Here is a 56,720-nt window from a genome sequence, read left to right as displayed (position 1 = left end):
GAGTGATGTACTCACCTGCGGTCGGCGCGTGTCCTTCTGCTGCCATGTTCAGGGTTCCGTCTAATTTTTGTTTCGGCCCCACCGAAGCAGGACCAGCCAATAAACCTTGAGGCACACGACCATGGTCAGCAGCAGAGCCGGCCAACGCAGGTCAGGCACCCCTTTGATCACCGCCAACAGGATGACGGCGACCAAGAGAATCTTGATCAGCTCCCAGACCATCAGGGAGAGCAATGCAGCTCCCGCCATCGTGGCCGGGCGCCGGGTCGTCCCCCATGCCATCAAGGCATTGGGACCGACCACGGCCAAGGCGCCGAACAGCGCCGACAGTCCATGGCGGGCCGACCCGAATAGGGTCCACAGCACCACCATCAGCACCGCCGCCACCCCCTGGAACAAGACCACACGCCAGGGCGACGTCGCTCGGTGCCGGGCCCGCCAGGCTGCCGCCTCTTCAGGCGTCAGGGGCTCACGGGCCTTGAAATCTTCCTCGCCGTCTTCATTCCATGGATCAGGGCGCACGCCGGTAGGCACGGCAGGAGCCTGCGGCGTGGACTGCTGCGCAGCAGGGGTCGCTGCATGGGTCGCTGAGGCTTTGTCGGCCTTGGCGGCGTCATGCGGTTCGGAGCTCACGGATCCTTGGGGGTCGATCGGCAAAACCCAAAGATTATATGTGGTTTCCCCTTACAGGCACTTAACAGACGCCCAACAATGCATCAGGGCTTGCCCTTGACAAGGTCCGGCAAGTGCCTTTTGTCATTGGCACGCACCAGAACGACGCTCAGGCGCCCAGCACTGAGGCAGGCGGCAGACCTTGCCACACCTGCGGAGCGACGACCAGGCTCGCCTACAGAGCCACCGCAGGCACCGGCAGGCCGGGCACATCCACCCGCAGTTGCAGCACACAGCCCGCCCACGGCTGCCCGGCCAGCTCTTCCGCCGGCCGCCCCTGGCGTGCGGTCGTGATGAACAGGGTGCGCAAGTCCGGCCCTCCGAAGGCGGGCATGGTGGGGCAGCGCACAGGCAGAGACACCTCGGCCAGCACGCCACCATCCGGCGACAGGCGCAGCAGCCGCTGCCCCTCGAACAGGGCGACCCAGTAGGCGCCCTCGACATCCATGGCCGCACCGTCCGGCCGGCCGCCATAGGAGGACAGGGGCTGCGAGGCCTCGCGCGGCGCGAAGCGCGCCAGCACGCGCGCCTCGCCAGGCACCCCGGTGGCGGGCTCGTAGTCCCGTACATAGATCGTGTGGGCCTTGGTGTCAGAGCAGTAGAGCTTGCGACCGTCCGGACTGAAGGCCAGGCCATTGCCGGTGCTCACGCCAGGGATCAGGGCCTGGCAGCCGTGCACATCGAGGCGATAGAAGAAGGCCTCGGGGGCCCGCGCGTCGTCGATGCCACCTATCCACCAGCGCCCCTGCGGATCGGCCTTGCCGTCGTTGAAGCGTTGGCGAGCCGGGTCGTAGGGCGGCGACAGCAGCAGCTCGGAGCCCCCCGTCGAAGGATCAAAGGCATGCACGCCGTCGCGGCGCGCCAACAGCAGGCCACCGCTGGCCCGGCGCGCAATGCAGCCGGGCTCGGCCGGGAGAGGCCAGCGGTCCAGGGTCTGACCATCGGATCGCAGGCGCAACAGCTCCTTGCCGGGGATGTCCAGCCAGTAAAGCGCCTGCTCCTGCGCATGCCACAGCGGGGACTCCCCCAGGCCGGCAGCATGCAGATGGGCGGGGCGAAGGTCTGGGGAGGGGCTCATGGCGGCGCTACGTGAAGGCTAGGCAGCCATGCTAGCGGGGTAATCGGACGTAACCCCGCCCCCCCTCAGCCCGCCAGCCGGCGTGCGCAGGCATCGGCCTCGCTCAGGCCAGGTCGACCTTGAGGTAATGGGCGCCTGGAATGGGGTTGTAGTAGTACGGCGGCACGGTCTGGAAGCCGAGATTGCCGTAGAGACCGCGCGCGGCTTCCATATCGTCCAGGGTGTCCAGCAGCATGGCCGAGTAGCCGGCCTGGGTGGCACGCTCGATCAGCGTCTGAGCCATGATGCGCCCCAGCCCGAAGCGGCGGAAGGCCGGCCTCACATACAGGCGCTTCATTTCGCAGGCGTTGGCGTAGTCCACGTCAGGCAGATTGCGAAAGGCGCCGGAGCCGGCCACCTGACCATCCACCAGGGCCAGCAGCAGCAAGCCCGAGGGCTGCGCATATTCGCCGGGCAGTTGCAGCAGCTCCTGCTCAAAGCCCTGGAAACACAGGTCCACCGCAAGGCTCTGCGCGTATTCACGCAGGATCTCTCGCGCTTCCTCCCACATCTGGGGGCTATCGGGACTGATCAGTTCGATCTGGTTCGATGCATCCATAGGCAGGCCAGTGTACCCAGGCCGCAGGCACCGCCGTTGTCGGGAGGCGACTGCCAGGGCAAGCGCCGGGCGAGCCCCTGGGCGCGGGCCTCGCTCTCAGGCCGGCGCCCCAAGGCTGACGAGCAGATACACCGCCGCCGCACAGGCTGTCAGCAGGGTCAGCGCAAAAAGCCGGGTGGCCGCGGAGTCCCGGCTGCCTTGGAGATGGGCCGGCGCCAGCTTGTCGCCCACGAGCATGGGGCCGATCAACTGGCGGCGCTTGAACCATTGATGAAACAGCACCGCGCCGATGTGCAGGCTCAGCATGCCGTAGAGCCCCCACTGCCCCAGGTGCTGGTGGTAGTCCGTCCAGGACAGACTGGTCTCACTGCTCACCCAGGCCGCCATGGGGCCGGTGGTCGCCACCTCATCGTCGGAGATCAGGCCCGAACCCACCTGCACCGCCAGCCAGGCCAGCATGGCCAGCACCGAGAGCGCGCCCAGAGGGTTGTGACCGACGTCGAAGTGGTCGTCAGGCAAGGCCTGTCCCCGAAGGTAGCGCCAGGTCGCCGCAGGTCCGTAAAGCATCTGCCGCCAGCGAGACCAGTGCCCACCGAACAGGCCCCACAAAAGCCGGAACACCAGCAGCGCCAGCACCACATAGCCGAAACGCAGGTGCCAGGCCATGGCGTTGCCACCCATCTTGGCGCAGACCACTGCCCCTGCGACGGCCACCACCAGCCCCCAATGGAAGAGGCGGGTAGGCAGATCCCAGACCCTAAGGGTTTGGTGAGTGGCGAGATCCTTCATGCGTCAACGATACCCGAGCCCCGGAACGAACCCAAGTCGGCGCTGCGAAAGCCGCCCTTGCCCGATGGCGCCGCACCACAGGCGCCACCGCCACGCCAGCCGCCCCGCCGGGCCCTGGCCTACACTGCGCCGACCCGTTCCGGCCCCGCCGGACTGCCCCCAAGCCCTACACGGAGACCTCATGCATTCGATCCCCACCAAGTCCCGCACCCCCCTGCTGGCCCTGCTGTGCTTCGCCTGCGCGCTGGGCAGCGCCCAGGCACAGAGCGCCTTCAAGCGCCCCGCCGATGCCGTCGAGTACCGTCGAGCCGGCTTCGAGCTGATGGCCACGCACTTCAAGCGCCTCAACGACATGGCCCAGGGCAAGGCGCCCTATGACGCCAAGGCGGTCGAGGACAACATGGCCGTGATCGCCGTCGTGTCCAAGCTGCCCTTCACCGCCTTCGTGCCGGGCAGCGAGAAGGTCAAGGGCAGTGAAGCCCTGCCCGAGGTCTGGAGCCAATCGGCCAAATTCCAGGAGGCTGCCGACAAGCTGCAGGCCGAGGTCGGCAAGCTGCAGGCGGCGGTCAAGTCCGGCAAGCAGGAAGACGTGAAGATCGCCGCGGGCGCCGTGGGCCAGAGCTGCAAGGCCTGCCACGACAGCTTCAAGCAGAAGGGCCACTGAGCGGCTGGCGCCCCCTCACGCCTCGGCTGAGGAGGCAAAGCCCAGCACGACCCGCCGGGTCTTGGATACAAGGGGCTTCTGGTGCGCCCTCACATCGGCTGCGCCGATATGAGGACTCCCCGAAGAAGTCCGCCTCAGGCTTCGCCTGACTGGGCAAAGCCCAGCACGACCCGCCGGGTCTTGGATACAAGGGGCTTCTGGTGCGCCCTCACATCGGCTACGCCGATATGAGGACTCCCCGAAGAAGTCCGCCTCAGGCTTCGCCTGACTGGGCAAAGCCCAGCACGACCCGCCGGGTCTTGGATACAAGGGGCTTCTGGTGCGCCCTCGCATCGGCTGCGCCGATATGAGGACTCCCCGAAGAAGTCCGCCTCAGGCTTCGCCTGACTGGGCAAAGCCCAGCACGACCCGCCGGGTCTTGGATACAAGGGGCTTCTGGTGCGCCCTCACATCGGCTGCGCCGATATGAGGACTCCCCGAAGAAGTCCGCCTCAGGCTTCGCCTGACTGGGCAAAGCCCAGCACGACCCGCCGGGTCTTGGCGGACTTCTTCTCGATCTTCGTGACGACGACGGCGCCGATGTCGGCGGTGTTCGCCACATGGGTCCCGCCGCAGGGCTGCAGGTCCACGCCCTGGATCTCGACCAGGCGCACGCGGCCGCTGCCGCGCGGCGGCTGCACGCTCATGCTGCGCACGAGGCCGGGGTTGGCGTCCAACTCGGCGTCGGTGATCCAGCTCAGCCGGACGGGACGTGCCTCGGCCACCAGGCGGGCCAGGCCCGCCGTCAGGGCCTCCTTGTCCAGGGGCTCGCTCATGTGGAAGTCCAGTCGCGCATAGCCCGCGGTGATGGAGCAGCCGTCCACCGGATGCGGCACCAGTGCGCACAGCAGGTGTGTGGCCGTGTGAAAGCGCATGTGCGCCCGGCGCCGCTGGGCATCGATGCGCAGTTGCACGTCCTGGCCAGGCATCAGCCCCTCCAGCGCCTGCCCCGCCGCGGGCAGGTGCAGGATCTCCAGGCCCTCGCCCTTGCGGGTGTCAGCGATGGCGATCACGCGGCCGTCGGCCAGCACCATCTCGCCCGCATCACCGGCCTGCCCGCCGCCTTGCGGGTAAAACACGGTGCGGTCCACCAGCAGGCCTCGCTCGTCCACGCGCAGCAACCGGGCCCTGCACTCCAGAAGCCCTGCATCGTCCCGGAACAGGTCCTGCGTCACCCGATCACCTCCAGCATCGTCTCTCCCCTAGGCGTGTCCAGCCAGGCCCGCAGGCCGTCCCGGGCCTCGAAGGCCTTCAGGCGGACAGGGCTCTCAGGCAGGGCATCGCAGGGATGCCGCTCGCCCCATTCGATCAGCACCGGCAGGCCTTCGCGACGAAGCCGCCGGCCATCCTCGCGCAGGGCGATCTGCCAGCTCAGCAGGCCGCGCGAGGCCGCCACAGGCTGGCCGGCATCCACGCCTTCACTGCGCCATTGGGACAGCGTGGCCTCAAGACCGGGCACCCGGGCAACCCAGTGGATGAGGCCTGGCCTCTGGGCCAGGCACTGACGCAGCTCGGGCTGATCCAGGTCGAACCAGCGCGCACGGCCGGGCCGCGGCGCCTCAGGATCGATGGCGATGATTTCCAGGTAGCAGCGCGGATGCGTGGCCGAGCTGATGTTGAGCAGGGCATTGTGCGTGCCCATCAGCGCATGCTTGCCGCCTGGCACCGGATGCACACCCAGCGTCCGCTCGCACCAGGCCACCCCGTCTTCCAGCGTGGCCGCAGCGACCACCAGATGATCCATGTCCATGACATCTCCCGCCGTGTTCAGGGCCTCACAAGTAGACGTGCCCGTCAATCAGGGACACGACATCCCCGCCGATCCAGCAGGTGCCGCCTTCGCTGCGGACATGGATGCGGCCATCCCGGCCCAGCACCCGGCCCTGCCCCGCCGCGTAGGACGACGCAGCCAGACCGCTGCCGATCAGCCACAGGGCCAGGCCGGCATTGAGGCTGCCCGTCACCGGGTCCTCGGGCACCGAGAGGCCGGGCACGAAGCCGCGCACCTCGAACTGCAGCTCATGCCCCGGCGGGTAGGCGCCGACCACGCCCAGGTCCAGGCCCTGCATGGCCCCGAAGTCCGGCTGCAGGGCCAGCACAGCCTCGGCCGTCTCCATTCGCGCGGCCACCCAGGGCGGCCCGCCGTTGTCCACCCAGACCACGTCCAGCAACTGCGTGTCCGCCACACGCAGGCAGCGCACGACCTGGGCGCGCAGATCCGCCGGCACCGGGCCGCTGCGCACCAGGGCCGGCGCGGCGAAGGCCAGGCGCTCGCCGTCCTGGCGCAGGGTCACCGCACCGATGGCGCTCTCCTGCACGATGCGGCCCGGCGTCCTGGGCACGCCGCCGTGCTTCAGCCAGACATGGGCCGAGCCCAGGGTCGGATGGCCCGCGAAGGGCAGCTCGCCGCCGGGCGTGAAGATGCGCACGCGGTAGTCCGCCTCCGGCAGGGTGGGCGGCAGCAGGAAGGTGGTTTCGCTGAGATTGGTCCAGCGGGCGAAGGCCTGCATCTGGGTCTCGTCGAGACCCGTGCCGTCCACCACCACCGCCAGGGCATTGCCCTTGAGCGGCACCGCCGTGAAGACATCGACCTGGGCAAAGGGACGCGAACGCGGGCTCATCAAGCCTCCTTCAGACGGTGAGGATGGAATTTCTCAGGGCGGCGGCCGGGTGCCGTCGCGCAGGTACAAGCCGGGCCGGGCAATCTCCATGCCACGCTCAGGATGGGCCAGGGGCTGGAAGCCGTGGCGGGCGTAGAGGGCCTGCATGTCCCGCGTGACCAGCTGCAAGCGACGCAGACCCTGCAGGTCCGGATGCTGCAGCAGGGTCTGCATCATCCAGTCGGCCAGGCCCTGGCGGCGGTGAGCTTCCAACACGTAGACATCGCAGAGGTAGGCGTAGCTGGCCCGGTCCGTGACCATGCGAGCGAAGCCCACCTGGTGCTCAGGCCCCTCGCCTTCAGCGCAACGCAGCGCAATGCACAGCGAATGCTCGATGGCCCGCTGCACCAGGGCCAGGGGGATGCCTTCGGACCAGTAGGCCCGGCTCAGGTAGGCATGGGCCGCGATGGCGTCGATGTCGGCCGGCGCGAAGCCCAGCCGGTAGCGACGCTCCCCGAGCTGACGTTGCAGGCCCTCGTCCGCCACGGTGCGCCTCAAGGGGTGGGCTGGACGCCGGACTCCAGCGCCTCGCCCAGCACGCGCCCCAGGATGGCCACGCCTTCGGTGATCAACTCCGGCGTCAGGGTCACGAAGGACAGGCGCAGGGCACGCGGATCGGGATTGGCGGCGTAGAAGGCCGCGCCGGGCACGTAGGCGATGTTGGCATCCACAGCCTTGGGCAGCAGGGCCATGGCATCCAGGCCTTCGGGCAGGCGGATCCAGAAGAACATGCCGCCCTTGGGCTTCTGCCACTCGCAGCCGGCCGGCAGGTACTTCTCCAGGGCCGCGGCCATGGCATCGCGGTTGGCCTTGTAGCGGGCGCGGATGCTGGGAATGTGCTGGTCCAGGAAGCCGTCCTTGATGACCTCGTAGACCACGCGCTGGTTGAAGCCCGGGGTGTGGAGGTCGGCGGCCTGCTTGGCCTGCAGCAGCTTGGGGTACAGGGCCTTGGGCGCGATGATGTAGCCCAGACGGAAGCCGGGGGTCAGCACCTTGGAGAAGGAACCCAGGTAGATGGAGCCCTCGGGCCACAGCGAGCTCAGGGCGGCCGGCGGCTCCTCGTCGAACCACAGGTCACCGTAGGGGTTGTCTTCCACGACCGGCACGTTGGCGGCCTTGGCCGCGGCCATCACGGCCTGGCGGCGCTCGGCGCTCATCACGCGGCCGGTGGGGTTCTGGTAGTTGGGCAGCAGGTAGGCGAAGCGGGTGCCGGGCGCGTCATGGGCCAGGCGGCCGAAGGCCTCGGGCAGCGGGCCTTCCTGGTCGCTGGCCAGGCTGGTGAAGAGGGGCTCGTAGGGCGTGAAGGCCTGCAGGGCGCCGAGGTAGGTGGGCGTCTCCACGGCCACGGGAGCGCCGGCATCGCAGAGGATCTTGCCGACCAGGTCCAGGCCCTGCTGCGAACCGCTGGTGATCAGCACCTGGTCCGGCGAGCACTCCAGCCCCAAGCGCGCCACGCGGGCGGCCACCCACTCGCGCAGCGGCGCGAAGCCCTCGCTGGCGGCGTACTGCAGGGATTCCTTGGCATTGAGCGAGAGCACGCGGTCGCAGGCGGTCTTGAGGGCCTCGACCGGGAAGGTGTCCGCCGACGGCAGGCCGCCGGCCATGGACAGGATGCCCGGCTTCTCGGTGACCTTGAGGATCTCGCGAATGATGGACGGATTCATGCGCGCGGCGCGTTGGGCCAGGTTCCAGGGGGTGGTGCTCATCTTCTTGTCTCCAGCAAGTCGTCGGAAAAGTGTCGGGGGGCCGGCGAAGGCCCCGGTGGAATCACGGGGCCAGCAGCCAGTCCGCAGCCGCCTGCGCCTGCAGGCGGGTGCTGTCGAAGAACGGCAGCGGGCAGTCCTGCTGGACCGCATCATCCAGCAAGAGTCCCAGTTCGGTACAGCCCAGGATCAAGGCCTGTGCGCCCTGCGCGGCCAGGCGGCCGGCCTGGTCCAGCAGGGCCTGGCGCGAGCTGGCGCGCACATCGCCTCGGCACAGTTCCTCGAAGATGATGCGGTGCACCACCTCGGCGTCCTCGCCCTGGGGGCTCAGGACGGTGATGCCCTGGGCATTCATGCGTTCGGTGTAGAAGCCCGGCACCATGGTGTAGCGCGTGCCCATCAGCGCGGCGCGGCTGATGCCCTGGCGCTTCAGGGCCTGCGCCGTCAGGTCCACCAGGTGCAGCAGGGGCAGGCCGCCGCCGGCCTCGATGGCCGGGGCCACCCGGTGCATGGTGTTGGTCGCCAGCATCAGAGCGCCGGCGCCGGCGCGACGCAAGCCGGCCGCGGCCTCGCCCAGCAGGCGCCCTGCCTCGTCCCAGCGATCCTCGCGCTGCAGGGTGGCGATCTCGTCGAAGTCCACGCTCCACAGCAGCAGGCGCGCGCTGTGCAGCCCACCCTGGCGGGCGGCCACCTCGCGGTTGATCAGGGCATACAGCTGCGCGCTGGACTCCCAGCTCATGCCGCCGAGCAGTCCCAGAACACGGGTAGAAGACGTCTGCATCGGCCCAGTCTACGACCCGCAGCCAGTACAGAACCAATACACTTGTCCAGACAGCACTAGAAACTGTACTGGCATGCACACCGACACAGCCTCCCTGCAGCGCGACGCCGGCCAGACCCTGGCCCAGCAGCTCGCCCAGCGGTTCTCCCAGCGCATCCAGCAGCGCCTGCTGCTGCCGGGCAGCCGTCTGCCTTCGGTGCGCGAATGCGCCCGCCATCACCGCGTGAGCCCCTACACCGTGGTCGCCGCCTATGACCAGTTGCTGGCCGCCGGCTTGGTGGAGGCGCGCAAGCAGCGCGGCTTCTTCGTGCGGGACCTGCGGCCGCAGCCCGTGGCACCCGGGCGCAGCGAGCCCGCACGCCCGCCGGTAGGCATCCCCCAGGGCGTGCCCCTGGACGCCACCGCGCTGATCCGCGGCATGTTCCAGGCCGACGCCCGCCACGCCCCGGGCCTGGGCACCCTGCCCGGCGAATGGCTGGACCTGCCCCTGCTGCAGAGCGCCATGCGCCGCGTGCTGGCCCAGACCGACGGGGACGACCCCCTGGCCCTGCAGTACGGCGAGCCCGGCGGCGACCTGCGCCTGCGCCAGGCCCTGGCCCGCCGCCTGGACGATCTGGGCATCAGCGCCCCGGCGGACCAGATCATCAGCACCGTGGGCGCCACCCATGCCCTGGACCTGATCACCCGGCGCCTGCTGCAACCCGGCGACGCCGTGCTGGTGGACGATCCCGGCTGGTCCATCGAGTACGCCCGGCTCTCCCAGGCCGGCATGCGCCTGCTGCCCGTGCCCCGCGGCGCAGACGGGCCGGACATGGCCATCATGACCCAACTGGCCCAGGAGCACCGGCCACGCATGTACGTGACGGTCTCGGTGCTGCACAACCCCACGGGCGGCACGCTCTCGCTGGCGCGCGCGCACCAGATCCTCAAGCTGGCCGAGGCGCAGGACTTCCAGATCGTCGAGGACGACACCTACGCCTCCATGGCCCCCAACCACGCGCCGCGGCTCTCGGCCCTGGACGGGCTGCGGCGCACGCTCTACGTCTCGGGCTTCTCCAAGATCCTCACGCCCGCCTGGCGCGTGGGCTTCGTGGCGGCGGCGCCCGAGGTCGTGGCCCAGCTGACCGAGCAGAAGCTGCTGACCACGCTGACCACCAGCCCCCTGATGGACCGCGCCGTGGCCGTGTGCCTGGAGCAGGGCACGCTGCGCCGCCATGCCGAGCGCGTGATCGCCCGCCTGGACGCCGCCCGCCAGCGCGTCGTGCCCCTGGCCGAGGCCGCCGGCTGCCGCTTCGTTACGCCGCCGGCCGGCCTCTTCGGCTGGCTGGAGGTGGGCATGGACACCGAACGCCTGGCCCAGCGCATGCTGGACGAGGGCTGGCTGATCGCGCCGGGCGTGCTGTTCAGCGCCACCCGCCAGGCCGGCAGCCTCATGCGCATCAACTTCGCCACCTCGCAGGACGCCCGCTTCTGGCGCCGACTGCAGGCCATGCGCGAGGAGCGCCTGCGCTGAAGCCGCAGGGCAGATCTCAGGCGCACTCGATGCGGTCCCGGCCGGCGGCCTTAGCGCGGTACAGCGCGGCGTCGGCACGCTGGTAGAGGGTGTCCGGGCTGTCCGGCGTGGCGAACATCGCCAGGCCGATGCTGGCGGTGATGCGTCGGGGCCGGCTGTCTCCCTGACCCGGCTGGGCCTCGTGGGCGATGTGGGCCTGAGCCAGCAGGGCGCGGAACTCTTCGGCCTGGTGCAGTGCACCGTCCGCATCCGTGTCCTGCAGCAGCAGTGCGAACTCCTCGCCACCCAGGCGGGCCGGCAGGTCCGTGGGGCGGCGCGCCACCTGCTGCAGGCAGCGCGCGACCTGCTGCAAGGCCTGGTCGCCAGCGGCGTGACCGTAGTGGTCGTTGTAGAGCTTGAAGTGATCCACGTCGATCAGGATCAGGCACAGCGAGGCCCCGCTGCGGTGCTGCTGACGCAGGGACAGGCCCAGGCGCTGGCTGAAGCAGCGCCGATTGGGCAGGCCGGTCAGGGCGTCGGTCAGCGAGAGCTTTTCCAGCTCGTAGACCTGGCGATCGATGACGGATAGCAGGTGGTTGATGCCGGCGCCCAGCTCGTTGATCTCGTCCGCGCCCTGCAGGGTGACCGCGGCATGCCACCGCCGCTGCTCGCGGATGGCGGCCAGCTCGCGCCGCATGCGCACTACGCGCGAGATCACCGTGCGGTCCAGCAGCCAGGCCAGGGTCAGACTGAAGACCAGGGCCAGCACCCCTGCGGTCAGGCGGCGCTCGCGGGCCTCACGTTCGCCGCGCTGGGCGATGCGGCGCCCGTGCTGAACCTCCAGAGCCACACGCTGCAGGGGCTCGCCGGCCACGGGCAGGGGCCAGTGCATCAGCAGCCGTTCGTCCAGCCGGCGAAGGCTCCAGGGGCCTGCTCCTGGCAACTCGGCGCTGCCCAGGGGCTGCACCTGGTCGCCGGCCAGGGGCAGGGCCTGAGCCGCAGGCACGAATCGCACGGGCAGGCCGACGCGGCGCTCGAGCTGCCGCAGGAAGTGGCTGTCCAGGCGCTCGGCCATGACCAGCACGCCACGGGCCCCATCGCGCAGCCCCGGCTCCTCCAGCGGGCGGCGGCACAGCAACACCAGGTAGTCGGGCGAACCTGCCAGTCCGCAGGCCGGCCCCTCTGAAGGAGGCGCGCTCAGCCAGCGGCGGGTGCCGGCCGGCAGGGAAGCCAGCCAGCTTGCCCCATCCACGGCCGCCCAGGCCTGCAGCACCAACTCGCCCCGCTCGTCCAGCAGCAGCAGGCCGTCCAGGCCGAGCTGCCCCAGGTAGGAGGGGCTGAAATTGCGCTGGATGAAGGCGGGGTCCGGCCGCATCAGGTGGCGTCGCAGCTCGGGCCACAGGCGCCATTCGCGCAGCATGCGCTCGCGATGCTGGATCTCGCCGTCCAGGACGGCCACCAGGTGCTGGAAGTCGTCGTGGGCCTCCTCCAGTTCCACGTCCTCGTAAGCCTGCGCCAGGCCGCGCTGGATGGCCCAGATGCCCAGCAGGACGCAGCCCGCACAGAGCGCGAACACATAGCCGACTATCTGGCGCCTGAGACCCATGCAACGGACTTTCCTGCAACTGGCCTGAACGGCCCATGCTAGGGCCAAACCCGCAGGCCCGGCAGCGTGGACGGGGCGGGCGTCGCGGCAGCGTCACGCACTTATTTCACGCTGGCCGGGTTTGCGCGGCAGGACTTGACCAGGCCGTCAGCGCAGCGCAGGGCGGGGTCGCTAAGATGGTTTGCAATCCCCAGCCTCCCCCGGCAGCGCCGCCATGACCGCCCCCGCCCCGCTCAACTTCCTCATCGTCGATCCGCTGGCCGGCGTGCAGACCTTCGCTCGCCAGCTGCTGGAGAGCTACGGCTTCCCGGCAGACAGCATCCGCTGCTGCAACCGGCCCGACGAGGCCCTGGCCCTGCTGCCCGGTTTCCGCCCCCAGTTCCTCATCTGTGACTGGTTCCCCAAGGAGACACTCAGCGGCATCGCCCTGTACCAGCGGGTCTGCCAGCAGGTGCCGGACTGCCGGCTCGCGCTGCTGAGTTTCGAGACCGGGCCCGAGCAGCAAGCCCAGGCGCAGGCAGCCGGTGCTCGCTTCCTGCTCAAGAAGCCCTTCACGGCTCAGGAGCTCAAGAGCACCCTGCGCCAGGCACTGGAGAAGCTGGCCAAGGAACGGCCTGATCTGCATCAGCGCCTGCAGCAGGTGATGACCTCCCCACAGGTGATGCAGCGGGTGTCACCCCCCATTGCCATGCCGGCCATGCCCGCCGTTCCCCCGCTCAAACCGGGCGACAAGGTCAAGCTGGGCAGCAGCACCGAGGTCGTGGACACCGTGGTCATCCGCCAGGGGGAGCTGGTCGTGCAGCTGAAGAACAAGAGCGGCCTGATCCCGGCCGACAAGCTGCAGCGCGCCTGAGGCCGGCTCAGCCGGCGGCGTTCAGTGGGCGTTCAGCGGGCGTTCAGTGGGCGTTCAGTGGGCGTTCAGTGGGCGTTCAGTGGGCGTTCAGCGGGCGTTCAGCGGGCGTTCAGCGGGCGCCCAGCGTCTCCCAGCGCTCCAGCAGGACCATCAGCTCGTCCTCGATGGCCGAAGCGCGGTTGGTGACCTCCTGAATGCGGCCCGCCCCCTGCGTGTACAGCTCGGTACCGCCGATCAGGGCGTTCAGCGCGGCCTGCTCGGCCTCCAGGGCCTCGATGCGGCCGGGCAGTTCGTCCAGCTCGCGCTGCTCCTTGTAGCTCAGCTTGCGCTTGGGCGCCGCCGCCGCGGCCGGAGCCGGCGTCGGTGCAACGGCCTTGGGCGCCGCCGCCGCGACCATGGCCTTGGCGCGCTGAGACTGCGTCAGCCAGTCCTGCACGCCGCCCTCGTACTCGCGCCAGACGCCATCGCCCTCGGCGACCAGGGTCGAGCTGACCACGTTGTCCAGGAAACGGCGGTCATGGCTGACCAGGAAGACGGTGCCGTCGTAGTCCTGCAGAAGCTCTTCCAGCAGCTCCAGGGTCTCGATGTCGAGATCGTTGGTGGGCTCGTCCAGCACCAGCACATTGGCCGGGCGGGCGAAGAGCCGGGCCAGCAGCAGGCGGTTGCGCTCACCGCCGGAGAGGCTCTTGACCGGCGAGTTGGCGCGCTGCGGGGCGAAGAGGAAGTCGCCCAGGTAGCTCATCACGTGCTTGCGCTGGTTGCCGATCTCGATCCACTCGCTGCCGGGGCTGATGGTGTCGGCCAGCGTGGCCTCCAGGTTGAGGCCGTCGCGCATCTGGTCGAAGTAGGCCACGGTGAGGCGCGTTCCCTGGCGCACGGTGCCGCTGTCCGGCGCCAGCTCGCCCAGGATCAGTTTCAGCAGCGTGGTCTTGCCCGCGCCGTTGGGGCCGATCAGGCCGATCTTGTCGCCGCGCAGGATGGTGGTGCTGAACTCGCGCACCACGGTGCGCTCGCCGAAGCGCTTGCTGACCTTGTCCAACTCCGCGACGATCTTGCCGCTGGCATCCCCCGTGGCGATGTCCAGGCGCACCTTGCCCTGCACGTCGCGGCGGGCGGCATGGGCCTCGCGCATCTGCACCAGACGCGCGACGCGTGCCACGCTGCGGGTGCGCCGCGCCTCGACGCCCTTGCGGATCCAGACCTCCTCCTGCGCCAGCACCTTGTCGAAGCGGGCATTGGCCAGGGCCTCGTTCTCCAGCTCGTACTGCTTGGCGGCCTGGAAGGCGGCGAAGTTGCCGGGGTAGCCGCGCAGCTGGCCGCGGTCCAGCTCGACGATGCGGTTGCAGACGTTGTCCAGGAAGGCACGGTCGTGGGTGATCAGCAGCAGGCTGCCCTTGAAGCCATTGAGCAGGCCTTCCAGCCAGGCGATGGCGTCCAGGTCCAGGTGGTTGGTGGGCTCGTCCAGCAGCAGCACATCGGGCTGGGCCACCAGGGCGCGGGCCAGGGCCACGCGCTTCTTCAGGCCGCCGGACAAGGCGCCAACCTGACGGCTGCCGTCCAGGCCCAGGCGCTGCAGAGTCTCCTCGACCCGCTGCTCCCAGGTCCAGCCGCCCAATTGCTCCAGGCGCGTCTGCAAGGCGTCCAGGTCCTCGCCAGGTGCGTGCGCCTCGAAGCGCTCGCGCAGCGCGCGGGCCTCGGCCACGCCCTCACTGACCACGTCGAAGATGCTCGCCTCTGCCCGCAGCTCAGGCTCCTGGGGCACATAGACGCTGCGCAGGCCCAGCTGCAGCTGCAGCAGGCCGTCGTCGAGCTTGTCGATGCCGGCCAGGATCTTGAGCAGGGAGGACTTGCCGGTGCCGTTGCGGCCGATCAGGCCCACGCGTTCACCGGTTTCAAGCGCGAAATTGGCGCCATCCAGCAGCGGCACATGGCCGTAGGCGAGATGGGCATTGGTCAGGGAGAGGACAGCCATGGGGCCGGATTGTCCCAGAGGCGGCGCCCTGCCTTCCCCAAAGGCCTCAGACCCAGACGCGATAGGCCCAGAAGGCCTCGTCGGTGTCGATGCGACGGCGCAGTTCCTCGGGGCTGAAGCCGGTAACGCGGCGGGTCTCGCGGCACAGATGGGCCTGGTCCGCGTAGCCGGCATCCTGGGCCAGGGCGCTCCACAGCACCTCGCCGGCCTCCATCTCGCGACGCACGCGATGGAAGGTGGACTCCGCCCTGCTGACACGGCGAAGTGCCTGCATGCTCTGGCCACTCCAGCGCTTGATGCGGCGCTCGACCTGGCGCAGGCTGTCCCCATGCCCGCCCGCCACCGCCTTCAGCGCCAGGTTCTGCATCCAGTCGCGGTAGCGGCGCGGTGGCGCCGCCGGCGTCTGGGCGCAGGCACGCCAGCGCGGCAGCAGAAAGGCCTCGAGGATCTCCTGGCAGGATTGCTCGTCACCAGCCGCCAGCATGGCCTCGTTCAGGGTCAGCCACTCCGACCCCAGCACCTCGGCCATGGGAACGTAGCGGTCCATGTGCGCCGCCAGGTCCAGGCCCGTCAGCGCATGCAGCGCATCGGGCAGGAAGGCCACCATGAAGCAGCGGATGCCGGCATCGGAGCGGAATTGCACCGGCCGGCTGCGCGGGCCGCCGACCAGGCAGGCAGCGGGCAGGCGGCGCTCGCTGCCGTCGTCCAGGATCTCGCAGCCGTCGCCATACAGGGTCCAGGTCATGCCGCAATAGGGCGTGGCAGGGAAATGGCTGCTGCGCTGAGCCGGCGTCAGCGAGGCGGCAGCGCTGGTGTCGCGCCAGAGGGAAGCATAGAGGCAGCCGCTCAGGGCCAGGCTGGGCGCAATCAGCCGGGCGACGGCATCGGGGTGGCGGTCGCTGTCCATGGCGCCAGTGTAGTCAGGCCAGGGACTCACGCCGCTTCGCTGCGGACAATACCCCGATGTCGATTTCGTTCAAGACCCGCCGCCGCGGCCTTGCCACCATGCGGGCCCATGAACACCCAGACCCTCGCCCCCTCAAAGACCGCCCTGCCCCCCGGCCCCGCCGGCCTGGGCTTCGATCGACTGCGTGCCCTCAGCCGCGACTACCTCGGCTCGCTGCGCCAGTGGCACGCGCAGCACGGCGATGTCGTTCGCCAGCGCTTCGTGAACCTCGTGGACTACAGCTTCGTGCACCCGGACCACATCCGCGAGCTGCTGGTCGCCTCGCACGATCAGATGATCCGTTGGGAGCGCGGCATCGAGATTTTCGCCAGCGCCCATGGCCGCAGCGTGCTGGTGGCGGAGGGTGCGCCCTGGAAGCGGCAGCGCCAGATGCTGCAGCCCGGCTTCGCTCCCAAGCGGGTCGAGAGCTTTGTGCCCCTGATGGCAGAGGCCGCCGCCCAGGGTCTGGACCGCTGGCAGGGTCAGACCGTGGTCAACTTCGAAGCCGAGATGACGCAGATCACCATGGAGGTGATCCTGCGCAGTCTCTTCTCCCGCAGCGACGAGGCCCAGGGCCGCGCCACCGCCGCCGCGGTGCACGACCTCAGTGTGGAGGCCATGAAGGAGTTCTACTGGCCCGTCAGCGCACCGCTGTGGGCCCCGTGGAAGGCTCGCAAGCGCCGCGCCCTGCGGCAGCTCAAGGGCCTGATCGACGGCGAGATCCGCCAGCGCCTGGACGATCCGTCCCCGCGCGAGGACCTGCTGGGCATGATGCTGGCGGCGCGTGACCCGCAAGGCCAGGGCTTTGATGCCACGGGCCTGCGCGACGAGTGCATGACCACCTTCCTGGCCGGCCACGAGACCACCGCGGCGGGATTGACATGGTGGGGCTGGTGCATGGCCTCACATCCGGCCGAGCAACGCCGCGTGGCCGACGAAGTACGCGAGGTGCTGGGCGATCGCCTGCCCACCGCCTCGGACCTGCCCCGTCTGCCGCGCCTGGCCCTGAGCTTCAAGGAAAGCCTGCGCCTGTACCCGCCGGCGGCCGGCCTGCTCTCGCGCCGCACCACGGCGCCGCTGGAAGTGGCAGGCTATACCTTGCCGGTGGGCAGCATGGTGCGCATCACGCCCGCCCTCACCCACCGCGACCCACGCTGGTTCCTGGATCCGGAGGCCTTCCGTCCCGAGCGCTTCGACCCTGCGGCCGGCCATCCCGAGATCCCGCGCGGCGCCTGGCTGCCCTTCGGCGCCGGCCCGCGCGTGTGCCTGGGCAGCCATTTCGCCCTGACCGAGATGAGCCTGGTTGCCGCCCTGCTGCTGCAGCGCTATGTGCTTGAGGCCCTGCCCGGCCAGCCCGCGCCGCGACCGCGCCTGGACATCACCCTGCGCCCCGACGTGCCGCTGCAACTGAGCCTGAAGCGGCGCTGAGCCCGGACCCCGGCCGGCCTGCCGGGGTCAGGTCTTGCCGGGGACCTGCCACTCAGGGCAGGGTCTTCAGCTGCGCCTTCACGGGCACCGAGAAGGTGTAGCCGTCCGCACGGTCCCAGTTGATGGACCAGGTCATGGCACCACGGAAGCTTGGATAGGCGACCTTGGGCTTCACCGCGCCGCAGTTCTGCAGCAGGGTGAGGCAGGTCAGCGCCTGGTTGATGACGCTGGGCGGCGCATAGCCCCGGCCGGCCGAGCGCGTGCCCGACGGGACGCCGAAGGCCACCTGATCGGGGCGCAGGCCCTTGAACTCCCAGCCCGTGCCCTGGCTGACCTTGAAGCCCTCGATCAGCATCAGGCTGCCACCCACCAGGCCGTCCACCGTGCCCTCGCTGAGCTGGCGTCCGTCGGCGTAGGTGAAGCCGCCGTTGTTGTAGTACTGCACGTGGATCATCGTCAGCTCATCCCGCAGGCCGTCGATGATGGGCAGGTAGGCGCCCCAGATGCTGCCGTAGGCCACGTAGCCCCCCTGCACATAGGGATGCTCGGGTGCCATCGAGAGGTAGAAGCCTGGCCCCACCTTGGCCTTGAGCTGCTTCACCGCCGTGATGAGGTTGTTGATGATGGGAGACCCCAGCGAGACGCCGGCACCGCTCTCCAGGTCCAGGTCAATGCCGTCGAAGCCGTACTTCGCAATCAGCGCCGCCAGGGTGTTGACGAAGTTCGTGACCTGCGCGCTGGTGTTGAGCGTCATGCGCCCTTCCTGGCCGCCCAGGGACAGCACCACCTTCTTGCCCTTGGCGCGCTTGGCAGCGATGTCGGCGATGAAGTCGGCTTCCGAGCCCGCGCCGGGATCAAGCTGGAAGGCCACGCCGCCGTCGCCCGCGTCGCTGGCGAAGGAAATCATGATCACGTCCCAGTCATCGGACACGTCCTTCACACGGATGGGCGCGCCTGCGCCGTTGGCGAAGTTGTGCCAGTAGCCGATCAGGGCGTGCTTGGGCAGGCCGGGGGTCGGTGTCGGTGTCGGTGTCGGTGTCGGTGTCGGTGTCGGTGTGGGTGTGGGTGTGGGTGTGGGGGTGGGTGTGGGGGTGGGGGTTGGCGTTGGGCTGGCCGTGCAGTCGGCCACGAAGCGCCACAGCGAGGGCGTGGCGGCCGGGTTCCAGTTGGCCCCGGCGTAGGCCGTGTGGGTCACCAGGGCGCTGTAGTCCTTGCCCTGGTAGCTGGCAAGGGTGTTGGCGGTATAGGTCTTGCCTTCGGCCCAGGCGGCCGAGCAGGTGGCGGCCAGGGTGGTCGACGTGAGGGAGATGCCGGCGGCCAGCAGGGCCAGGCTCAGCAGACAGGGGCGGGCGGACGGGGACATGCAAACCTCCAGGGAATCGGTGCAGGGCGGGGCAACAGCCCGTGTCCGGCAGCCGTCACAGGCGCCGTCCTGGGCCGTTCGTGGACGACCCCTCCTCGGCAGCAGCACCCGTCTTTCCCCGGCCCGCCAGGGCAAGCCGCGCAAGCCCCGACGAGTGCCCCACCCGATCGGCAAGGATCAGGGGGCATTGGTATTTTTTTGGTCTTGCTCTGGTATTTGACTATCCGATCCGTCCGTGCGGCATGCGGATCAACCCTGGGCCGCGCCCACTGCCTTTTCCAGGGCATCGACGAAAAGCGCCGCCACGTCGAAGCCCGTCTGCGCCCCGATCTCCTGGAAGCAGGTGGGGCTGGTGACATTGATCTCGGTGAGGCAGGGCCCGATCACGTCCAGACCCACCAGCAGCAGACCGCGCCCGGCCAGGATGGGGGCCAGATGCTGGGCGATCTCGCGCTCGCGCTCGGTGAGCGGCATGGCCACGCCCTTGCCGCCGGCCGCCAGATTGCCGCGCACCTCGCCACCTTGCGGGATGCGGGCCAGCGCGAAAGGCACGACCTCTCCGCCGACCAGCAGGATGCGCTTGTCGCCCTGGGCAATCTCCGGGAGGTAGCGTTGCACCATCACCGTCTGGGCGCCGTCCTTGTTGAGTGTCTCGATGATGGCGCCGAGGTTCATGCCGTCCGGGCCGACGCGGAAGATGCCCATGCCGCCCATGCCGTCCAGGGGCTTGAGGATGATGTCCCGGTGCTCGGCATGGAAGGCACGGATGGCTGCCGCCGAGCGCGTCACCAGCGTGGGCGTGATGTGCTGGGGGAACTCCAGGATGGCCAGCTTCTCGGGATGCTCGCGCAGGGCGGAGGGCTTGTTGAAGACCCGGGCGCCCTCGCGCTCGGCCTGGCTCAGCAGTTGGGTGGTGTAGAAGAACTCGCTGTCGAAGGGAGGGTCCTTGCGCATCAGCACGGCATCGACCCCGGCGAGGGCCAGGTCTTGCCTGGTCGCCACCGTGTGCCAGTCCTGTGTGTCCGTGCCGTAGGCGCTGGCCAAGGCCGCGGGCGAGATCTGCAGCTGCTGAGCGCCGCGTGCCGTGACCAGGCCGCCGCGCTGCCAGACCAGGTCGGCCGGCTCGCAGGCCCAGAGTTCATGGCCCCTGCGGGCGGCTTCGCGCATCATCGCGAAAGTCGAGTCCTTGTAGGTCTTGAAGCTGTCCAACGGGTCGGCGACGAAAAGCAGTTTCATGGCGAAAGTCCGGATGAGTAGGCGATGGATCTTGAGAACGGCAGCCAGGTCAGGATCGGCGCAGGCGCTGCACCATCAGGGCCAGAGCCCCGGCCACCACGCCCCAGAAGGCCGAGCCAATGCCCGCCAGCTTGAGGCCCGAAAGCGTCACGAGAAAGGTCAGGATGGCGGCATCGCGGTGCGCCTCGTCCTTCAGGGCAGCGCTCAGCCCACCGGCGATGGTGCCCAGCAGGGCCAGGCCGGCGATGGCCGCTACCAGCTCCCGCGGAAAGGCCGCCAGCAGGCCCACGACGGCACCCCCGGCCAGGCCCAAGGCGATGTAGAACACGCCGGCCATCACCGCCGCGGTGTAGCGCCGCGCCGGATCTTCATGCGCCTCTCGGCCCATGCAGATGGCGGCGGTAATGGCGGCCAGGTTCAGCGCATAGCCTCCGAAGGGCGCCAGCACGAGCGAGGCCAGGCCGGTCACGCCTATGCTGGCCGAGATGGGCGTCTGGTAGCCGGAGGCCCGCTGCGCTGCCACGCCGGGCAGGTTCTGCGAGGCCATGGTCACGAGGAACAGCGGCAGCGCCACGCCAACGAGCGCCGCCACGCTGAAACGCGGGCTCACCCACTCCGGCCGGGCCCAGGCCCATTGCACGGCATCCATGTGCAGACGGCCCTGGAGGCCGGCCACGGCCACGCCTGTCAGCAGCACCACGGGCACGGCGTAGCGCGGCCAGAAGCGTCGGCCCAGCAGAAAGGCCCCGGCCATGCTCAGCACCAGGCCCGGAGCGCTCTGCGTGGCCAGCATCGCGTCCAGGCCGAATCGGGCCAGCACGCCAGCCAGCAGGGCCGAAGCGATGGCGATGGGAATGCGGTCCATCAGGCGCTCAAAGAGGCCGCTGAAGCCGGCGACAGTGATCAGCAGGGCGCAGACGATGAAAGCGCCGACGGCCTCAGGCATGGACACCCCCACCGCGCTGGCCAGCAGGGCGGCCCCCGGCGTGGACCAGGCCGTCAGCACAGGCTGGCGGGTCCAAAGGGACAGGCCCAGGCTGGTCAGGCCCATGCCCAGGCCCAGGGCCCACATCCAGGACGTCAGCTGCGTCGAGCTGGCGCCCAAGGCCTGTGCGCCCTGAAAGACGATGGCCACCGAGCTGGTGAAGCCCACCAGCACGGCCACGAAACCGGCGACGGTGGAGGGCAGGGACAGGTCTTGCATGAAGCGGCGCATGGGCGGGAGCATACCGGGGCCGAGGCAGCAAAGCAGGCGCAAGGGATTGCTCGTCATGCCGGCATTGGGTTCCGGCCGGAAAGCTGAAATACTGCGGCGTTCTCACTCGCCGCGATGCCGTCGCCCGCCATGAGCGAATCTATCCACGACTCGTCTGCGCCGCACCGCCCGGTGGGCCGGTCCGGCGACCTGCTGCTCCTGGCCCTTGCCCTGGGTCTCGGCCTGGCCGCCAGCACCTGGGCGTACCAGGCGCTGACCGAAGCAGAGCAGCTGCATGCGATGAAGCGCGCGCAGGCCATGGCCGAGCCGGTGCGCCTGGAGGTGGAGTTGACGCTCGCCCGCCTGGTCGAAGCCAGCCGCAGCGCCGCCCTGCTGGTGAGCACCCACAGGCCACTGCGCCTGCCCGCCTTCCAGCAGTTCGCCCGGGAGCTGTCGTCCTCGCTGCCACCTCGGACCCTGATCGAATGGCAGCCCCTGGTGAACGGGGCCGCCGAGCGCCGGCAGCTGGAGCAGGATGCCCGGGCCGATGGCCTGGCCGGCTTCGAGATCCGCGAGCCCAGCGCTGGCGGCCGGGGCTGGCAAGCAGCGCCTGAGCGGGACAGCTATGTGCCGGTGCTGTATGGCTGGCCGACGGGCCAGTCGCCCCTGGGCTTCGACCTGGCGCCGGACCCGCTGCGCATGAGCTCCAAGCTGGTTTCCGCGGCACAGCGTCGGCCCGTGGCCTCCAGCAGCTTTGCGGTGATCAGGGACGACATCGGCGCGCGTCGCTCCTGGGGCTTCGCGATCTCCTCGCCCGTCTTCGACACCATGCCGGACAGCAGCAGCCCGCGTCTGCGCGGCTATCTGGCCGCGGTCGTGGAACTGCCGCTGCTGCTGGCCCCGGCGGTGGACCGCGCGCGCCAGGGCGGCATGGGACTGTGGGCCATGGAGGGCAGTGGGGAGCAAGCACCGGTGCGCTTCACCAGCCAGGCGTCGGAGAGCGGGACGGCATTGCCGCCGGCGGACACCGGGCCGGCGCACGCCCTGCAGCAGCGCTTCGGCGTGGACATCGCCGGCCAACCCTGGACCCTGCTGCTGCAGCCCCTGCCGGAGTTCATCGACGCAGGCCAGCACAAGCGTCCACTGGCAGGCCTGCTGGCGGGCATCGCCGGCACTCTGCTCTTCAGCGCCGCCCTCTGGCGCGCCCTGGCCGAGCGCCGTCGCACCGCACGGGCCCATCAGCAACTGGCCCAGGAGCGCGAACGCCTGCAGCATGTGATTGACGGCACCCAGGCAGCGACCTGGGAGCACGACCTGATCACCGGCGAAACCCATGTGAACGAGCGCTGGCAGACCCTTCTGGGTTACGCGGTCGGCGAGTTCCAGCCCAGCCCGGGCTATGACTGGAAGGACGACTGCCATCCTGAGGACCTGCCCCGCGTGCGAGACGCCTTGCGCCGCCATCTGCGCGGCGAAGCGCCAGCCTACGACGTGGAGTACCGGCACCGTTGCAAGCCCGGCACCTGGCGATGGATCCACTCGCGGGGCCAGGTCATGCGCCGGGACGCCCAGGGCCGCGCCCAGCTCATCGCCGGCACCATGGTAGACATCGCCGACCGCAAGGCCGCGGAGGCCCGCGTGCTGGAGCTCAACGCCACGCTGGAGGCCCGGGTGGTCGAGCGAGGCGAGGCCCTGGCCGAGGCCATGGAATCCCTGCGCGAATCGCGCGAGGCCCTGGCGCAGGCGCAGCAGCGCGCCACGCTGGACGCCCTGATCACGGGCGTGGCACATGAACTCAGCTCGCCCATGAGCAACGCCCTGGTCTGCAGCGAGTCCTTGCGCACGGAAGCCCAGCAGTTCCAGGCCCGGATCACCCAGGGCGGGCTGCGCCGCGCAGAGCTGGACGCCTTTCTGCGCCACAGTGCCGAGCATGCCGAGCTCATCAGCCGAAACGTGCAGCGCGCGGTGGGCCTGATCGGGGAGGTGCGCCAGGTGGCGGCCGACCAGGCCAGCGCCCAGCGCCGCAGCTTCGATCTCAGCCAGATGGTGGGCGAGCTGATCAGCTCGCTGTCCCCCACCCTGCGGCTGCAGCAGCACCAGGTGGTGCTCGACATCCCGGAGGGCATCCAGATGGACAGCTACCCCGGCCCGCTGGGCCAGGTGCTGATCAATCTGGTGAACAATGCCCTGCTGCATGCCTTCGAGAAGGAGCAGGTCGGCGAGGTGCGCATCCAGGCCGAAGCCAACGGCGAGCAGGTGCAATGCCGGATCAGCGACAACGGTCGCGGCATGGACCAGGCCACGCTGGAGCAGCTCTTCAAGCCCTTCTTCAGCACCCGGCTGAGCGCCGGTGGCATGGGCCTGGGAATGGTGATCGTGGACCGCCTCGTGCACAAGGTGCTGGGCGGCCGGCTGCAGGTGCACAGCCAGCCGGGGGCCGGCACCGTCTTCACGCTCAGCCTGCCCCGCATGGCGCCACCGATCAAGCCCGAGGAGCCGGCGCCCGGCCTGTGAGCCGGCCCGGATCCCGGATCAGATCTCGACCTTGGACCCCAGCTCCACGATGCGGTTGGTGGGCAGGTGCAGGAAATCGGCCGCCGCCGCCGCATTGCGGTGCATGCTCGCAAAGAGCTTCTCGCGCCACAGGGCCATGCCGGAACCGATGGTGGGAATGACGATGTCGCGGGAGAGGAAATAGCTCGTCTCCATGTCGTCCAGGTGCACGCCACGGGCCTCCAGCAGCTTCAGCGCCTCGGGCACGTCCGGCTCGTTCTTGAAGCCGAAGTGCACCGTCACCTGCCAGCAGTCGTTGCCCAGGCTCTCCACCTCCACGCGCCTGTCAAAGCCGATCCAGGGCTTCTCATGGTGCCGCACCGTCACGAAGAGGTTCTGCTCGTGCAGCACCTTGTTGTGCTTGAGGTTGTGCAGCAGGGCATTGGGCGTGATGCCCTGCTCGGCCGACAGGAACACCGCGGTCCCCGGTACCCGCAGGGGCGGGCTCAGGAACACGGCCTCCAGGAAGCCCTTGATGTCGATGGCGTCCTCGCGGAGCTTGTCGGACAGCAGCTGGCGGCCCTGCTTCCAGGTCAGCATCAGCGTAAACATCCAGATGCCGATCATGAGCGGGAACCAGCCGCCCGCCGCGACCTTCAGCAGGTTGGAGGCCAGGAAGGTGGCATCGATCAGGAAGAAGAAGCCGGTGGCCGCCACACACAAGGCCAGGGGGAACTTCCAGCCGTAGCGGATCACGAAGAAGGTCATGACCGTGGTGATGGTCATGTCGATGGTCACCGCCACGCCATAGGCGCCGGCCAGCTTGCTGGACGAGCCGAACATCACGACGGCCACGACCACGAAGCCGAACAGCATCCAGTTGATGAAGGGGACGTAGATCTGGCCGATGTCGCGCACCGAGGTGTGGACGATGCGCATACGCGGCAGGATGCCCAGCTGCACTGCCTGCTTGGTGACGGAGAAGGCGGCGGTGATCAGGGCCTGCGAGGCCACGATGGCAGCCAGCGTGGCCAGGCCGAAGAGCGGCATCTCGGCCCAGGACGGCGCGATCAGGTAGAAGGGGTTCTTGATGGCTGCCGGGTCTTCCAGCAGCAGGGCGCCCTGGCCGAAGTAGTTGATCACGAGGGCCGGCATCACGATGGCATACCAGGCGATGCGGATGGGCTGCTTGCCGAAGTGGCCGAGGTCGGCGTAGAGCGCCTCGCCCCCCGTGACCACCAGCACCACCGCGCCCAGGGCCACGAAGGCCACCCAGCCGTAGTGCATGCAGAACTCGATGGCATAGAGCGGATTCACCGCCGCGAGCACCTTGGGGTTCTCCAGAATCTGGGGCAGCCCCAGCAGGGTGAGGCTGGCAAACCAGACCAGCATGACCGGCCCGAAGGCCTTGCCCACGCCGCCGGTGCCGAAGCGCTGCACAGCGAAGAGACCGGCCAGCACGATCAGGGTGATAGGGACGATGAACTGGTGGTACTGCGGGGCATAGACGTCGATGCCCTCGACGGCACCGAGCACCGTCATGGCCGGCGTTATGACCGCATCCCCGAAGAAGATGGCCGTCCCGAACAGGCCCACGCCCATCAGCACGCGCCGCAGGGTCGGCTTCTCGCGCACGGCCTGGGTGGCCAGGGCCAGCATGGCAATGAGGCCACCTTCGCCGTTGTTGTCAGCCCGCAGGATCAGCAGCACGTACTTGAAGGAGACCACGATGGTCATGGTCCAGAACAGCAGGGACAGCACGCCCAGGATGTTCTGAGAATTCAAGGGCACATGGCCGCCGTGGAAGACTTCCTTGAGGGCGTAGAGCGGGCTGGTGCCGATGTCGCCATAGACCACCCCGAGGGCGCCCAGGGTCATGGCGGCGAGGATGCCGGGGCTGCGGTGTTGTTGTTCGTGGCTCGAGCTCACAGGCGCGACGGCCTGACGCAGGTCAGGCCGAAGAGTCAAAAGTGCCTATTGTGCGCTCGCCAGCCCGCCGGGGCCGGGCTGTCCCATGCAAGCTGGGCATGCCCCCCTACCTCGGGGGCAGGGAGGCTCAGGCGTAGACCTCGGCCTCGGGGTCGGTAGCCTCCAGCTCGTAGCTGGCCGCCAGCATGCCCAGGCGGGCGATCACGCCGTACATGTAGAAGCGGTTGGGCGCGCTGGCACCGGGGGTCTCGCCGGGCCTGGGCAACTGGGTGGACTGGGCAAAGGCCAGGGGCACGTAGCTGGCGCCGGGGGCGTTGAGGTTTTCGTCCGCAGCGCGGTCGGCGTGCACGCGGTAGAAGCCGCCCACCACATAGCGGTCCATCATGCAGACCACCGGCTCGGCCACGGCCTCATTGACGCGCTCATGCGTCACCACGCCTTCCTGCACGATGACCTCGTGCACAGGCTGGCCGTCCTTGATCACGCTCATCTTGTTCTTGCAGCGGCGGTTGAGCTCCTCAAGCTCCTTGGCATCGCGCACGGTCATGATGCCCATGCCATAGGTGCCGGCATCAGGCTTGACGATGGCGAACGGCTTCTCCTGGATGCCGTATTCCTTGTACTTGCGCCGCGTCTTGGTGAGGACCTGGTCGACCTGGTCCTTCAGCGCTTCCAGGCCCTGGCCTTCGGCGAAGTCCAGGCCCTGCACGCCCACGGTCAACGGGTTGATCAGCCAGGGGTCCATGCCCAGCAGCTTGGCAAACTTCTTGGCCACCTCCTCGTAGGCCTGGAAGTGGCGGGACTTGCGGCGCATCGTCCAGCCTGCATGCAGGGGTGGCAGCAAGTACTGCTCGTGCAGGCCCTCCAGCACCGCAGGAATGCCGGCGGAGAGGTCGTTGTTGAGCAGGATGGTGCAGGGGTCGAAGTCCTTCAGCCCGAGGCGGCCGCGCTTGCGCACCAGGGGCTCCAGCGCCAGGCTGCCGCCATCCGGCAGGGCCAGGGTGGCGGTCGCCGTGAGGCTTTCATCCAGGCTGCCCAGGCGCACATTGAGCCCGGCCTGGGTGAAGATGCGCACCAGGGTCTGCAGGTGCTGCAGGTAGAAACTGTTGCGGGTGTGGTTCTCGGGGATCAGCAACAGGTTCTTGGCTTCGGGGCAGATCTTCTCGATGGCCGCCATGGCCGCCTGCACCGACAGCGGCAGCAGGTCCGGGTTGATGTTGTTGAAGCCGCCGGGGAAGAGGTTGGTATCCACCGGGACCAGCTTGAAGCCGGCATTGCGCACATCCACCGAGCTGTAGAAGGGCGGCGTGTGCTCCATCCATTCCAGGCGGAACCAGCGCTCGATGGCCGGCAGAGACTCCAGGATGCGCTGCTCCAGTTCCTTGATGGGACCGTTCAGGGCGGTGACGAGATGTGGAACCATGGTGCAGAGTCCTGGGCTGACGAGGCAGGAAGGTGAGGCAGGGAGATTCTAGGAGGCCGCAACTGAGGGCGTATTGCCCGAATGCAAGTCCTGCGACGCACCATTTGTGCAAGATGCGGCGCTATGCTTGGACGGTCGATGCTGCGCTGCCCTGCCCACAATGCCTGCCAAACTGCTGATCGTTGAAGACCAGGCCGACATCCGCCGCCTGATCCGTTGGGCCCTGGAGGACGACGACTACGAGATCCGCGAAGCCGCCAACGGCCAGGCCGGACTGGACCAGATCCTGAGCTGGCACCCCGACATGGTCCTGCTGGACATGATGATGCCCGGCGGCATGGACGGCCTGGAGCTGTGCCGCCAGGTCCGCGCAGCACCCGGCACCGCCAAGACCATCATCGTGATGCTGACCGCCAAGGCGGCCTCGGCCGACCACGAGGCCGCCCGCACGGCTGGTGCTGACTACTTCCTGCCCAAGCCCTTCAGCCCGGCCAAGCTGTCGGAGCTGCTGGGCGCCCTGCTCAAGCACAAGTCCAGCCCCTAGGGCATACCCGACGCCCACATCAGTGCGTGACTCGCGGCAGGACCAGCCCCCGTTCCTAGAATCCCGCCACCCTCGATTCAGCGGCCCTGCCCGAGCCCCACACCATGCGTCTGCCCTCACTCCGCCCACTCGTCCGTGAACTGGGGCGACTCGCCTTGCTGCTGTCGCCGCTGGCTGGCCATGCCGCCGACGTCCCCGCCGATGCCGGTCTGTTCACCGCCCGTGTCCTGACCAACGCCTCCAGCACCAGCCGCGGGACCTTTCTCTACTTCAACCAGTGGGAGACGCTGACCCTGCAGGACGCCAGCAAGCGTGAAGTCGAGATCAAGGCCGACAAGGCGGGCGGCAACAACAGCAGCCAGGTCTTCGAGGCCGTGCTGCCGGCCGGGAAGTACCGCCTGCTGCACATGGTCTCGCCGCGCACGCCGACCCGGGTGGGCGCCGACCTGCAGGGCGTGATCGCGGAGTTCGAGGTCCGGCCACAGACCGTGACTAGCCTGGGCACGCTCATCTACCAGCCCACCGGCAACCAGGGCTACACCATCCTGTGCGACGGCTTCGATGCGCCGCAGATCGAGCGCGTGAGACTGAACTACCCGACCCTCTACCAGGCGCAGGCCGAGCATGCACCGGTCCGGCCCTGCGTGGGCAACGAGGTGGCCGCCCGGGCCAGCCAGGCCCTGCAGGGGCGCACCTACGTGCTCAGCAACTCCCGCATGACCTCGGTCGTCGGCACGGCCACGCTGGGCGTCATCCAGGCCTTGATCGAGAAGGCCTCGGCCACCGAGGCCATCCAGGCCTGGAAGGCCGAGACCGACCCGCAGAAGCGCCTGTCCATGGCGCGCAGCAGCACCTACGCTTTCAACGCCACCCGGATGCTGGACAGCGGCGAGGTGCTGGCCGGCAGCAATCTGGGCCAGCTGCTGGTGCGCGAGCCCCAGGGCAGCTGGCAGCGGCTGGACACCGGGGACACCCGCGAGATCACGGCGCTGCTGGCGGACAGCCGCCAGCACATCCTGGCCGCCGGCGAGGAAGGCCTGCTGATGCAGACCACCGACGGCGGCAAGTCCTGGCAGGCCATCAGCGCGCCCACGCACGGCCTGATCGTCAACCTCGCCCGCCAGGACAAGCGCTTCTTCCTGCTGGCCATCGAGGGTTTCGATGCCGTGCTCTACGGCACATCAGACCTGCAGCAGGGGCCCTGGACGGAGCTGCGCCGCGAGGTCAACGCCCGCGAGGAGGTCAAGCTGCCCCTCGCCACCTTCTTCCGCACCCCCTCGCTGACCGCCAGCGGCTGGGTGATCGGTGGCCGCTACGTGATGGTCACCTCCAACGGCTTCGTGAACAGCCTGAACCTGAAGGACGAGAGCTGGACGCGGACCAAGACCCCCTTCGACGAACCCCGCGGCGCCACGGCCCTGCGCAATGGCAGCCTGTTCGCCTACAGCAAGAACAAGGTCTACGTCAGCCGCGACCAGGGCGCCACCTGGACGCGGGACGAGATGGGCTGCATGAAGCTGATCACCGCGGCCTACGGCCTCAAGGGCCAGGCCTACAACGCCTGCGGCCAGGGCGCCTTCGTGTTCTCCACCGCCCTCATGCAGCGCAGCGGCGATGCGGCGCCCTGGACGACGCTCAGCGACGAGACGCCCACGCCCGCCTCCGCGCTGTTCGCCAGCGAGGTGGACGACACCCTGCTCTTCATGAACCCCGAAGGCCTGATCTACGGCCGCGCGCCCGGCGCCAAGGACTGGACGCTGGAGCGCAAGCCGCTTTGAGGCCGCGTCGCCCCATGAGAAAAGCCGCCCTCGGGCGGCTTTCCCTTTGCGCGCCTGCCGGTCGGGAGGACCGGCAGTGCGGCGATCACTTGTGGTACGCCGTCTCGCCGTGCGAGCTGATGTCCAGGCCCTCGCGCTCTTCCTCTTCGGAGACGCGCAGGCCGATGGTCAAGTCCACGACCTTGTAGGCGATCACGGACACCACGGCCGACCAGACGATGGTCACGCCCACGGCCTTGGCCTGCGTCCAGACCTGGCCGGCGATGCTGTAGGCATCCGGCGCGATCATCGAGGCCGTGACCCAGTCGCCCACGGCGCTGGGGCCGCCCAAGGCGGGCGAGTTGAACACGCCGGTCAGCAGGGCACCCACGATGCCGCCCACGCCGTGCACGCCGAACACGTCCAGCGAGTCGTCGGCACCCAGCAGCTTCTTCAGGCCGGAGACGCCCCACAGGCAGGCGAAGCCGGCGACCACGCCAATCACCAGGGCGCCTCCGACGCCCACGTTGCCCGCAGCCGGGGTGATGGCCACCAGGCCGGCGACGGCACCGGAGGCGGCACCCAGCATCGAGGCCTTGCCCTTGTGCAGCGCTTCGCCCACGCTCCAGGCCAGCACGGCAGCGGCCGTTGCAACGAAGGTGTTGATGAAGGCCAGGGCGGCGAAGCCGTTGGCTTCCAGGGCAGAGCCGGCGTTGAAGCCGAACCAGCCCACCCACAGCAGCGAGGCACCGACCATGGTCAGCGTCAGGCTGTGCGGCGTGAAGGCCTCGCGGCCGTAGCCGACGCGCTTGCCGACCATGTAGGCGCCCACCAGGCCGGCCACGGCAGCGTTGATGTGCACCACGGTGCCGCCGGCGAAGTCCAGCGCGCCCCACTGCCAGATCAGGCCGGCCTTGCCGTTCATCTCATCGACGACGCTTGCGGCGGTGTAGGCATCAGGCCCCATCCAGAACCAGACCATGTGCGCGATGGGCAGGTAGCTGAAGGTGAACCAGATCGTCATGAACGCGAGCACGGCCGAGAACTTGATGCGCTCTGCAAAGGCGCCCACGATCAGGCAGGCCGTGATGCCGGCAAAGGTGGCCTGGAAGGCGGCGAACACGATCTCCGGGATCACCACGCCCTTGCTGAAGGTGGCGGCATTGGAGAAGGTGCCGGCGACGTTGTCCCAGATGCCCTTCATGAAGAGCCGGTCCGTGCCGCCGATGAAGGCATTGCCCTCGGTGAAGGCGAAGCTGTAGCCGTACAGCACCCACAGCACCACGATCAGCGAGAAGGTGACCATCACCTGCATCAGCACCGACAGCATGTTCTTGCTGCGGACCAGGCCGCCGTAGAACAGGGCAAGACCTGGCACCGTCATCATGATGACCAGCAGGGTGGACAGCATCATCCACGTCGTGTCGCCCTTGTTGGGCGTGGGGGCCGGCGCCGAGGCCGCTTCGGCCGGAGCGGAAGCGGCGGCAGCGACAGGGGCCGAGGCCGGCGCCGCGTCAGGCGCAGCGGCCACGGCGGCGACGGAGGCCGCTGCGGCCGGGGCCGAGGCAGCGTCCTGGGCCCAGGCGCCCGGGGCGAAGACCGCCGCGGCGAGGGCCAGGGAGGCAAGCAGTTTCTTCATGGGATCACTCCAACGATGTCTTGTTGCGGTGCTCAAAGCGCGTCTTTGCCGGTCTCGCCGGTCCGGATGCGCACGACCTGGTCCAGGGGCGAGACGAAGATCTTCCCGTCACCGATCTTGCCGGTGCGGGCCGAGTTCTCGATGGCTTCGATGACCTGGTCCACGACCGCGTCATCCACGGCCGCCTCGACCTTGACCTTGGGCAGGAAGTCGACGACGTACTCGGCGCCGCGGTAGAGCTCGGTGTGGCCCTTCTGGCGGCCAAAGCCCTTGACCTCGGTAACGGTGAGGCCCTGCACGCCGATGGCGCTGAGCGCCTCGCGGACCTCGTCCAGCTTGAAGGGCTTGATGACGGCGGTGATGAGTTTCATGGTGTGCTTCCTTGCGCTCGGATTCAGAAGACCTTCTTGACCGCCAGCACCAGGGCGCTCTTGGCCAGGTTCTTGTCGCCGGGGCCCATGTAGGCGTCGGTGCTGGCGCGGACCAGGGCGCCGCTCCAGGTGAAGCCAGCGTAGTCCTTGGTGAGGGTCAGGGCGTAGTCGGTGTAGGAGGCGCTGCCCAGGTTCTTGACGCGCTGGTGGCCCACGTGCGGCGTCAGGGTGAAGCCCTCGCCCAGGTCCAGGGCGGCGCTCAGGTCCAGGTAGCCCGAGCCCTTGGAGTCGGCGAAGCCGAAGAGGTTGCTGGTGCTGTGCGAGTACTTGGCGGTGAACACGCCGTAGGTCAGCGCGCCGTAGACCTCCAGCGTGTTGGCGCTGGGGTTGAGCTTGTTGCTGGGGTAGACGTACTGCAACAGGCCCACGTCCAGGGTCAGGCCCTTGCTGATCTCGGTCTTGTAGCCGCCGTAGACGTCGATCTCGACGCTGGCGTCGCCGCCCCCGTCCTTGACCCATTTGATGGTGGAAGCCCAGGTGCCGAGGTAGAAGCCGTTGCCGAAGTCGTAGTCGGCGCCGCCCTGCAGGGCAGGCTTCAGGCGGGTCTGCGAGATGCCGCGATAGCGGTAGTCGGTGGTCAGGCTGGCATTGAAGCTCAGCGGGCTGGCCGGCTCGTCGGCCCAGGCGGGCATGGCGGTGGCCGTGAGGGAGAGGGCCAGCAGCGCAAACAGGGACTTCATCGCGGGGACTCCTGCAAAGTGGATGTGGAATGACGCTCGACATTCCCTGTTGCAGCTTCCGTGCCAGGAAACGCCCCTCCCCACATCCCCTCAGACGCCCATGGGCAGAGCACGCATGCACGCTCTCGTGCGGCCGCTGCGCACCCGCAAGGGGGGCGCGCACCGAATCAGGGGATGGGCCGCAGATGCGCACCAAGTTGGTGAGCCCCATTCCTGAACTTGGGCGGCGCGCCTGTGCATCGCCCGCGCCGGACCTTCACCGCCTCCGGCACGCATTTCGCGCCGCGGGATGCACCATTGGGCGCCAGGCGCATCACCGGCGTCGCAGCAGGGCCGACACTGACGCCCGCGCCGCTCGCGCGAACCATCGTCCCCCCCACCGCCTCATGCCGCTCCCTTCCTTGCGATTGCGCCCGCCCCCTCATGCCCGCTCACTGGGACGTGATCTGCTGCTGGTCGCCGGACTCAACACCGCCGTGGCCACCTTGCTGCTGCTGATGGCGCTGGGCACAGGTGCACTCCAGTCGGACAGACTGGACCTGGAAAGCATCGCAAGGCCCTGGTGGCAGCTGTTCGTCTATTCCCAATGCATCGGCTACAGCATCCATGGCCTGGGCGGACTGCCCTTGCTGCTGCGCCCGGCCTCGCGATGGAAGCGCCCCCTGGTCCTGAACCTGTTGCGGCTGGCTGTGGTTCCGCTGGGCTTCGGCCTGGGCGCCCTGGTCGCCAGCCTGTTGCTGGATGCCCCACTGCGTCTGCCGCTGACCTGGCACCCCTGGGATGTGCTGGTCGTCGCACTCACTGTGCTGGTGTCCAGCGTGGCCATCCTGCTCACCCATCAGCGGGACCGACTGGAAGCCGAGCGCTTGCGGGCCGAGAACGCCGAAATGCGGGCCGCCAGCGCTCGGCTGCAGTTGCTGCAGCAGCAGATCGAACCCCACATGCTGTTCAACACCCTGGCCAACACCCACGCCCTCATCGACGAAGCGCCCCGGCAGGCACAACGACTGCTGGAAGCGTTGAGCGAGCTGCTCCATGCCAGCATGCAGACGGGCGATCGGGACCTGGTGCCCTTGCGTGAGGAGATGGCCCTGGTGGAACACTACCTGCGCCTGATGGCCATACGCATGGGCGCGCGGCTTCGCTATGCGCTGGACCTGCCCGACGCGCTGGCCCCGGTGCTGCTGCCCCCCCTGACGCTGCAACCGCTTGTCGAGAATGCCATCAAGCATGGCCTGGCCGGCCAGGTGCAGGGTGGCGCCGTGCAGGTACGTGCCTTTGTGCAGGATGAGCACCTGCAAGTCGAGGTGCTGGACGACGGAGCGGGCCTGCAGGCCGAAGCGCTGCCCGCATCCCACAAAGGCATTGGCATCAGCAATGTCCAGCAACGGCTGCGCTACGCCTACGGCCCGGGCGCGTCCGTGCAGGTCAGCCCGCGCCAGTCCGGCGGCGTCCGGGCGCTGCTCCACATCCCCCTGACTCAAGCAAGCCCCGCACCCCATGACTGAACCCCTGCTCGCCCTCATCGTGGAAGACGAACCCGTCCTGGCCAGGCGGCTGCAGGAACAGTTGCTGGCCCTGTGGCCAGGACTCGACATGCTGCCGACAGCCGACAACGGCGCCGCCGCCATCGCGCTCGCGCTGGAGCACCTGCCGCGCATGATCTTCATGGACATCCACATGCCCGCCTGTTCCGGCCTGGAGGCGGCACAGGCCATCCTGGAGGAGTGGCCAGAGGGCATCGCCCTGCCCCTGCTTGTCTTCGTGACCGCCTACGGCCACTACGCCTTGCAAGCCTTTGACCACGGGGCCATCGACTACCTGCTCAAGCCCCTGAGCCAGGACCGGCTGCAGCGCACCATCCAGCGCCTGCAGGATCGTCTTGCCCTGAGCAGGGCCACGGGAGACGCGCACACGGCTGATGATGTCGGCGCCGAGCTGCGGCGCCTGGATGGCGTGCTGCGTCCGCAGGCGCCTGGTGGCGAGCCGCTGAGCGTCATCAATGCCGCCGTGGGGTCGGTGACCTACCTGATACCGCTCGCCGACGTGCTGTACTTCGAGGCGGCCGACAAGTATGTGCGCGTCGTGACCCGCCAGCGCGAGGCCTTGATCCGCATGGCACTGCGGGATCTGGTCCTGCGCCTGGATCCCCAGCGTTTCTGGCAACTGCATCGCAGCGTGGTGGTGCAGGCCAGCGCCATTGCCCATGTCGCGCGCCATGACAATGGCCGGCTGAGCGCCGGGCTCCACGGACACGACGCCCAGCTGCCGGTCAGCCGGCTCTTCGCCCATCGCTTCCGCGCCATGTGAGACCTGGCCTGCCGCTCACGGCGCGCAGCGGTCGTTGGCAGCCTTGAATCGACGGCTCGCGGCCCATCGGCCCTCAAGCTCGGCGCGGATTCCTAGGATGCGGGCACCCAAACAACTGGATGCCTTCCATGCCCTGCTCTCTCAAGTTCACGCCCTCGCTGTCCACCCTTGCACGCCAGCGCCCGCCCAGCGCCATTGGCCGGGCCATCGCCGCCATCGGCATCGCCCTCGGCGCCCTGCCGCTGCTCGCCCAGGCAGAGTCGACGCCCGTCGAGGTTGCTCCCGCCCATCCCGGCTGGTCCGGCACCGTGTTCCTCGGCGCCGTCGTGGCCCCTCGCTATCAGGGCAGCCAGGACCGCCGAGTCCTGCCTGGTGTCGGGATGGAGTTCAGCTACCACGATGCCGACATGGGCACCGTGTCCCTCGGCAATCGGGGCCTGCTCTGGGCGCCCGTGCTACCCCCTTCAATCCGCGTTCAGCTGGGGTTGGAAATCGATCCGGGCCGGGTGGACAGCGACAAGCGCAAGCTGGGCTTGCTGGGCTACCGACCCGGCAGCGCCACCTTGAAGGGCATGGGCGAAGTCCGCGCCACGGGCGTCGCGGTGGCGACGGCCAACTATGCGCTGCCAGGCATGGGCGGCCTTGAGCTGAGCGTCAGCGCCCGCCAGGCCCTGGCCGCGCACAAGGGGCGCCAGCTGAGCCTGGGCCTGTCCTATCCCCTGTATCGGACCGCCGACATGCAGCTGACCCTGGCGCCCAGCCTCACGTGGGCCGACCGCCGCTACCAGCGGGCCTACTTCGGCGTCACCGAGGGACAGGCCGCTGCCTCCGGACGGCCTCAGTTCGCCCCACGTGCTGGCATCAAGAGCGTGCAGCTGGGCATGGAGTTCGATATGGCACTGAGCCAGCAATGGCGACTCGCGGCCTCACTGGAGCTGGCACAGCTGCGCGGAGACGCGGCCCAGAGCCCCGTCACCCAGAAGACCCGTCAGCTCAGTGGGATGGTGGGCGTGGTCCGGCCCTTCCAGTTCTGAGGCCCGGCCCCGGCGCGTCCTGTCTCTTGCGGACGCCGTCACCATCGGACCGGCCAGGGTCCCTACAGAATGCCCGGCAGAGAGACCTGCCCATGACCCTGGCCCTGATCCACAGCCGCGCCCTGGACGGCCTGCGCGCCGAAGCGGTGACCGTCGAAGTCCACCTGGCCAACGGCCTGCCTTGCTTCACCCTGGTCGGCCTGGCCGATACCGAGGTGAAGGAGGCCCGCGAGCGCGTGCGGGCCGCCCTGCTCAGCAGCGGGCTGGAATTTCCCGCGAACAAGCGCATCCAATGTAGTCAAGCGCTTTTTTTCAAAAGCGTGTCAGGTAGATCCTAGACCTGGGCTGTTCGAGCTTCTAAATCTCATGTCGGTGGGCAACGCAACGCGTTGTCCACGGACTTGCCGGGCGCGCAGCGCCCGGCCTACCCCACCCTCTTGCCTTCATGTAGAGGCAGCCCTTTGCTCTTTTGCAGGCCTCGCTCGCGTTCCCCAGCCATGTTGCCGAGAAGATCAAACACCCGGCACGCCACGGATCAGCCTGGAGCGATCATGATTCCTTGATCCCTGGTGATATCAGGTTGTCGCGCAGAGCGGCGTTGGCGGCGTCTTCTGAGACTGAGTGGTCGGCAACCAGGATGTCGACCCATTTACCTGTGCCACTCGCCAGTCGCCCTCTGACGATCTCGACCCGTTTGGGCCCGCCAGCCCATTCTGAGGGGGAGAACCGCAGCCAGCTACCGAGCACATGCATTAAACAGCCATGGCACAGATCGAGGTCGACATGCGTGCCATCGCCAAAGGGCGAGTCGTAGCCAGCATCGAAGTCCAGCGTAAGGAAGTGGTCGAAGTTGTCGTCCCTGTCTGAAGCGATGTCACCACAACGGTCGCACCGAATCTCGCGACAGTAGGCTGCGTACTTGACGCCGAGTTGTTTCGTCATTTGCTTGATCCTCTAGGCTCGCGCAACCACAAACGTGGGCATCCACTTCAAGCGCTTCTCCACACGGCTGAGCTCGCCGAGCTGGGTCGCCACGTGTATTCGCAGTTCCTCCAAGCCATAGATCGGCTCGATCAGCCACTGCGGAAGTCATGGCTCAGGATCTTCATCGACCCGGATTGCCACGGCCGCCGCCAGAATGCCCAGGTACCCTGGCGTCTCGACGAACTTCTCCAATTCGTCTAGCACCCTACGTTGCGCCGCGATAAACGCAACGACGTTGGCAGAAATCGTCATGGGTGCCGCCCAGTTGAAGTCGCAAACTGAATCAGTCGAGCCCCACGAGATCCCAGGCCAACACGCTGACGTCAACCGCGCCACCCATGCCCAGCCTGACCGCTCCCGTCCGAAGCATCTCGCGTTCGATCTCGCGTTCTTCGGCTGGACCCGCCAGTTCGTACTTCCGCCCCGATGATGTGGTCACAACCACCCTACCTCGCTCAACGGCTGAGATCGCCGACGTGACGCAAACGGTCCCTTGTTCATCGCCCACGCCCCCGAATGTGACCAGGTGGAGGGTGCCGGTTCGTGTCCTGATCAACCGCCACGATTGAACCAGCTCCCGCGGCTGCGTTTCGATATCCGGAGCGTCCCGCTCGTTGGCAGAGCTAATAGGCATTGGTTCGGGCAAGCTCATGCGAAAGGTCCGGCACCTCTAGAACCCTTGTGCGGTCCATGGCTGTACAGGTTGAGCGGTCGGCGTGCGGCGGCACAACGTCGGCTTGATGAGACCATGGGTGGGTTCCTGAGTTTTAAATAACGCAGGAAAATTCTGTACGTGCCGTGCCCTGGAGCCAAGCATCTCCTCGAAAGAGCGACCCGTCCGCCCGGGATAAAAAGCGCTTACCGAATACGGCGCGAGGTGGCGTAGGGTGCGCAACGGACAGCACCATGCCCAAGATCCTCCACTCCCGTCACAACGAGATATTCCTCGAACTGCTCAAGCGCACACGCACGCGCAGGCGCCTTCGGCAACGCGATCTGGCGTTGCTGCTGGGCCGTCACCAGGGGCTGGTCAGCAAGGTGGAGCGCGGCGAGCGCAGGCTTGATGTGATCGAGCTGAGAGACTGGCTGAGCGCCCTCGATACCGACTTCATCGAGTTCCTTAGCGAGCTGCATGCGGAACTGGCCCCGCACGGCACTGCAGGCTTGCGCGTTCTGCGCCGGAACAGCCCACGACCCCAATCACCGTGAGCACCAAGCCAATCGTTTTGAGTTATCTATAACGTGGCGTAGATAGCTCAGTTCTTAGACCCTTCGGCGGATGCCTGTCCGCCCGAAGACTTCCCTCAAACCCGGCCGCCCGAAGGGCTATAGCAGCCTTGATGCAGGCATTGCAAAGGCGTTTGGAAAGGCAGCTAAGGGCCGACGCCTCGAGGCAGGTCTCTCTCAGGAGGCGCTGGCGCTGGAGACCGGAATCGAGCGGTCGTACATCAGTCGACTTGAGCGTGGATTGAGCCAGCCAACCCTCCTTGCATTGCTCAAACTGGCCAAAGGCCTGGGCTGCGAGGCGGGCGACCTGCTCAACCCAGTTGAGAAGACCTTCAGGCGTCGACGCTAGCCACAGGCAAGCGGCTATGGGGAAGCACGAGTTTCGGCTCGCTTGCCCATGCCGGAAGATGGCCAGATGAAACGAATCGGACGTTGGTTTACCGCCGCGATCGGACTGGCGTTCACGACCGCCAGTTGGTCGTGGGGCGCCGAAGGGCACCGCATGGTCGGCTACGTGGCGGACGCCGAGCTCAGCGTGAAGGCCCGCATTTCCGTGCGACGCATCATGAACGCCGACTCGTTGGCGTCGGTCTCGAATTGGATGGACGAGGTCAGAGGTACACCGGAAGGCAACACCATGCAGCGCTGGCACTTCGTCAGCATGAAGGCCTGTGGCGAGGCGGAGCCAAAGTGCAAGAACGGCAATTGCGCCACCGGGCGCATCGAGTGGGCACGCGACACGCTCAGAACCGGCTCGCCGGAAGAGGCGCTGAAGGCACTCCGAGTCCTCGTCCACCTGATCGGTGACGTTCATCAGCCCTTGCACGCGGCGGACAACAGTGACTACGGAGGCAACGGCTCCACGGTCACGAATCGGCTGTGCGTCGAGTTTGGCGCTTCGCAGCCATCTGCGTGCAAGCTCCACACCTACTGGGACACCAGTCTTGTGAAGGCCGCCCTGCGCGGTCAGTCCGAAATGGCTGCAGCCAAGGTCTGGGCAGCTGAGATGCCAAAGGCGCCGCTGAAGGCGCCACAGCTCGCCGCTGAGTGGGCAGCTGAATCGAACCAACTGGCCAGGCGGACTGCATATAGGTTCGAAGGGTTCGCCTGCAAGGCGAAGCACCAGTCGTTCGCCGCGGATGACGCCTACGACGCAGTGGGCGTTGCTACGGTCAAGGAACAGATCGTCACGGCCGGGCGGCGCCTGGCGATGACACTGAACGCGGCCTTCGATTGAGCTGGGTCCGCGACCTCAACACCCTCTTCTACATAGGCAGGGGGGGGAGCCACACGTTGAGCGTCATCGTAGTACGCTGATGACTACGCAAAACCAGCCTTCAGCCGGTCGGTTTTTGGGCCCCGCTGATCACTGTGACATTGACATTGCCGTTTCGAAGTTTTCAAGCCTTTGATTTATAAGGAAAAATAGAAATTTCGGCGACCGTCACAGAGCGGCAATTGTGATATAAATAGCGCTCTGTGACATTGGGGCGCCCCATGGCCAGCAAACTGGTTGCCGTACTCCGAGAAATCGGTCCCTGTCTGACCGGAACTGCCGCTGACGACCTGGCCCAGCGGTTCTCGATCACACCGGATGCCGCCCGGCAGCAGGTTGCCCGGCGCGCAGAGCCCGTGCGCGAGCTCAAACTCGACTTCCCGCGACGAGCACGCTTCCTCTACCTGCCGGATCAATGGCAGTCGTCAGCCTTCTGGTCTGCCCTGGGCGACGCGCTCGTGATGGCCGGTGGCGCTTACGCCAGAACGATCTGGGCGCTGTCCGCCCGCGGTGGCATCCTGCCGTCCCATCAGTTCGCCGCTGCCACGGCAACCGGCGCCGGCGAGGGCCAGGTCGACGCCGAAGAGGTCAAGACGCGGCTGGTAGAGGCCGGCCTCCTTGAAGAAGTCGAGCTGGAGGGCGCCGGTACGGTCGTCGGCTTCGTCGAAGCGCTGCAGAACGACCACATGGTTGCACAGTTCCGCGGCCGGATGATCGCAGAGGCGATCTTGCTGGATTCGCTGAAGGAGTGGGCGCGGCGCCTGAACTTGGGCAGCTGGGGACGGTTCAGGCTTCGGGGAGATGACCCAGCACCCACCGTCAATCGATTCGAATGGGACTTGTCGGCGCCTTCCTACCTCGGCCCGCTGCGCACCTTCGCCGATGGCAAGCTGAAGCCTGGGTTCCTAGCGATGGACGTCGTGCTCGCGGACCTGGAAGAAGTCCACGTCAGGCCCTTCATCTACAAGACCGAGACGATCCGGAAGGTCAGCCGCTTGATGCGCTGCATGCAGTTCGTCGTCGCGGACGGCTTCAGCGACAGCGCGCTGGAGAGCCTCAAGAACGCCGGCATCGTCGTCGGCACTCCAGAGTCGCTCTTCGGCCGCGAAGTCGCGGTCGCGCTGCGCGGCCTCATCGAGTTGCTGAGCCACGCGGCAGAGCAAGCCGTGGACCCCGCCAAGTTCGAGAAGCTCTTCAAGACGCTGAGCGGTCTGCCAGGCGCCGACGGGAGACTGCGCGGCAAGCTCTTCGAGTTTGTCTGCGCGGAATTGGCGCGCAATGGCTTGCACGCCTCCAATGTCGTGATGGGCCGTCTGGTGCGCAAAGATGGCAAAGACGTGGCCGATATCGACGTGCGCGGCGAGCTTGGAGCCGACCTGTTCTTCATCGAGGCCAAGGGACGGTTGCCTGGCAACCTGGTGCCCGACGAGGAGGTGAAGCACTGGCTCGAGGTACAGGTCCCGGCGATCGAGAAGGAGCACCGAGGCATGTCAGAGTTTGCGCGCCGGAAGTACCACTTCGAGATGTGGGTCTCTGGAGATCTGTCCGAAGAAGGCAAGCGCATGGTGCGCGAACGCGCCGCGACAGTTCGTCCGACGAAGTACACCCTGAAGGTCCGCTACATAGAAGAGTTGGTCGCGATGGCCAGAGCGGCCGGAGACGCGTCGACGCTCGATGTCATTAGGTCCCACTTTCAAAAGCACCCGCTCGCGGAAGCTTGGTCAGTTCCAGCGCCCAAGTCGACCAGGTCTGCATCGATCGCCCCAACCGGCTCCGCCCCTTCAATGCCGGGGCTTGGAGGAGCGTTGTTGTCCTACGGCTCTGAGCCCTCGCCCTCAAGCGATCCACCGACAACGTCTGTGGCCGGCCTGCTCCCGCCTTGAGGCTTCAGGCCGCGGCAGCCGCCGCGGCGAAGCGATCGAGCCAAGCGAACTCGCTGACCGCAGCATCTTCGAACCTGAACCTGCGCTCGTCGGCTGTAGAGCCGTTGCCGCGGCTTGATGCGTAGATAGATGAAGTCATCACGGACTGGGTGAACGCGGCCATCTTCTGCAACTTCTTGGGCGCCTGGGTCAGGAACCCGAGCGGCACGTTGTATCGACCAGCGCTGGGCAAGGTCCATTGATAACTTGCAACGCCAAAGATGCCAGGAACCAGTAGTGTTTCGAAGCATTCCTGCTTGGGCTGGTAGGGGCTCAAGAAGACGCGGTTGAAGCCAGCATCAAGCAGGAGACGAGCCCGTTTCACGGATTGGTCCTTGTGCTCGTCCTGCCGGCAGGGTGCGACGGCCACGATCTCGGGCGACGATCCAAACGCCTTTGAAAGTTCGGCGCGGACCGCCGTGATGAGGTCGCGTACCAGGCTCGTGCGGCCCCACAGCTCAGAGTCGGGGATGACCCAGAAGGCGGCGGCCGGCAGCTCGACGTCGGGCGTGCGCTTCAGCGCGGCAAGCGCCTTGCGCAGTCCTTCCAGCAGACGAGTCTGCGTCTTGGGCATATATAAAGCGCCGAGCGTCGCTTGGCTTCTGCCACCGTCATAGATCTCGCCGTTGTTCTGTGCATGAACCTCGTGGACGTATCGTCCAAAGTCGATCGTCGGGTCCTTGCGCAGACCAATGCGCCCATCCGGCTTCACCAAGGCGGCGCGTTCTCCTCCGCTCGACGCAGAGAGCAGGTACCGAGCAAGCAGTTCGTCGTCGAAGCGCTCGATGAAGGCGCGAAGGTGATCCGGTCGAGTGGCGAGCGCAGCGATCCGGTCAGCCGTCAACTCCCGCAACTTTGATCGCAACGACTCGGGCAGAAGCTCGAGCTGCGCATCGACCTCAAACTCGACATTGCCCTCCGCATCCACCTCGAAATGCACGGGCAGCGGAACGCTGTATGGCCGGCCAGCGCGAATCTCGTCGACCTTGTAGCAAGCGTAGGCTCGGCGGTTCACGTCTTCGAGTTCGAAGCGCTCGATTTCCAGGAAATGCTTGTGGAACGCCGCCTCGGCCCGATCGCGCGTTTTGCCCGCCTCCGGGTCATCTGCATTCCACTTCAGCTCCAGGCTGTTGTCCCAGTAGTTGCCCGTGAGAGTCTTCGGCAGCGGGGTGTAGGTCAGCAGCTCAAAGACGGGGCGACTCTGACGCTCCGCGATCTTCGTGAAGCGTGGCAGGCCGTCAGAGGACGCCGCGAACCGGGATTCCGCGTAGGACGTGAGCGAGATGCGACCGTTGGCCTCGCCGATCAAACCTTCCTCCCGAAGCAACTCCAGCAGATCGCGAGCCTCACTGGCCGACAGCCCGAAGTACTCCCGCAGGACGCTGACGTCCAATGGCCCGCTCAGATGGAGCAAGCGCACTGCGAAGTCCGTCATGACAGGCACTTGGCGGTCGATCGACACGTGGCAGCGCACGTTGAAGAGCTGCGCCGGAATGGCTACGGCAACGGTGTTGAATCGTTCACGCATGGACCAGGCTCCGCTTCAGTTCCTTCGAAGGGACGAATTGCGCCAGTTGCTCATCCGCGAGGCGCTCGACTTCATCGAGCACGCGCTTCATCGGCGTGGCGGCTCGGGATCTCCACATTGCCGATGAGCTGACGACAACCAGTCTGTCCTTCGCCCGTGACATGGCCACGTTGATGCGCTCGGGGTCGATCAGGAATCCGACATGCTCGCTGGTGTCGTTGCGCACGACCGAGAGCACGATGACGCGGTTCTCCTTGCCCTGATAGCTGTCGACGGTCCCGACTGAGAAGCGGTCGCGCAGGCCGGATGCCCACTCGGCCTGCTCGAGCTTGCGGCGGATTAGGTCGCGCTGAGCCGCATACATGGCAATGATGCCGATGACCGGCTCGTGATCGCCGTCCTGCGACTGGACGTGCTCAAGGAACGATGCGGAGGTCAGGATGCCGCGGACGACCTCCACCACGGCCGCCGCCTCGGCTTCGTTCACGAGCGCACCTTCCGTCGTGCCTGCCGCGCGGTGAAAGGCATTGCGCCCTTGGTCCTGGGTGTCGACCCACACGACCTGGGTGGACAAGAAGTCCGGCAGCATCGCGTACTCGTCGCCCGGCGGCTTGCGACCGACCACGAGGGCATCCGAGTAGAAGCAGTGAGACACCAGGCGGTTGATGTGCTCTGCCATGCGGTACTGGACGCTCAGCGTTCGCCCAACGGACTGGCCGTACTGCGACGAGAAGGCCCGCTGGAAGTTGTTCATCCGCCGGAAATCCTTGCGAGACATGCCCAGAAGCGCGGAAGCCTGGTCTTCGACGGCGCGTGGATAGGAGGGTGGCAGCTGCAGGTGGTCGCCCACGAGCAGCACCCGTTTGCCGGCCTGCATGGCCACTACCAGCTCCATCGGCGAGGCTCGCGCCGCCTCGTCGACGATCACCCAGTCGTAAGGCACGTCCGTGATGCCCAGCGCCTGCTTGCCGACGCCCACGCACGTGCCCGCGACGATGCTGGCACTTCGCGCGAGGAATGCGGTGTAGTTGGATCTCGGACTGCGCAGCACCTGCGAGAACTCGGTGGACAGTCGCGCGATCTGCTCAAGGTGGGCGCACTTGGCTGGACTTGGCGAGCCGTGCCGGTGGGCCAGGGCCTCGAGCTTGTCGTCCACTAACTCCCGGAGCTCGGCGGGGTTCGTTCCGGGCGCAGCATGGATCCCGAACTGACGTCCGGCAAGCTCGACGAACACCTGGCTGAGGCGTCGCAGATGCTCTGCCGCAGCGAGGTCGTTGCCCTCAGACTCGTCAACGGCCCGGGCCAAGCTATCAATGCGCTGCAGCAGCGGTCCGAGCGTGGCATGAAGGTCAGCCGCGTCGCGCACGTAGCCTTCGGGAAGGCCCATGGCGACACCCACGGCACGCACACGATCCTTCACCTCTGCATCGAAGCCCTCGCGATAGTTCTGACGCAGAGCGTCCTCCTGAATGCCGCGCAGCGCAGGCGAAACCATCGACTGCTGGCCGATCCGGACCATGGAAACGTCCAGGCTCGACGCACGCAGCGAGCCCGCGACCTTTTCCATCGCGTTGTTCACGGCCTCGTGCGATTGACTGACCAGCAGGATGTTGTCCGCCAGTCCGCGCGACAGGAGCAGGTGCACGAACGAGGCGATGAACTTGGTCTTGCCCGTCCCGGGCGGCCCCTGCAGCAGCGAGATGGGGCCGTTGATGATGGCGGTTCTGAGCGCCTCCTCCTGGGCGGCGTTCAGCTCGTACTCGCCCAGCTCGCGGAGATCGATCGTCGCGTCGCGCCGGGGCATTCGCTCCGCGTCTGGGTCGAAGTAGTCGACCAGCGAAGGGATCAGGCCGCCGCCGGCGAGTACCCGCTTCATGGCCGCCACGCGGCGCTCCGAAGCCACCTTCTCAAAGGTGCCGCGCACATGCAGCAGGTCTCCCGCCTTGGGCGCGAAACTCATTCTCTTCGCCTGCACCCGCATGATGTCGCGACCCAGGTCTGGCGACACCCAGCCTACGGTGAACCAACGATCGCTGCCGTCGGTGGCGTCGATACCGCGTTCAAGCAGCTCGATGCCCTCATCCTCTGAGAAGTCGAGGACCCCGCCCTCACAGTCGAACGGGATGACCCATTCACCGCTGTCCGGTGGCACCTGCCTCGCGCCTTGGCGGACAGTGATCGTGGTGACGTTCATTTCGTCGGTGTCCGACAGCGCCGTCCACAGCGCCGTGGCGGTGACACGCTGATGCGATGTCGGCTCGGCCTGCTTTGCGTAGGGGTCGACACCGGGAGGGGCAGCGGGGTCTTCGCCTTCCGGTTCATCGACGAGCTCTGCGCTGTAGCGCTGGAAGAGGAGCCCCGCCAGCGCGTGAGCATCGAGGTCCTCCGCAAACGTGACCTGAATCTCAGCGCTCAACGAGAACAAACTGCGTCGGTGTGCGTTCACGAAATCGATGTGATCGATCTCCTTGATGGATGCATCGAGCACAGCCTCCTCTTCCGGGTCGTACTTGATGTACAGCTCCTGCCGCATCCCGACGACGTGGAAGCGCACGTGGCCCGTATCCGCGTGCCGCGTCGCGCGCACCGCGTACTCGCCGTTGTTGGAGATCAGGTCCAGCGATGGCGGCCCACCACGCAGGCGCTTCTTCAGCACAGCCTTGAACTTGGTGATCGTGCGCGGCCGGGGATGTAGCTCTTCCTGAAGCGTCTCGGCAAGCAAGTCCAGAGGCGGCAGGACATCCACCAGGTCGATGGCGCGCGCCACGTCGCTGCGCGTTGCGGCGAACTCTTCGGGGAGCAGGCCGAGTACCAGCGCGCACACCGCAAACGCGTCCCTGTGCAAGGGCGACTCGCCTTCGACGGCGTGCGGCACGGCGCCAATGGTTATGCCCTCGTCGCCATCCGCGCTTAGGTCTGGGATGTCCACTAGGACGACGCGCGGAGGCTCGTCTCCCGCCGCCGCAGGCACGACGATGTTGTCGGCCTTCACGTCGCCATGCGCAAGGCCCAGGACGTGGAGGCGTCGCACAGCGTTGAGCAGCGCGTGCGCCACAAGCGCGCGCTGTCGCCCGTCGGGGCCGGACGCCAGCCAGGCGGTGAGCGTTTTGCCTTCCATCCACCGCGTGACCAGCACGAGGCCGACCGCGCTCAGGCCGAAGTCCAGCACTTCTGGCGCAGCGTCGAATCCGGATTGGCGCAGCGAGCGCGCCTGCTGCAAGAAGGCGAGCAGGCGTAGGTTGCGGGCCATGTACTTCGGGTCGTACCTGAGCTGGGGCCACCACTTCACCAGCACGCGAACGCCATTGAGCTCCGACTCGTAGACCATCTTGGTCGAGGCTGACGGGAGCTGATGCTTGACCCGGAGCGTCATCGGCCCCGCCGTCGTTTCGTAGCCGGCAAAGTCCTCGGCGCGTACATCCGGACCGCCGTCTTCGGCGAAGCAGGCGTTGAGCGCATCGAGTGCTTCCGAGGCATGGCGATAGCGGGCCGCCGGATCCAGGTCCATCGCCTTGGCGTACCAGGGTGCGAGGACTGGTACGCAGAGCTCGGCTGCGCTGTCGAAAACGGGAACGTCGTTCAGGCGCTCGAGTTCCCGGCCTTCGAGCATCTCGTAGACCAGGACGCCCAACAGGAACACGTCGCGGACAAACGGGTCCGCGTTGCGGCCTTGCGCGGTGACGCCTTCGTCCTCGGGCAGCTGGATCGAGCCGGTCTCCAGTTCGATACGGTGGACGCCTACGGTCTGGGCCTGAGGTACGCGAGCGGCCGCAAAGGTCGAGAGGATGACGCGGGACGGCTCCAGCACCCAGAGCGTGCGCTTGGTGATGTCTCGATGTGCGATGCCAAGGGCATGTAGCTTGGCGAAACGCGCCAGGATGCTCTTGGCGAGCAACCGCCGCTCTTGCTCATCCATCTCGCGGTTGCGAGCAAGATGCTCCGCCAGGCGTTCGATGCCGGTGGGCAGGCGATACGCCTCGGCAAAGTTGGTGGTGATGTCGTCCGCGGTCGCGGAGCCGATGGGTTCAAGGAGATCTTCATGGAGCTCGGGCGCCTGCACCCGCAGCGTCTCGTTCAAGCGCAGCTCGCGCAGCCCGATGGTCTGGCGCTCCACCGTCGAGGTGCCACCGGCCGCGAGTGCCTCGAAGTCCCACTTGCGCAGCAAGGCCTTGGAGCTACGGCTTTCCTGGTGCTCCGCGCGGAACTCTGACCATATCTTGCGCGGATGCACGTAGTCCGCCTGGTCCTCGATCTGCTCGAAACCGTACAAGACGGTCCGACGCTTGAGGACGGCTGGGTTGGATGTGGTGAAGATGGCGTCGTAGAGCTGCCGCTGGCGTAGCGGGTCAGCGGAGGCGTAATTCCACTGCGGCGGCGTATCGGGAAAGCGCTTCTTGTAGCGAGCGCCGTCCGAGGCTGCATGCAGGAAGTCCGCTAACGTCAGGACGAAGCGGCGCTGTTCGTCGGGGAAGTTCTTGAGGCGGCAATGGGGGTGGCAGAGAACCACTACCGACTCGATGAAGGGAAGCTTGATCGCCCCGTTCTTTTCCTTGAGGAAGGTTCTCAGCGCGCGCGCCTTGATGTCCGTCACCTCGACCGGCGATGGCATCGCGTGACCGCGGTGGAACCACTGGCCCGACGAGTACTCGATGTCGCCAGCCCAGTTCTTCAACTCGACCACAAGGATGCGATTCGACGTCAGCAGTAGCAGGTCGACGTCGAAGGGCTGCTTGGATCCACGAGGCAGCAAACGGAAGGCGGCGTAGGCAGTCCACGCACTCGGCAACTTGGCAGCGATTTCGCGCAGCGCGGCCTGCTCAACCTCTAGAACACCATGAGGGCTGAGGTACTGAATTCGCACAGTGGAGACCTCCCGAATCGGATCTGTTGGCGCGCCGTCTACGTCGGACAGCCTGCATGAACCGCGAACTGTGGCGTCGGGCTCGTGGGACCAGCATAATGGATCGCTGGAGGAGCGACGGACGGCCCGCCAAGATTGGGGAATACGAACGCTCGGTCTGTGCGGCCAACCAACACCCTGGACGGCCAGGCACCCACCCGCTGAGGCGCTGTCCGCTCGCGGCTTGCCCATCTTCAGCTCCTAGCCCTTGCCGACGTGACGGTGCGTGGCGAAAACTGAAACGCCACGACGAACGGTAGCGTCACGCAATGTCGCTTGACCGATGAGAGGCGGGGTTTGCGAGCTCATCCATGGAATCCTGAATCGCTGCTCAACAGGACGTGGTGTATGGCTAGACGAGCACTTCCCGGCGCGGATGATGCGCCTGATGGCCAGCCGGCGCTGGTGTTCCTCGCTTGCGCCGTTGTGTCATAACGGGGCCGTTAGACAATGCGCGCGTCGTCGTGCCCGTCGTAGACTGATCTAAAAATCCAAGCTTCGCGCCGAGCAACACATCGCCGGCCTGGGGCACGACGCACTGTGGCCCAGAGCCTGGGCGCATTGGAGGAGATGGATGGCGCTTTTCGTGCCCGAGGCGCACGCCGGCCTGTTCGAAAAAGTCGAGCGGCGCTTTCGGCTGCTGCTGTGCAAGAACATCGTCACCGGCATCACGGAGACGCAGTTCGACATGTGGCTCACTACGTGTGTATTCCCTTGAGATCGTTGCTGTGTACTTTGTCTACGCCACCTCGAGCGGGATCGAGAACGTATCGGTGGCGCGCTGCGTAAGCTGGCCGGCCAATCAACCTGACGAAGAAAACGGATACTTGGAGGCAAATAACGTGCGACCTGGGGAGGAGCATGGTGCGCATCCGACGGCTGGAAATCCGCAACTTCCGCTCGATCAAGACGCTCGATTGGGCGCCTTCGGCAGGCATCAACTGCCTCATAGGTCCGGGCGACAGTGGTAAGTCCACCATCCTGGACGCCATCGACTTGTGCTTGGGCGCGCGGCGCAGCGTCAGCATTGCCGACACAGACTTCCACGGGCTTGTCGTCACCGAGCCCATTGTCATCACGGTGACCTTGGGTGGCCTGTCGGACGAGCTGCTGAGTCTGGAGGCCTACGGAGAATATCTGCGGGGGCATGACCAAGCGACTGGGCAGATCGAGCCGGAACCCAGGGCCGACATCGAAACCGTGTTGACGCTACGCCTTGAGGTCGGCGCCGACCTGGAACCGTCGTGGTTGCTGTACTCCGAGAGGGCACAAGACCAAGGGATAGAGCGTGGCCTCGCCTGGAAGCATCGCGCCGCGCTGGCCCCGGCGCGCATCGGCAACTACGCCAGCACTCATCTGTCCTGGAGCCGCAGCTCTGTGCTCAACCGGCTGACTGACGGACGCCCCGATCTGGGCGCCGAGTTGGCTCGCGCGGCGCGCGACGCGAGAACAGGGTTCGGCAACCAGGCAGGAGCCCAACTGGCCGAGACCCTTCAGGTCGTGACGCGTACCGCCACCGCGCTGGGTGTGCCGGTAGGCCAGGCCCAGGCGATGCTGGACGCACACGCGGTCTCCATTGGAGATGGTGCGATCGCACTGCACAGCGAGACCGGCATTCCGCTGCGCTCGCTGGGGACGGGGTCGGCACGCCTGCTGATGGCGGGGCTGCAGCGCGAAGCCGCTCAGGCAGCGACCATTGCACTCGTGGACGAAGTCGAGTTCGGCCTGGAGCCTCACCGGCTCAAGCGCCTGCTCGATTCCCTGGGAGCAAAGGACACGACCCCGCCCCTTCAGGCGTTCATGACGACGCACTCGCCCGTTGCGCTGCGCGAGCTCTCCGGCAACCAGTTGTTCATCGTCAGGCGCGAGGGCGATGGCCATGTCGTGCGCCCAGCGGGCGTGACCGATCAGGTGCAAGGCATCCTGCGCACGGACCCAGAGGCTTTCCTTGCGAAGTCTGTGCTGGTCTGCGAAGGGGCCAGTGAGATCGGGCTGGCGCGAGGCATCGACCAATATGGCGTGGAGGTTCACAACAGAACGTCGTTCTTCGCGCTCGGCGGCGCATACGTCAACGCAGGCGGCAGCACGCCAGACCAGTGTCTGGAGAAAGCGCTCGTCTTGCGCCGGCTGGGCTACAACGTCACTGCATTCATCGATGCGGACAAGCCGCCGACACCGGCGCTTCTCGTGACCCTCGCTGCCGAGGGTGTTGGTCTCCTCACTTGGCGGGCAGGCCGCGCGTTGGAGGATGAACTATTCATCAGCATGGCGGACGCGGCGATCGATTCCCTGCTCGGCTACGCCATCGAACGGATTGGCCGAGATGACGTAGCCGAGCACATTCGGTCCAAGTCGGAAGGTCAGAGAACTCTCGAAGCCATCGAGGCTGAGAGAGCAGCGCCGGGCGCCTATTCGCCAGCGACACGTGAGCTTCTGGGCCGCGCAGCGCGGGTCAACAAGAACGGCTGGTTCAAGTCCGTTTCTGCCTATCAATATGTCGGCCGCACGATCGTGGGACCGCATTGCAACAATTCGGACGCTGGATTTCTTGAGGTGCTGAACCGGCTGTGGGACTGCACCCATGCCGCCTGAACTCGACCTGTTCGCAGTCGCACGCGGGTCGGTTACTGCGCCGGCAGGCTGCGGCAAGACTCAGCTCATCGCCGATACACTGGCGGCGCACACCGGTAGCAAGCCCATCCTGGTCTTGACGCACACCAACGCTGGTGTCGCGGCATTGCGGGCTCGCATGGCCAGAGCGGCCATCCCCAGCTCGGCCTACCGGATCTCGACGATCGATGGCTTCGCGATGCGACTCGCCGGGGAGTTTCCGCTGCGCAGTGGCCTTCCTGCCCACACGCTTGAACTCGCCAATCCAGGCCAGGACTATCCGGCGATTCGTGCAGCAGCGGCCAATCTGCTGCAGGCCGGACACATCAACGCGCCGCTGCGAGCTACTTACGCGAGGCTGCTGGTCGATGAGTACCAGGACTGCAATGCGGCGCAACATAGCCTGGTGGCGTGGGCCGCGCAGACCCTGCCCACGTGCGTGCTCGGTGATCCCATGCAGGCGATCTTCGGGTTCGGTGGCAATCGCCTGGTCAACTGGCAAGTCGATGTTGAGGCACAGTTTCCTGCCGTTGGCATGCTGCAGACACCTTGGCGCTGGCGGCTGGCTGGAACTGAGGAGCTGGGGCAATGGCTGCTGAACGCACGGGCGCTTCTTCAAGCCGGGCAGCCCGTAGACCTGCAGGGCGCGCCAGCTGAAGTGCACTGGGTGCAACTGGCCGCGGCGACGGCCGAAGAGCAGCGCCGGGCTGCCGCAAGGACACGCGGGCGCAACGCTCAGGACAGCGTCCTCATCATCGGCGACGCGATGAATGTCCGCGGGCGCTACCAGCTGACCAGTCAGACACCTGGCGCGACGGTGGTGGAGCGCGTCGACCTTGTGGAGCTCATCCAGTTCGCACGAGACTTTGACCCCGCTGGCCCCAATCCGCTGGGACAAGTGGTCGAGTTTGCTGCGAGCCTGATGACAGGCGTCGGGGCGGCAGCGCTACTGGAGCGTGTGCGCGTTCTGCAGCATGGCAGGCCTCGCAATCCGCCGACACCGATCGAGGCTACAGCCCTGGCGTTTGCTCAAGCTCCCAGCGTCGCTGAAGCATCTCGTCTGCTGCAGGCCTTCGCTCGGCAGCCGGGGACACATGTGTACCGTCCCGAAGTGCTGCGCTGCTGCCAGGCAGCCATGCAGATCGCCGCTCGTGGCACCTCCACTTTGCACGCTGCAGCACTCCAGGCGCGCGAGCGTCAACGTCACATGAGCCGCCCGGTTTCTCGACGGTCCGTTGGCAGCACCTTGTTGCTCAAAGGACTCGAGGCCGATGTTGCCGTGGTGCTCCAGCCGGAGGCCATGACCGCCGCACACCTGTATGTTGCGCTGACACGAGGCGCGCGCCAGGTGGTGGTGTGCTCGCCCACCAGCGTCTTGACGCCACGGGAAGGTGCCTAAAGAAGTGGCCGCAGGGTAAGCATCCGGCCAAGGGCACATTGACTCGGTGAAGACGACCTGCACGAGCAACTGGCGAGACCTGTCTTTACCGTAACACGTTACGGTAATTACCGTAACGGTGCCGGTCCGGTCGCATCAGCCACCAGTGACGTGGCTCAGCGGGGACGTTCGCAGCGAGTCGTGAGCCTGCATGCGGTTCAATGCAGAGGGTGCTTCGGTCAACCTCAGCACTTTTGATGATGCGGCGGATCAAGGCTGAAATGATGATGAGTTTTTGGCTGCGGCAATGACTGCCGTAGGTTGCTTCGCAAGCAATGACTCAGGCTCCATCATGATGTTTGGCTCTTGCCTCGCAATCCTGATCGCTGGCACGTTGGTAAGTGCAGCTTTTGGGCAAACAGCCCCCGACCCAGTTCCTGGCCTGTTGAGCGCTCGGAAGCCGCGCCCGGAACCTTTGGGCGAAGTGACAGAGCGCGCCAAGCAGTCGGTCTTGGCCGAACTCCGACGCGCCGGTGGCAGCACTGCCAAAGGAGCACTGGTGTTGCAGTCGTTGCCCGCAGCCAAGGTCATCGAGCGCCTCGCAGTCTCTCCGCTGGTGGGGCCTTCCACCATCGCGCCGCCGAAGCCAGGGGCGGCGACGCCCAGTCCGTCCGTCAACGTCTCAGGTGGAGGTGGCGCAACGACGGCCCATGCAGGCGTGGCACTTCTTCTGGCCAAGGAATCGGGACAGGCGCAGTTCAGTGCGCAGTGCAGCGGAACTCTGATCCGGCAAAACGTTGTGCTCACGGCCGCGCACTGTGTGTGCTACTCATACGACGAGTCGAAAAACTATCCGTCCGGCCGCGAATGCGTACACGGCACCGAGACGCGCGCACCCGCATCGCTGATGGATGGGAGCAACTGGCGCGTCTTCTTCCAGCATGTCGGCATGCGAGAAGTCAGTCGTGTTGTCGTCAACGAGGGCTACCGCTTCGATGGCAAGGGGGTTCGCGACGATCTGGCACTCTTGATACTGAAGGAGGCTGCCACGGAGATCATCCCGCCCGAGCTGCCTCCAGCTTCAAACCCAGCCATCCCTTGGACGTCTGGGCGAATCGTCGGATACGGGTTCAGCTCTGCGGACGATCCCTCTGCGGCGGTTCTCAAGAAGCTGGTACAGCCCGGGATCAAAGCTCACGGCAAGGTGGAGGCTGGCAGCTGTCAAGGCTTGTCCTATCTGGACCCTGCAGGCAGCCTATGTTCGTTGTTCTCCGACGCAGCGATCGGCTCGGCTTCGACGGTCTGCGGAGGTGACTCTGGTGGACCGCTCTGGCAGTCTGATGCAAACGGCTCCACGATCGGTGTCACGTCCGGACGGAGTGACCCAGACTGTCGCGAGAAGGGCACCGTTGGGTTTCAGATGGCCACGTCCTATCGAGAGCATCGGATGTGGATCGATGAGCGGCTGGAAACCTACGGGGTAGCCAGCGTGAAGGGGAAGTGGCCTGCGTTCGGTGACAACCTTCTTGCAGTGCTGGACCGCCGTAACTCGGTGCCGTTCAGCGCAAATGGCACGTACGAGTCGGAAAGCTGGATCCTGTCGCAGGTCGCAACGCCGATCCTTGCCACCATCAATTCGTCGGGTGCGATCGACCAATTCAGCGTGCAGGACCGCAAGGGGAAGGTGCTGTGCCGCGGAGCGGCTGACGCCCAGCGTGAGACTCCCAATGTCGGTTTTTGCTGGGCGAGGGTGCCTGCCGGTACCCAGTTCCGAATCGTAGCCAAGGGGACGAAGGACGAGTACCTCCAGTACGTCGTCACGACTCACGCGTCGTTGCCGAAATGAATCGACGGCGCGCAGCTCCACCACAACCGAGAGCCAACATCATGAAGATCAAGTCACGTCTCGCCGCGATCGCCGCGATGAGCCTTCTCAGCGCGTGCGCAAACTTCAGCACGGCGTCCAACTTCGTCCGCGCGGAGGCCAGCGGCATAGAAGGAAGCAAGACCGTGGTGGTGCTCATCGGCCCCAATGAGCCCCCGATCAAGGTCATGGACACGTTCAAAACGTACGCACCTGGAACGGATTTGTCCTGGCTTCCTGGCGACAAGGCGTGCGGTCTCCAGCAGGTTCCGCCAACACCTGCTATCGCGGCCCCCCTTGTTCCCATCATCGCAGCCGTTGCAGAGGTTGCTTTCAACTTGTGGGCTGACGAGCAGCAGCGAAAGATCGAGGCAAACGTCGAGTCGGCCAAAGCAAGCTACGCGGCCACCTGGATCATGTCTGCCGACCAACTAGCGCAGACCCAATGCGTCGCCATGGTGCGTTACACGCAGGACGATGGCGGTCCGATCAAGTCGGGTCTGACGACGGTGCTCAAGTTCAATCACCTGGGCCCGGCACCGGACGGCCTTTCAAGATCATTCACGTTCACCCCGATCTACGTCCACATGACCAACTCGGTTGCCGTCACGATGAAGGCGCCGGAGCCGAAGACATCGCTCTCTTTCGCTGTAAGCGTCAAGGCGGTCGGCACACCAGAAGGCGGGGTTCAACGTCTCCTTCCGTCGGGAGAGGGTGTGACGACCGTGCCTGCTGTGAAGCTCGGCAAGGCGCCGCGGTGCAGCACCTCGGACTGCAAGACGTCCGACCTGATGCCCTACCCAGTCAAGGCTGGGGCGCTCAGCGTCACCATGGCCATTGCCGAGCAGGGCAATACAGGCTTCGACGACAAGGCGGCACTCGCGGAACTGGCTGCGGTTAAGGCTGCCTTGGGGCCCGCCATCGGCGAGGCCGTGAAGAAGAAGTTCGGCGACTGAGCCTGCCAATTCTCATCCCCACCGAGCCCTAACCAGGACATCACCATGAGCGTGACGAGACGCCATCTGATCGGGTCTTCTGCATGTGGCATTGCTGCGGCGCTGGCTGCCCCGAGTGCGTGGCCGCAGACGGCGGCGCCCCAGCGGATCTCCCTTACGGCCTTCTCCACGAAGCCTGGCAAGGTTGAGCAGCTGCGGACGTTGTTTCGCAAGATGCGGGCGAAACCGGCGTCAGACCCGGCGAGCTACTTCTTCCAAGGCGCCGTGCATTGGCTGCCAGACTTGAGCAGCGCTGCCGTCGCAGCCAGATCCGACCTCAAGGTACTCGCGGAGATGTTCAACGCGGATCCGGCTGCTAAGAAGATGCTCGGCTACTGGGATCAGTGCACGCACCTTGGAGAGAAGTCGCCAGCGGACTTCCTGCTTTGGCACAGGGCGTACCTCTACTACTTCGAGCGACACGCAAGGGTGACGCTGGCTGATCCAACGTTTGCGCTCCCGTACTGGGACTACAACGAGCAAGATGCTAGCAGGCAGCTACCCAAGATCTTCCTGGATGCCAAAGTCGATGGGCAGGACAACCCCCTCTACCCGATCCGTGGCCTGAAGCGGACTCTGAATACCGCATCGAGGATGCTCGCGAAGGAGGACGTAGCGACCAATCTGGTCATGGGCAATGACTATTACTTCAGCGAGCCCGGAATCGAAGGGATGGGTGAAGACATCGGACTGGGTACGGCCATCGACGATACGCCCCACGGCCGCGTGCATGGTGGCGTGGGCGGTTGGATGGGCGATATCACAACGGCGGCGTTTGATCCGGTGTTCTGGATGCATCACTGCAACATCGATCGTCTGTTCAGCCTCTGGATGGGCAAGAAGCGCTTTTGGTCTAGGACGATGAAGGGGAGCGAGATCGAGACCTGGCTGAGCGGCGGGGCCTACCGATTCTTCGATGCTGACGGTAAGCTTGATACAAGGCCCAGGAGCTTCTTCCTGGACCAGAGCAATCTTGGATACACCTACGACACGGATCCTGCGGTGATTTATCCGCCTGAACCGCCACCTCCTCAGCCGACGGTGGTGACACCTGGGACTGTCGACTCGACTGGACTCGACAAGAGCGTGAAGGGATTCGTGATGAAGCCCGTCGGTGGTTTGCCAGAGGCCGTCAGTATTTCGGCATCCAGCGGTGGCGTGGCGACGGTTCCACTGGCGTTGCCTTCGGCAGGGGCGTCCGGCCCGGTGCCGCTCGCTGTGCACAACCAGTCCATCAGCAAGCTCAACCGGACATATGTCGTGCTCAGCGAGATCAGAAAGGCCGGCGAGCTCGGAGGCAATTACGGTGTGTTCGTCGGTCCCCAGGCCGAGGCGGCCAAGGATGCTTCAAGTCCTGCCTATGTCGGGCGGTTCAGCTCTTTCGAAGCGCCGGCGGTCGGGCAGCAGCGGCCCGGCTATCGACGCAGCTTCGACGTCACTCGCCTGATTGCCAAGCTCGGCGGTGACACTAAGAGCCTGGTGGTGCGCGTGGTGCCGATGCAAAGCGCGGACAAGGTCAGCAACGACGCGCCGGGTAGGCTCGTCATGAAGATCGAGGTGCAGTCCGCGATCGCGTCTCAGGAACCTGTGAAATAGCGGCCAGCGTGCGCAGCGCTGATGCGCGTCGACCGACACGCGCTGCAGCGCGCATCGAATCAGGGTGCCTTGTTGACGAACGCCAGGGCGTGGCTGGCCATGTACTGCAGAAAATCGTCGAACAGGTTGTCATCCAGCATCAGCGGCTTACCGATCTCGCTTGCGATGCCATAGATTTTCAGCCGCAGCCGCTGCTTCTCTTGCTGAACGATGCCGCCTGCGTGGGTGAGGCAGTTGCGCGCCTCAATGATTGCCGCCAGCTTCAACAGCGGGCCGTCGTTGTTGATAGCGCTGGTGACCGAAAGCGTCTGGTGCAGTTTCCTGATCTGGTTGAGTGTCCTGTTGCCCAACGTGATCACGGTGGGCGCAGCGCCGAAGGGTGGTGTGTACGGCACGTCGAAGTGAGCGTTGTTGCTGATCGTGCAGCCGTAGATGCTGCAGAGACGATCGAACAAGATCTCGAATGCCGTGCACAGCTGGATGACAGACATCTTCAGTGCCATCTGACCGTACTCGCCGGAGGCAATGCCACGCTTTAGATCGCCGATACTGCGAATCGTAGTGGCCTCTTCCGGGAAGTTGTTGGAGAGTGATAGCTTGAAGTTGTCGTCGCCCAAGGCTGACAGGTCAGCGCTTTCGATCAGGCGCGCGCCGGCGTACAGCGTCGCGACACGCATCAGCAGCTCCCTGTAGTCATTGAACGCTTCAACGGCCTGAGGATTTGTTCCGGTCGAGTTCCAGTTCATCGGGTGGCAGGTTAAGTTACTAAACCCGCTATCCTCACTGACAACGCAAGAGACCAACGGCATGACGTGATGGGCGCTGTGCTCACCACAGGACGCTGAGGCTCATCGGAAGTCCCTGCTCTTCGTCTCCAGCCCGCCCACCAGCGGCGACCAGTCCTCGTCCTGGCTTGCGATGATGTTGCAGACGCCATGCTCTCGCTGAAGGCTGCCCTTGACGGCGACTAGCTGCCCATTCGGCACGACGGGCCAGATGTGCGTAAGCGTCCCGGCAAGTCATGTTGACGCAGACAACGGCGCTCGGCTCGGCGCGATTGCAAGATGCCGTTAGTGCTTGGATGACCTTTTGGGCGCACCTTCAGCGCGCCGCCAGCGAAACCAC

At 66.7% G+C, this 56,720-nt stretch carries 47 protein-coding genes and 1 pseudogene (1 of these 48 running past the window's edge); 21 read left to right on the top strand and 27 right to left on the bottom strand.

The window, feature by feature from the left end:
- The 5 genes from atpB to ACS5PK_RS02700 all read right to left on the bottom strand — a co-directional run.
- Positions 1-46, bottom strand: the 5' end (the start) of a protein-coding gene (gene atpB, locus ACS5PK_RS02720) for a F0F1 ATP synthase subunit A (RefSeq protein WP_439438746.1). 833 nt of this gene lie to the left of the window's left edge; the window shows 46 of its 879 coding nt (coding positions 1-46); it begins with the start codon at positions 44-46; the stop codon falls past the left edge of the window.
- Between the two features lie 14 nt (positions 47-60).
- Positions 61-534, bottom strand: a complete 474-nt coding sequence (locus ACS5PK_RS02715; RefSeq protein WP_439438745.1) for an ATP synthase subunit I — start codon at positions 532-534, stop codon at positions 61-63.
- Between the two features lie 313 nt (positions 535-847).
- Positions 848-1,750, bottom strand: a complete 903-nt coding sequence (locus ACS5PK_RS02710; protein ID WP_439438744.1) for an SMP-30/gluconolactonase/LRE family protein — start codon at positions 1,748-1,750, stop codon at positions 848-850.
- A gap of 103 nt (positions 1,751-1,853) precedes the next feature.
- Positions 1,854-2,348: a GNAT family N-acetyltransferase gene (locus ACS5PK_RS02705; protein ID WP_439438743.1), complete on the bottom strand. Its 495-nt coding sequence runs from the start codon at positions 2,346-2,348 to the stop codon at positions 1,854-1,856.
- A 96-nt stretch (positions 2,349-2,444) separates the two neighbouring features.
- Positions 2,445-3,137 (bottom strand): cytochrome b/b6 domain-containing protein, encoded by a 693-nt coding sequence (locus ACS5PK_RS02700; protein ID WP_439438742.1) that lies wholly within the window; start codon positions 3,135-3,137, stop codon positions 2,445-2,447.
- A gap of 181 nt (positions 3,138-3,318) precedes the next feature.
- On the opposite strand from ACS5PK_RS02700, the gene ACS5PK_RS02695 reads away from it, so the two are divergent.
- Positions 3,319-3,801: a c-type cytochrome gene (locus ACS5PK_RS02695; RefSeq protein ID WP_439438741.1), complete on the top strand. Its 483-nt coding sequence runs from the start codon at positions 3,319-3,321 to the stop codon at positions 3,799-3,801.
- 491 nt (positions 3,802-4,292) lie between these two features.
- Here ACS5PK_RS02695 and ACS5PK_RS02690 read toward each other — a convergent pair whose 3' ends face one another.
- The 6 genes from ACS5PK_RS02690 to ACS5PK_RS02665 form a co-directional block, all read right to left on the bottom strand.
- Positions 4,293-5,015, bottom strand: coding sequence for an alanyl-tRNA editing protein (locus ACS5PK_RS02690; RefSeq protein WP_439438740.1), 723 nt, complete (start codon positions 5,013-5,015; stop codon positions 4,293-4,295).
- On the bottom strand, positions 5,012-5,590 hold the full coding sequence (locus tag ACS5PK_RS02685) for a VOC family protein (protein WP_439438739.1): 579 nt from the start codon (positions 5,588-5,590) through the stop codon (positions 5,012-5,014). Before ACS5PK_RS02685 ends, ACS5PK_RS02690 begins: the two co-directional genes overlap by 4 nt.
- 25 nt (positions 5,591-5,615) lie before the next feature.
- A complete protein-coding gene (locus ACS5PK_RS02680; RefSeq protein WP_439438738.1) occupies positions 5,616-6,461 on the bottom strand; it encodes a PhzF family phenazine biosynthesis protein in 846 nt (281 codons plus the stop codon).
- 33 nt (positions 6,462-6,494) lie between these two features.
- Positions 6,495-6,998 (bottom strand): GNAT family N-acetyltransferase, encoded by a 504-nt coding sequence (locus tag ACS5PK_RS02675; RefSeq protein ID WP_439438737.1) that lies wholly within the window; start codon positions 6,996-6,998, stop codon positions 6,495-6,497.
- Positions 6,995-8,206 carry a PLP-dependent aminotransferase family protein gene (locus tag ACS5PK_RS02670; RefSeq protein WP_439438736.1) on the bottom strand — a complete coding sequence of 404 codons (1,212 nt, stop codon included), beginning with the start codon at positions 8,204-8,206 and terminating at the stop codon, positions 6,995-6,997. The genes ACS5PK_RS02675 and ACS5PK_RS02670 overlap by 4 nt, the downstream gene beginning before the upstream one ends.
- A 61-nt stretch (positions 8,207-8,267) precedes the next feature.
- Entirely contained in the window at positions 8,268-8,984 is a 717-nt protein-coding gene (locus ACS5PK_RS02665; RefSeq protein ID WP_439438735.1) for an aspartate/glutamate racemase family protein, read from the bottom strand.
- Positions 8,985-9,057: 73 nt separating this feature from the next.
- On the opposite strand from ACS5PK_RS02665, the gene ACS5PK_RS02660 reads away from it, so the two are divergent.
- Positions 9,058-10,497 (top strand): PLP-dependent aminotransferase family protein, encoded by a 1,440-nt coding sequence (locus tag ACS5PK_RS02660; RefSeq protein ID WP_439438734.1) that lies wholly within the window; start codon positions 9,058-9,060, stop codon positions 10,495-10,497.
- Positions 10,498-10,513: 16 nt separating this feature from the next.
- Here the strand turns inward: ACS5PK_RS02660 and ACS5PK_RS02655 are convergent, their stop codons facing one another.
- Entirely contained in the window at positions 10,514-12,082 is a 1,569-nt protein-coding gene (locus ACS5PK_RS02655) for a diguanylate cyclase domain-containing protein (protein ID WP_439438733.1), read from the bottom strand.
- Between the two features lie 214 nt (positions 12,083-12,296).
- On the opposite strand from ACS5PK_RS02655, the gene ACS5PK_RS02650 reads away from it, so the two are divergent.
- Positions 12,297-12,935, top strand: coding sequence for a response regulator (locus ACS5PK_RS02650; RefSeq protein ID WP_439438732.1), 639 nt, complete (start codon positions 12,297-12,299; stop codon positions 12,933-12,935).
- A gap of 109 nt (positions 12,936-13,044) precedes the next feature.
- Here ACS5PK_RS02650 and ACS5PK_RS02645 read toward each other — a convergent pair whose 3' ends face one another.
- A complete protein-coding gene (locus tag ACS5PK_RS02645; protein ID WP_439438731.1) occupies positions 13,045-14,907 on the bottom strand; it encodes an ATP-binding cassette domain-containing protein in 1,863 nt (620 codons plus the stop codon).
- Between the two features lie 46 nt (positions 14,908-14,953).
- Positions 14,954-15,844, bottom strand: coding sequence for a helix-turn-helix domain-containing protein (locus ACS5PK_RS02640; RefSeq protein WP_439438730.1), 891 nt, complete (start codon positions 15,842-15,844; stop codon positions 14,954-14,956).
- A 78-nt stretch (positions 15,845-15,922) separates the two neighbouring features.
- Between ACS5PK_RS02640 and ACS5PK_RS02635 the strand changes: the two genes are divergently transcribed.
- Positions 15,923-17,281: a cytochrome P450 gene (locus ACS5PK_RS02635; protein WP_439438729.1), complete on the top strand. Its 1,359-nt coding sequence runs from the start codon at positions 15,923-15,925 to the stop codon at positions 17,279-17,281.
- A gap of 52 nt (positions 17,282-17,333) precedes the next feature.
- On the opposite strand, the gene ACS5PK_RS02630 is transcribed toward ACS5PK_RS02635, so the two are convergent.
- The 3 genes from ACS5PK_RS02630 to ACS5PK_RS02620 form a co-directional block, all read right to left on the bottom strand.
- Positions 17,334-18,644, bottom strand: coding sequence for a chitinase (locus ACS5PK_RS02630; protein ID WP_439438728.1), 1,311 nt, complete (start codon positions 18,642-18,644; stop codon positions 17,334-17,336).
- 249 nt (positions 18,645-18,893) lie between these two features.
- On the bottom strand, positions 18,894-19,880 hold the full coding sequence (gene gshB / locus ACS5PK_RS02625; protein WP_439438727.1) for a glutathione synthase: 987 nt from the start codon (positions 19,878-19,880) through the stop codon (positions 18,894-18,896).
- Positions 19,881-19,929: 49 nt separating this feature from the next.
- A complete protein-coding gene (locus ACS5PK_RS02620) occupies positions 19,930-21,084 on the bottom strand; it encodes a benzoate/H(+) symporter BenE family transporter (RefSeq protein WP_439438726.1) in 1,155 nt (384 codons plus the stop codon).
- 141 nt (positions 21,085-21,225) lie between these two features.
- Between ACS5PK_RS02620 and ACS5PK_RS02615 the strand changes: the two genes are divergently transcribed.
- Entirely contained in the window at positions 21,226-23,589 is a 2,364-nt protein-coding gene (locus ACS5PK_RS02615; protein ID WP_439438725.1) for an ATP-binding protein, read from the top strand.
- 18 nt (positions 23,590-23,607) lie between these two features.
- Here the strand turns inward: ACS5PK_RS02615 and ACS5PK_RS02610 are convergent, their stop codons facing one another.
- Positions 23,608-25,446 carry a potassium transporter Kup gene (locus tag ACS5PK_RS02610; protein WP_439439156.1) on the bottom strand — a complete coding sequence of 613 codons (1,839 nt, stop codon included), beginning with the start codon at positions 25,444-25,446 and terminating at the stop codon, positions 23,608-23,610.
- A 178-nt stretch (positions 25,447-25,624) separates the two neighbouring features.
- Entirely contained in the window at positions 25,625-26,920 is a 1,296-nt protein-coding gene (gshA, locus tag ACS5PK_RS02605) for a glutamate--cysteine ligase (RefSeq protein WP_439438724.1), read from the bottom strand.
- A 160-nt stretch (positions 26,921-27,080) separates the two neighbouring features.
- Between gshA and ACS5PK_RS02600 the strand changes: the two genes are divergently transcribed.
- Positions 27,081-27,464, top strand: coding sequence for a response regulator transcription factor (locus tag ACS5PK_RS02600; protein ID WP_439438723.1), 384 nt, complete (start codon positions 27,081-27,083; stop codon positions 27,462-27,464).
- 104 nt (positions 27,465-27,568) lie between these two features.
- Positions 27,569-29,242 (top strand): WD40/YVTN/BNR-like repeat-containing protein, encoded by a 1,674-nt coding sequence (locus ACS5PK_RS02595; RefSeq protein WP_439438722.1) that lies wholly within the window; start codon positions 27,569-27,571, stop codon positions 29,240-29,242.
- Between the two features lie 85 nt (positions 29,243-29,327).
- Here ACS5PK_RS02595 and ACS5PK_RS02590 read toward each other — a convergent pair whose 3' ends face one another.
- From ACS5PK_RS02590 to ACS5PK_RS02580, 3 genes are read right to left on the bottom strand one after another with little or no spacing between them, the layout of a single operon-like run.
- Positions 29,328-30,860, bottom strand: coding sequence for an ammonium transporter (locus tag ACS5PK_RS02590; protein ID WP_439438721.1), 1,533 nt, complete (start codon positions 30,858-30,860; stop codon positions 29,328-29,330).
- Between the two features lie 32 nt (positions 30,861-30,892).
- Positions 30,893-31,231 (bottom strand): P-II family nitrogen regulator, encoded by a 339-nt coding sequence (gene glnK, locus ACS5PK_RS02585; protein ID WP_439438720.1) that lies wholly within the window; start codon positions 31,229-31,231, stop codon positions 30,893-30,895.
- Positions 31,232-31,254: 23 nt separating this feature from the next.
- On the bottom strand, positions 31,255-31,971 hold the full coding sequence (locus tag ACS5PK_RS02580; RefSeq protein WP_439438719.1) for a TorF family putative porin: 717 nt from the start codon (positions 31,969-31,971) through the stop codon (positions 31,255-31,257).
- A 386-nt stretch (positions 31,972-32,357) separates the two neighbouring features.
- On the opposite strand from ACS5PK_RS02580, the gene ACS5PK_RS02575 reads away from it, so the two are divergent.
- From ACS5PK_RS02575 to ACS5PK_RS02560, 4 genes and pseudogenes are all read left to right on the top strand, one after another.
- A complete protein-coding gene (locus ACS5PK_RS02575; protein WP_439438718.1) occupies positions 32,358-33,479 on the top strand; it encodes a sensor histidine kinase in 1,122 nt (373 codons plus the stop codon).
- Positions 33,472-34,281, top strand: coding sequence for a LytR/AlgR family response regulator transcription factor (locus ACS5PK_RS02570; RefSeq protein ID WP_439438717.1), 810 nt, complete (start codon positions 33,472-33,474; stop codon positions 34,279-34,281). Before ACS5PK_RS02575 ends, ACS5PK_RS02570 begins: the two co-directional genes overlap by 8 nt.
- Positions 34,282-34,409: 128 nt before the next feature.
- Positions 34,410-35,315: a MipA/OmpV family protein gene (locus ACS5PK_RS02565; RefSeq protein WP_439438716.1), complete on the top strand. Its 906-nt coding sequence runs from the start codon at positions 34,410-34,412 to the stop codon at positions 35,313-35,315.
- Between the two features lie 92 nt (positions 35,316-35,407).
- Positions 35,408-35,620 (top strand): annotated as a pseudogene (locus ACS5PK_RS02560) (magnesium chelatase domain-containing protein); the annotation flags it as partial.
- A gap of 244 nt (positions 35,621-35,864) precedes the next feature.
- Here the strand turns inward: ACS5PK_RS02560 and ACS5PK_RS02555 are convergent.
- Complete coding sequence (locus ACS5PK_RS02555) at positions 35,865-36,257, bottom strand: hypothetical protein (RefSeq protein WP_439438715.1); 393 nt, start codon at positions 36,255-36,257, stop codon at positions 35,865-35,867.
- Between the two features lie 147 nt (positions 36,258-36,404).
- Positions 36,405-36,551, bottom strand: coding sequence for a hypothetical protein (locus tag ACS5PK_RS02550; RefSeq protein WP_439438714.1), 147 nt, complete (start codon positions 36,549-36,551; stop codon positions 36,405-36,407).
- A 654-nt stretch (positions 36,552-37,205) separates the two neighbouring features.
- Between ACS5PK_RS02550 and ACS5PK_RS02545 the strand changes: the two genes are divergently transcribed.
- From ACS5PK_RS02545 to ACS5PK_RS02530, 4 genes are all read left to right on the top strand, one after another.
- Complete coding sequence (locus tag ACS5PK_RS02545; RefSeq protein WP_439438713.1) at positions 37,206-37,508, top strand: helix-turn-helix domain-containing protein; 303 nt, start codon at positions 37,206-37,208, stop codon at positions 37,506-37,508.
- A 70-nt stretch (positions 37,509-37,578) separates the two neighbouring features.
- Positions 37,579-37,875 (top strand): helix-turn-helix domain-containing protein, encoded by a 297-nt coding sequence (locus ACS5PK_RS02540; protein WP_439438712.1) that lies wholly within the window; start codon positions 37,579-37,581, stop codon positions 37,873-37,875.
- Between the two features lie 66 nt (positions 37,876-37,941).
- The gene (locus tag ACS5PK_RS02535) at positions 37,942-38,763 is read left to right on the top strand and encodes a S1/P1 nuclease (RefSeq protein WP_439438711.1); all 822 of its coding nucleotides are present in this window, start codon (positions 37,942-37,944) and stop codon (positions 38,761-38,763) included.
- Between the two features lie 260 nt (positions 38,764-39,023).
- Positions 39,024-40,685 (top strand): hypothetical protein, encoded by a 1,662-nt coding sequence (locus ACS5PK_RS02530; RefSeq protein ID WP_439438710.1) that lies wholly within the window; start codon positions 39,024-39,026, stop codon positions 40,683-40,685.
- 4 nt (positions 40,686-40,689) lie between these two features.
- Here the strand turns inward: ACS5PK_RS02530 and ACS5PK_RS02525 are convergent, their stop codons facing one another.
- Entirely contained in the window at positions 40,690-42,252 is a 1,563-nt protein-coding gene (locus tag ACS5PK_RS02525; protein WP_439438709.1) for a hypothetical protein, read from the bottom strand.
- Positions 42,245-47,113, bottom strand: a complete 4,869-nt coding sequence (locus tag ACS5PK_RS02520; RefSeq protein ID WP_439438708.1) for an AAA domain-containing protein — start codon at positions 47,111-47,113, stop codon at positions 42,245-42,247. The genes ACS5PK_RS02525 and ACS5PK_RS02520 overlap by 8 nt, the downstream gene beginning before the upstream one ends.
- 613 nt (positions 47,114-47,726) lie before the next feature.
- Between ACS5PK_RS02520 and ACS5PK_RS02515 the strand changes: the two genes are divergently transcribed.
- From ACS5PK_RS02515 to ACS5PK_RS02490, 6 genes are all read left to right on the top strand, one after another.
- On the top strand, positions 47,727-47,870 hold the full coding sequence (locus tag ACS5PK_RS02515; protein WP_439438707.1) for a hypothetical protein: 144 nt from the start codon (positions 47,727-47,729) through the stop codon (positions 47,868-47,870).
- 143 nt (positions 47,871-48,013) lie between these two features.
- Positions 48,014-49,744, top strand: a complete 1,731-nt coding sequence (locus ACS5PK_RS02510) for an ATP-dependent nuclease (protein ID WP_439438706.1) — start codon at positions 48,014-48,016, stop codon at positions 49,742-49,744.
- Positions 49,734-51,161 (top strand): UvrD-helicase domain-containing protein, encoded by a 1,428-nt coding sequence (locus tag ACS5PK_RS02505; protein WP_439438705.1) that lies wholly within the window; start codon positions 49,734-49,736, stop codon positions 51,159-51,161. Before ACS5PK_RS02510 ends, ACS5PK_RS02505 begins: the two co-directional genes overlap by 11 nt.
- A gap of 490 nt (positions 51,162-51,651) precedes the next feature.
- Positions 51,652-52,986, top strand: coding sequence for a S1 family peptidase (locus tag ACS5PK_RS02500; RefSeq protein ID WP_439438704.1), 1,335 nt, complete (start codon positions 51,652-51,654; stop codon positions 52,984-52,986).
- Positions 52,987-53,027: 41 nt separating this feature from the next.
- The gene (locus ACS5PK_RS02495) at positions 53,028-53,960 is read left to right on the top strand and encodes a hypothetical protein (protein WP_439438703.1); all 933 of its coding nucleotides are present in this window, start codon (positions 53,028-53,030) and stop codon (positions 53,958-53,960) included.
- 45 nt (positions 53,961-54,005) lie between these two features.
- Positions 54,006-55,595: a tyrosinase family protein gene (locus ACS5PK_RS02490; RefSeq protein WP_439438702.1), complete on the top strand. Its 1,590-nt coding sequence runs from the start codon at positions 54,006-54,008 to the stop codon at positions 55,593-55,595.
- 59 nt (positions 55,596-55,654) lie between these two features.
- Here the strand turns inward: ACS5PK_RS02490 and ACS5PK_RS02485 are convergent, their stop codons facing one another.
- The gene (locus tag ACS5PK_RS02485; protein ID WP_439438701.1) at positions 55,655-56,341 is read right to left on the bottom strand and encodes a hypothetical protein; all 687 of its coding nucleotides are present in this window, start codon (positions 56,339-56,341) and stop codon (positions 55,655-55,657) included.
- Between the last annotated feature and the right edge of the window lie 379 nt (positions 56,342-56,720).

It is taken from the genome of Roseateles sp. DB2, from assembly GCF_051857535.1.
GTDB lineage: Bacteria > Pseudomonadota > Gammaproteobacteria > Burkholderiales > Burkholderiaceae_C > Roseateles_B.
Note: the sequence above shows the minus strand (reverse complement) of the source record. Positions and strands in the feature narration are given on the sequence as shown.

Bases quoted from the DNA above. Each gene is read 5' to 3' on its own strand.
- ACS5PK_RS02710 (WP_439438744.1), bottom strand. From the start codon at position 1,750: ATGAGCCCCTCCCCAGACCTTCGCCCCGCCCATCTGCATGCTGCCGGC.
- ACS5PK_RS02705 (WP_439438743.1), bottom strand. From the start codon at position 2,348: ATGGATGCATCGAACCAGATCGAACTGATCAGTCCCGATAGCCCCCAG.
- ACS5PK_RS02700 (WP_439438742.1), bottom strand. From the start codon at position 3,137: ATGAAGGATCTCGCCACTCACCAAACCCTTAGGGTCTGGGATCTGCCT.
- ACS5PK_RS02695 (WP_439438741.1), top strand. From the start codon at position 3,319: ATGCATTCGATCCCCACCAAGTCCCGCACCCCCCTGCTGGCCCTGCTG.
- ACS5PK_RS02685 (WP_439438739.1), bottom strand. From the start codon at position 5,590: ATGGACATGGATCATCTGGTGGTCGCTGCGGCCACGCTGGAAGACGGG.
- ACS5PK_RS02680 (WP_439438738.1), bottom strand. From the start codon at position 6,461: ATGAGCCCGCGTTCGCGTCCCTTTGCCCAGGTCGATGTCTTCACGGCG.
- ACS5PK_RS02670 (WP_439438736.1), bottom strand. From the start codon at position 8,206: ATGAGCACCACCCCCTGGAACCTGGCCCAACGCGCCGCGCGCATGAAT.
- ACS5PK_RS02665 (WP_439438735.1), bottom strand. From the start codon at position 8,984: ATGCAGACGTCTTCTACCCGTGTTCTGGGACTGCTCGGCGGCATGAGC.
- ACS5PK_RS02660 (WP_439438734.1), top strand. From the start codon at position 9,058: ATGCACACCGACACAGCCTCCCTGCAGCGCGACGCCGGCCAGACCCTG.
- ACS5PK_RS02655 (WP_439438733.1), bottom strand. From the start codon at position 12,082: ATGGGTCTCAGGCGCCAGATAGTCGGCTATGTGTTCGCGCTCTGTGCG.
- ACS5PK_RS02650 (WP_439438732.1), top strand. From the start codon at position 12,297: ATGACCGCCCCCGCCCCGCTCAACTTCCTCATCGTCGATCCGCTGGCC.
- ACS5PK_RS02645 (WP_439438731.1), bottom strand. From the start codon at position 14,907: ATGGCTGTCCTCTCCCTGACCAATGCCCATCTCGCCTACGGCCATGTG.
- ACS5PK_RS02635 (WP_439438729.1), top strand. From the start codon at position 15,923: ATGAACACCCAGACCCTCGCCCCCTCAAAGACCGCCCTGCCCCCCGGC.
- ACS5PK_RS02630 (WP_439438728.1), bottom strand. From the start codon at position 18,644: ATGTCCCCGTCCGCCCGCCCCTGTCTGCTGAGCCTGGCCCTGCTGGCC.
- gshB (WP_439438727.1), bottom strand. From the start codon at position 19,880: ATGAAACTGCTTTTCGTCGCCGACCCGTTGGACAGCTTCAAGACCTAC.
- ACS5PK_RS02620 (WP_439438726.1), bottom strand. From the start codon at position 21,084: ATGCAAGACCTGTCCCTGCCCTCCACCGTCGCCGGTTTCGTGGCCGTG.
- ACS5PK_RS02615 (WP_439438725.1), top strand. From the start codon at position 21,226: ATGAGCGAATCTATCCACGACTCGTCTGCGCCGCACCGCCCGGTGGGC.
- ACS5PK_RS02610 (WP_439439156.1), bottom strand. From the start codon at position 25,446: ATGACCCTGGGCGCCCTCGGGGTGGTCTATGGCGACATCGGCACCAGC.
- gshA (WP_439438724.1), bottom strand. From the start codon at position 26,920: ATGGTTCCACATCTCGTCACCGCCCTGAACGGTCCCATCAAGGAACTG.
- ACS5PK_RS02600 (WP_439438723.1), top strand. From the start codon at position 27,081: ATGCCTGCCAAACTGCTGATCGTTGAAGACCAGGCCGACATCCGCCGC.
- ACS5PK_RS02595 (WP_439438722.1), top strand. From the start codon at position 27,569: ATGCGTCTGCCCTCACTCCGCCCACTCGTCCGTGAACTGGGGCGACTC.
- ACS5PK_RS02590 (WP_439438721.1), bottom strand. From the start codon at position 30,860: ATGAAGAAACTGCTTGCCTCCCTGGCCCTCGCCGCGGCGGTCTTCGCC.
- glnK (WP_439438720.1), bottom strand. From the start codon at position 31,231: ATGAAACTCATCACCGCCGTCATCAAGCCCTTCAAGCTGGACGAGGTC.
- ACS5PK_RS02580 (WP_439438719.1), bottom strand. From the start codon at position 31,971: ATGAAGTCCCTGTTTGCGCTGCTGGCCCTCTCCCTCACGGCCACCGCC.
- ACS5PK_RS02575 (WP_439438718.1), top strand. From the start codon at position 32,358: ATGCCGCTCCCTTCCTTGCGATTGCGCCCGCCCCCTCATGCCCGCTCA.
- ACS5PK_RS02570 (WP_439438717.1), top strand. From the start codon at position 33,472: ATGACTGAACCCCTGCTCGCCCTCATCGTGGAAGACGAACCCGTCCTG.
- ACS5PK_RS02565 (WP_439438716.1), top strand. From the start codon at position 34,410: ATGCCCTGCTCTCTCAAGTTCACGCCCTCGCTGTCCACCCTTGCACGC.
- ACS5PK_RS02555 (WP_439438715.1), bottom strand. From the start codon at position 36,257: ATGACGAAACAACTCGGCGTCAAGTACGCAGCCTACTGTCGCGAGATT.
- ACS5PK_RS02550 (WP_439438714.1), bottom strand. From the start codon at position 36,551: ATGACGATTTCTGCCAACGTCGTTGCGTTTATCGCGGCGCAACGTAGG.
- ACS5PK_RS02545 (WP_439438713.1), top strand. From the start codon at position 37,206: ATGCCCAAGATCCTCCACTCCCGTCACAACGAGATATTCCTCGAACTG.
- ACS5PK_RS02540 (WP_439438712.1), top strand. From the start codon at position 37,579: ATGCCTGTCCGCCCGAAGACTTCCCTCAAACCCGGCCGCCCGAAGGGC.
- ACS5PK_RS02535 (WP_439438711.1), top strand. From the start codon at position 37,942: ATGAAACGAATCGGACGTTGGTTTACCGCCGCGATCGGACTGGCGTTC.
- ACS5PK_RS02530 (WP_439438710.1), top strand. From the start codon at position 39,024: ATGGCCAGCAAACTGGTTGCCGTACTCCGAGAAATCGGTCCCTGTCTG.
- ACS5PK_RS02525 (WP_439438709.1), bottom strand. From the start codon at position 42,252: ATGCGTGAACGATTCAACACCGTTGCCGTAGCCATTCCGGCGCAGCTC.
- ACS5PK_RS02515 (WP_439438707.1), top strand. From the start codon at position 47,727: ATGGCGCTTTTCGTGCCCGAGGCGCACGCCGGCCTGTTCGAAAAAGTC.
- ACS5PK_RS02510 (WP_439438706.1), top strand. From the start codon at position 48,014: ATGGTGCGCATCCGACGGCTGGAAATCCGCAACTTCCGCTCGATCAAG.
- ACS5PK_RS02505 (WP_439438705.1), top strand. From the start codon at position 49,734: ATGCCGCCTGAACTCGACCTGTTCGCAGTCGCACGCGGGTCGGTTACT.
- ACS5PK_RS02495 (WP_439438703.1), top strand. From the start codon at position 53,028: ATGAAGATCAAGTCACGTCTCGCCGCGATCGCCGCGATGAGCCTTCTC.
- ACS5PK_RS02490 (WP_439438702.1), top strand. From the start codon at position 54,006: ATGAGCGTGACGAGACGCCATCTGATCGGGTCTTCTGCATGTGGCATT.
- ACS5PK_RS02485 (WP_439438701.1), bottom strand. From the start codon at position 56,341: ATGAACTGGAACTCGACCGGAACAAATCCTCAGGCCGTTGAAGCGTTC.